Genomic DNA, 54218 nt, shown 5'->3' with positions numbered 1-54218 from the left:
GGGCGAGCGCTGCGGCAATGCCAGCCTGACCACGCTCATCCCGATCCTGCTGCTCAAGGAGCCCTATCGCAGCCTTTACACCACCGGCGTGAGCGCCGAGGGGCTGGGGCGGATGGTGCTGATTTCGCGCAAGCTCGATGACATCCTCAACCGCGTGCCGATGCGAGCCGCGCCCTTTGTCGGCGCCTCGGCCTTTGCCCACAAGGCGGGGCTGCATGCCTCCGCGATCCTGAAAAACCCGACGACCTACGAGCATATCGACCCGGCGCTGGTGGGCAACGAGCGCGTCATTCCGATGAGCAACCAGGCGGGCACCTCGAACCTGAAGCGGCGGCTGGGAGAGGCCGGGCTGGAAGCGGAGAAGGATCAGCTTGCGGCGATCCTCACCACCATCAAGGAGCGGGAATCGCAGGGCTTTTCCTACGACACAGCGCAGGCCAGCTTCGAGATTCTGGCCCGCCGCGAACTGGGACTGCTGCCCGATTACTTCGATGTCGAGCGCTACCGGGTGATCTCGGAGCGCCGCCGCAATGCCAAGGGGCAGATAGTGGTGGAAAGCGAGGCGGTGGTTGCGGTGAACCTGCCGGGCCACGGGCTGACGACCAACTACTTCAAGAACGAGCACCCCGAGGAGATGCAGGACGCGGGCCCCGTGCACGCGCTCTGGAACGCGCTGATCGCCGATCTGGGGCCCTATGCGGGGCGGCTGGAGGGGATGCGGCTGGTGGACTTCAAGGTGCGGATCACCAATGGCGGCACCGAGGCGGTGACGCGGGTGATCATCGACAGCGAAGACCGCGACGGGCGGCGCTGGAGCACGGTGGGGGTAAGCGCCAACATCGTTGATGCCAGTTTCGGCGCGCTGATCGACGCGGTGACGTGGAAATTGGTGCAGACCGGCGAGGTGCTGCGTAGAGTGGGTGAATGAGCGCGTTTCTGGAGCTGTTTTCATCGGTGCCACGGCAGGGTCCGGGGCTGGCAAAGGACGTGGCCTGGGCGGTGGCGCAGGCCGGGGCAGAGGTCGCGAGCCGGGTTTGCGATGCGGGCTGCGGCACGGGCAGCGACACCGAGGCGCTGCTGGCGGCAATGCCGGAGGCGCAGGTGATGGCCTGCGACAAGGACGCGACCTTTCTGGAAGCCGCGCAGACCCGGCTGAACGGGCCGCCACGGGTGCGCGTGGGGCCGGGCGACCTTGCCGCGCTCAACGATCTGCCCGAAGCGCCGTTTGATTTTATCTGGTGCGCAGGCGCGATCTATTTTTTGGGCACGGTCAAGGGCTTGCGCGACTTTCGCAAGGCATTGAAAGCGGGCGGAGCGGTGGCGTTTTCGGCGCCGGTCTACTTCAAGTCCGGGGCCTCGGCCGGGGCGCGGGCGTTCTGGATGGACGTGCCGGTGCCCACGCAGGGTGAGCTGCGCGCCGAGGTGGCAGAGGCCGGGTACGAGCTGATCGCGGATCGCCCGCTGAGCAATGCCGCATGGTCCGCGCTCTACACGCCGTTGAAGGCCGAGATCGCGCGGCGGCGGGGCGAAGGAGCCTCGGAAGAGATGGAGGGCGTGATGGCCGCGATGGAGCAGGAAATGGCACTGTGGAGCCGGGTGAAGCTGGAGACCGGCTATCAACTGGTCGTGGCGCGCGCGAAATGACCCTTCAGGCCTGTGCAGATCTGGTCGCCCGTGGCGGGCGTGAAGGCTTTGCCGCGATCATGGCCGCGCCGGTGGAGGCGCGGAGAATCCTCTTTCCCGTTCAGGCGTTTGCGCTGGAAGTGGCCCGTGCGCCATGGGCCAGCGAAGAGCCGATGATTGCGCAGATGCGGCTTCAGTTCTGGCGCGACGTGCTGGAGGAGGCCGAGGCCGGAAAGGCGCGGGCGCATGAGGTGGCCGCCCCGCTGGCCGAGGCGGTTGCGGAGGGCGTGCCCGTGGCGCCGCTGATGGCCTGCGTCGATGCGCGGGAGTGGGACGTGGGGCGGGAGCCTTTTGCCGACGAGCCGGCATTCTGGGACTACCTCGATGCGACCGGCGGCGGGCTTGTCTGGGCCTCTGCGGCCGCGCTCGGGGCCGGGGCGGAGGCCGAAGCGGGGTTGCGCGGCTGGGGCCGTGGTGCGGCCCTCGCGCGGTATTTTCAGGCGGTGCCAGAGCTGGAAGGCCGTGGCCGGATGCCGCTGGTGGACGGAAGGCCCGAGGCGGTGAAAAGGCTTGCAGATGAGGGGCTTGCGGCGATGACTTCAGGTTCCGTGTGCCGAGGAGAGCTCGGCACCGCGGCCTCTTCGCCGATGCTCCTGGGGGCGATGGCGCCGGTGCTGCTTCGGAAAGTGCAAAACGCCCCCGGCCGGGTGGCCGCGGGGGCGCTGGAGATGAGCGAGTTCCGCAAGCGGTTCCGGCTGATGCGGATGGCCGCGACACCGGCCTGGCGGATGTAGCTTTGCCGCGCAACCCGTTGGGGTTGCTGGAAAATCAGCCGTTTGCTTCGCGGATCTTGTTGGCAGCGTCCTTGTCGAAACCCACGCCGTTCTGCTCGAACAAGGTGTCGAGTTCGCCCGACAGGGTCATCTCGGTGATGATATCGCATCCGCCCACGAATTCACCCTTCACGTAGAGCTGCGGGATCGTCGGCCAGTCGGAGAAGTCCTTGATTCCCTGACGGATTTCATCGTTGGCGAGGACGTTCACGTCGGTGAAGTCGACCCCCATGAAGTTGAGGACGCCGGCTACTCGGGAGGAGAAGCCGCATTGGGGCATTTCCTTGGTGCCTTTCATGTAGAGCACCACATCATTTGCTTTGACGGTTTCGGCGATCTGGTCTTGGGCGGTCATGGGGTCTCCTTTGGCCACGGGGGCCGGTCGGGCGGTGTGTTTCGGGCTACAGATAGAGCGCTTGGCGGGGGATTTCCAGCCGGTTCAGTGATGATCCCAGGGGCGCAGGCGGCGGGCGCGTTCGGCCTTTGCGTCGGCTTCGGCCCGTTGGGTCACGCTGCGGCGATGGCGGGCCTGCTCGGCCTGGTGCTCGGTGACGGCCTCGCGGTGGCCGAGGGCGGGAACGGAACGGTCGTTGAGGGTGAGGCCCTGGGGCATGTCGCGGGCGTCGGGGCGGTGGCTGGAGAGGGCGCGGGAGCGGGGCTTGCGCGGGCCCTTGCGGAGGATCAGGGCCACGCCGATCACGCCGGCGAGGAGCAGGAGGCCCCATAAAACAAGGAGCCAGGTGCTCATTTGCGGGGCTGCAGGGCTTTGGCGTAGGCCTGCGGGTCGCGCGGCACGAGGGTCGGGCGATTGTAGCCGCCGCCGCCACCGCCGCCGCCGTGGCCTTCATGCAGGAGGGAGGCGCCCTGACCGGGCGCGACACCCCGGTTCTGGCGGGGCGCACGGCGCTGCCTGCGGGCCTGGACGACCATGGCGGCGAGGAGGGCGAGGCCGATGAGGCCGAGGAGGAGCCAGACGGCAGCGAGAACTGTCATGTGCCGGAAGCCCCCATTCTACTTCGCCTTGCCACGGGTCCGCGCCCGGGCCGCGCCATAGGAGGCGCGGCGCTTTTGTGGTGGCGCTTCGACGGCCTCGGGAGCCTCGGGCTCCGGGTCGGGATTGATGCGGTACTTCTTGCGGACACCGAAGGCGGCGCGCACCGCGAGGATGGCGACGAGGAACCCGAGGATGAGCAGGAGGCCCGGGTCCACGATCGGCCCCTAGGGCGCCCGTGTGGTGAGCGCCAGAGCGTGGAGCTCACCCGCGGGACCGTCCATCTTGCCCTTCAAGGCCGCATAGACAGCGCGTTGTTGTTGCACGCGATTTTTGCCGCGAAAGCTCTCGTCGACCACCTCGGCGGCGAAGTGCTGGCCATCGTCGCCCTGCACGCTGACCTGCGCGTCGGGGAAGGCCTCGCGGATGAGGTTTTCGATGTCGGTTGCGTCAATGGCCATGGGTCGCCTTCTGGTTCTGCACTTGAAATGTAGGGCCCGCGGGGCGGGGGAGCAAGGGGATCAGGCGAGGGTGCCTGCGGGGGTCAGCGTGGTCAGCCCGCCGGTGTAGGCGTGGAGCGCCTCGGGCAGGACAACGGAGCCGTCTTCCTGCTGGCCGTTCTCCAGAACGGCGATGAGCGCACGGCCGACGGCGAGGCCCGAGCCATTGAGGGTATGGAGAAATTCCGGCTTGCCGCCGGCCTCGGGGCGGAAGCGGGCGTTCATCCGGCGGGCCTGGAAGGCGCCGCAGTTGGAGACCGAGGAGATCTCGCGATAGGCGTTCTGGCCGGGCAGCCAGACCTCGATGTCATGGGTGCGGCGCGCGCCAAAGCCGGTGTCGCCGGTGCAGAGCACGACGGTTCTGTAAGGCAATTCAAGGGCTTCCAGCACGGCCTCGGCGCATTTGGTCATGCGCTCGTGCTCCTCGGCGGAGGCCTCGGGGTGGACGATGGAGACCATCTCGACTTTTTCGAACTGGTGCTGACGCAGCATCCCGGCGGTGTCGCGGCCCGCGCTGCCGGCCTCGGACCGGAAGCAGAGCGAATGGGCGGTGTAGCGGCGGGGCAGGTAATTTTCGTTGACGATACAGTCGTTTACGATGTTGGTCAGCGTCACTTCGGAGGTCGGGATGAGCCACCAGCCTTCGCGGGTCTGGTAGCTGTCTTCGCCGAACTTGGGCAGCTGGTTGGTGCCATACATCATCTCTTCGCGCACCAGCACCGGGCCGTTCACCTCGGTCAGACCGTGCTTGTTGATGTGCAAATCAATCATGAACTGGGCGAGCGCCCGGTGGATGCGGGCGATTCCGCCCGACATCAGCACGAAACGCGAGCCGGCGAGCTTGGCGGCGGTCTCGAAATCCATCGCCTCCCTGGCGCCGGGCAGCTCGTAATGCTCGAGCGGTTTGAAGGCGAAGTCGCGCGGGGTGCCCCAGCGGTGGATCTCGACGTTATCGGCCTCGTCGGCGCCATCGGGAATGTCGTCCTGCATGATGTTGGGCAGGCCCATCAGGAGGTCGCGCAGCTCGGTGTCCCTGGCCTTGGACTCCTCTTCGAGGCGGGCGATTTCGTCTTTCTTTTCAGCGACAAGGGCGCGCAGGCGCTCGAACTCGGCCTCATCCCCGGCGGCCTTTGCGGCGCCGACCTGCTTGGAGGCGGCGTTGCGCTCGGCCTGGGCGGCCTCGGCGGCGGTGATGGCGGCGCGGCGGGCCTCGTCGAGCGCGAGGATGGGGGCGGAGGCCGAAGAGATCCCGCGCCGCGCCATGGCGGCATCGAAGCCGGCGGGATTGTCGCGGATGGTGCGGATATCGTGCATCTCTTCTGGTCCTTGTCTGACGTGTGCGGGGCCTAGCAGACCCATCGTGCGGAGGGGTTAACAAGGCGGTGTTTGGTAGGGAAGCGTTAATTGTCACAAGTGGTACACAAGCTGTGCACAGGCTGTGCATACGCGGTTTTTGCACAGAAGTGGGGGGTTAACGGGGTGGGCTGTGCGGGGGGGGGGCGGTGGCGTTCATGTGGCATGGTGGAGGGACAGGGCCGGTGAAGGGGCGTGGATTGCCCGGTGCGCGCCGTAAGGCGCCGGGCAGCGCCGTCCCGCCCCACGGGGCGGCGCTTTGGTGAGGGTTGGGGCTTCGTTTTGGGGGAAGATGACTGCTGCGCCATAAAGTGGCACTTACAGGCGTTGTGGGCGCCACCCCACGGGACGGCGCTGCCCGGCTTGGGGTGGGGCGTGTCGTGATCCGCATCCGTACACTCCGGAACTACCCGCCTTTGGCCCATGTTTCCGCGACAGTTTCGCCTCCCCACTGGCGCTCGGATCAAATCGCCCTTATCTGCCACCCCACGCGCTTGCATCACCATGGCCCCGGTCATAGGGTGCGCGCCGAAACGTCCGCCCGCTGTGCGGCCCCACGAACAAGACCAAGAAGGAGCCTCCATGCAGGGCTTTCAATCCATCGTGCCGCTGATCCTGATCTTCGGGATCATGTACTTTCTTCTCATCCGTCCCCAGCAGAAGAAGCTGAAAGAACACCAGGCGATGGTGGGCGCGTTGCGCCGGGGCGACCAGATCATCACCCAGGGGGGCATCGTCGGCAAGGTGACGAAGGTGCGCGACGAGAACGAGGTCGAGGTCGAGATTGCCGAAGGCGTGAAGGTGCGCGTCGTCAAATCGACCGTGGCCCAGGTGCTCAGCAAGACCGAACCGGCAGCCGACGCCAAGGCGTAAGGCGGCTGCAAGCAACCCATCGGCGGGGGCGCAATGCTCAATATCTCCTTTTTCAACCGGCTGGTGATCTGGCTCGTGGTGGCCTTCGGGCTGCTGGTGGCGATGCCAAATGCCTTCTACTCCCGGGTCGAGACCCACAACGATGCCGTGGCGGCGATGGACACGGGCGGCGCGACCCCCGAGCTTGAGGCTGATGCGGCGATGTGGCCGGGCTACCTGCCCAGCAGCCTCGTGAACCTCGGCCTCGATCTTCGGGGCGGGGCGCATCTGCTGGGCCGGGTCCGGGTGGAAGAGGTCTATGCCGACCGGATGAAGGCGATGTGGCCGGAGGTGCGCGATGCGCTGCGCGATGCGCGCGGCACCATCGGCACGATCCGCCGGGTCGAGGGCCCCGAGGAGCAGCTGCGCATCCGCATCCAGAACCCCGACCAGATGGCCGCGGCGATGGAAGAGGTGCGGGGGCTGGCGCGGCAGGTGGTGTCGCTGTCCTACCCTGGGGCGACCGATATCGAGGTGAGCGCCGAGGGTGACGTGCTGGTGGTGCAGCTCAGCGAGGCGGAGCGCGAGCTGAGCGATCAGCGCACCGTGCAGCAGAGCCTCGAGATCATCCGCCGCCGGGTGGACGAGGTGGGCACGCGGGAGCCGACCATCCAGCGCCAGGGCAGCGACCGGATCATCATCCAGGTGCCGGGGATCGGCTCGGCGCAGGAACTTAAGGATCTGATCGGGACCACCGCCAAGCTGACCTTCAACCCGGTGGTGCAGCGGGTGTCTTCGCCTGATGCCGACGCCACCGGACGGACCGTGACCCTGCCCAGTGCCGACCCCTCCGAGGAGGGCGTGTTCTACGTGCTGGAGGAGACCCCGGTGGTGACCGGCGAGGAGCTGGTGGATGCGCAGCCCGACTTCGACCAGAACGGCCAGCCGGCGGTGAACTTCCGGTTCAATGCCAGCGGGGCGCGCAAGTTCGGGGATTACACGGCCGAGAACGTGGGCAGCCCCTTTGCCATCGTGCTCGATGGCGAGGTGATCAGCGCGCCGGTGATCCGGCAGCATATTCCGGGCGGCACGGGGATCATCTCGGGCAGCTTCACGGTGCAGGAGAGCAGCGACCTTGCGGTGCTGCTGCGCGCCGGTGCGCTGCCGGCGGGGATGGACTTCTTGCAGGAGCGCACGATCGGGCCCGAGCTGGGCGCCGACAGCATCCGGGCGGGGGCGATTGCCTGCATGGTGGCCTTTGCGGCGGTGCTGATCTTCATGGTGCTCAGCTACGGGCTGTTCGGCCTGTTTGCCAACATTGCGCTGCTCATCAACGTGGGGCTGATCTTTGGCCTGCTGAGCACGATCGGCGCCACGCTGACCCTGCCGGGCATTGCGGGCATCGTGCTGACCATCGGCATGGCGGTGGATGCCAACGTGCTGGTCTTCGAGCGGATCCGCGAGGAGCTGAAGACCTCGAAGGGGCCGAGCCGCGCGATTGCGCTAGGCTACGAAAAGGCGCTGAGCGCCATCATCGACGCCAACATCACCACCTTCATCACCGCGGCGATCCTCTTCGTGCTGGGCTCCGGGCCGGTGCGGGGCTTCTCGGTGACGCTGGCGCTGGGGATCATCACGTCGGTCTTCACCGCGATCTACGTCACCCGGCTGCTGATCGTGACATGGTTTGAACGGGCCCGGCCCAAGAAGATCGAGGTGTAAGCGATGCGTTTGCGACTGGTTCCCGAGACGACCAACATCAACTTCTTTGCCGCGCGCAAGGTCACCTTCGGCGCCTCGATGGTGCTGATGGTGCTTTCGGTGGTGGCCTGGGCGGTGATGGGGCTGAACTTCGGCATCGACTTCCGGGGCGGCACCACGATCCGGACCGAGAGCACGCAGGCGGTGGACGTGGCCCAGTACCGCGACGCGATTGCGCCGCTGGAGCTGGGCGATGTGGCGATCAGCGAGGTCTTCGATCCGACCTTCGACGCCGATCAGCACGTGGCGATGCTGCGCATCCAGGCCCAGGAGGGCGAGGAGAGCGCCGGCAACGAGATGGTGGCCAGCGTCGAGGCGGCGCTGAAGGGCGTGGACGAGAGCATTCGGTTCACCTCGGTCGAGAGCGTCGGCCCGAAGGTGTCGGGCGAGCTGGTGCAGAGCGCGGTGCTGGCGGTGCTGGCGGCCCTCGGGGCGATCATGGTCTATATCTGGCTGCGCTTCGAATGGCAGTTCTCGCTGGGCGCGGTGGTGGCGCTGTTCCACGACGTGCTGCTGACCATCGGCCTCTTTGCCCTGCTCCAGATCAAGTTCGACCTCGCCACGATTGCGGCGCTGCTGACCATCGTGGGCTACTCGATCAACGACACCGTGGTGATCTTCGACCGGGTTCGGGAGAACCTGATCAAGTACAAGAAGATGGGCCTGCAGGACGTGATGAACCTCTCGGTGAACGAGACCCTGAGCCGGACGGTCATGACCTCGGGCACCACGCTGATTGCGCTGATCGCACTCTTGGTGCTGGGCGGCGACGTGATCCGGGGCTTTGTCTTTGCCATCACCTGGGGCGTGATCGTGGGCACCTATTCGTCGGTCTACGTGGCCAAGAACATCGTGCTGATGCTGGGCACCAAGCGCGACTGGACCAAGCCGAGCGACGGGCCGGGCGGCACGCAGTTTTCGACCACGGATGCCTGAGCGGTGCGTGAGGCCTGACGGGGCAGATGCTGCCTGAAGGACTGGCCGCCGCGCTGGCGGTGCCCGGGATCGTCTGGGTGCTGTTGGCGGCCGGGGCGGCGGGGCTGGCCTATGGCTTTGCGGGCTTCGGCGCGGCGCTGATCTTCATGCCGGTGGCCTCGGCCCGCGTGGGGCCGGTGGAGGCGGTGACGCTGGAGGCCTGCATGGGGCTGGCGAGCGTGGTGACGGTGCTGCCGGGCGCACTCAGGCTCGCCGACAAGCGGGATACCGGATTTCTTCTCATCGCATCGCTCATCGGGCTGCCGGTGGGAGTCTGGCTGCTGAAGGTGGTGGAGCCGGAGGTGATGCGCTGGGGGATCTGCGCCGTGGCGGCGCTGACGCTGGCGCTGCTGGTGGCGGGCTGGCGGCGCAAGACGGCCGACAGCACCGGCGCATTGCTGGGCGTGGGCGCGGCCTCAGGCGCGCTGGGGGGCGCGACGGGGCTGACCGGGCCGGTGATGATCCTGTTCAAGCTCTCCGGGCAGGGCAGCGCGGCGGAGGTGCGGGCCTCGACGATCTCTTTCCTCACGCTGCTGTCGATGCTGCTGCTGCCGATGCTCTGGCTTCAGGGGCTGATCCGGGTGGAGGCGCTCTGGCTCGCGGTGCTGGTGCTGCCGGTCTACACGGTGGGGGCGCTCGGCGGGCAGGCGATGTTCCGGCCCGAGATGGAGCGGCTCTATCGGCGGGTGGCCTATGGGCTGATCGGGCTGGCGGTGGCGATGAGCCTGCCGCTGTGGTGAGGGCGGCGGCGCTGGTGGCTGGTGGGGCGTTGGGCCTTGGTGTGGTGGGGGTCACCCACCCGACGGCATGGGCGCGGGATGGCGGGACAAGTCCCGCCCTACGGAGGTGGCGATGATCGGGGCATTCGAGGCGGCGTGGGGGCTGGAGGGCTTTTGGTGGCTGGTGCTGATCATCGGGGTGGCCGGGCTGGTGCGCGGCTTTGCCGGGTTCGGGACCGGGATGGTGTTCATCCCGCTGGGCTCGATCTTTCTTGATCCGCTCTGGGTGCTGGCCGCCGTGATCGCGGTGGATGTGGCGGGCTCGGCCCCGGTGCTGCCGCGGGCGATCCGCGATGTGCGCGGGCGTGACCTGATGTTCATGCTCATGGGCTGCGTGGTGACGCTGCCGCTGGGCACCTATGCGCTGACCGCCTCGGACCCGGCGCTGTTTCGCTGGGGCGTGTCGGGGTTGTCGCTGGCGCTGGTGGCGCTGCTGATCTCGGGCTGGCGGCACCATGTGGAGATCGGCCCGAAGGGGCTGGTGGGGGTGGGCGCGGCCTCTGGCTTTCTGGGCGGTTTCGTGGGGATGCCGGGGCCGCCGGTGGTGCTGGCCTACCTTGGCGGGCAATACCGGCCCGAGCGGGTGCGCGCGACGACGCTGCTTTTCATGCTGATGTTCGTGGCGCTGCTGGGCGTGGTCCTTGCGCTGCGGGGCGTGCTGGAGGGCGGCGGGCTGGCGCTTGGCATCCTGCTGATCCCGGCCTATGTGGCAGGGAACCTTGCCGGGCAGGCGCTGTTCGACCCGGGCCGCGCGCGGCTCTATCGGGCGGTGGCCTACGGGGTGTTCATTGCCTCTGCCCTTGCGGGATTGCCGATCTTTGGCGGATAAGGGGCCTTATGCGGATCACGGAAGTTGAATTCAGGGGCGAGATGCCGGTGGAGGGCTACGGCCCCGGGTTCTGGCGGCTTGGCGGCGAGCTGTTTGAGGGCGCTGTATTGGTGGGGCCGGGGGGCGTGACGCCCTGGGCCGGGCTGGCCGATCCTGCGCCGCTGGTCGAGATGGCGGGCAAGGTGGATGTGCTGTTTCTGGGCATGGGGAGCGAGATTGCCCCGGTGCCGCGCGCGCTGCGCGAGGCGGTGGAGCTGACCGGGCTGGGGCTGGACGTGATGGCCTCGCCCTCGGCGGCGCGCAGCTACAACGTGCTGTTGAGCGAGGGCCGCCGGGTTGCGGCCGCGCTCCTTCCGGTGGGCGGCGTTTGAGCCTTTTGAGCGCAGAAGACCTCTGCGTGGCCCGGGGCGGGGTGCCGGTGCTGGAGGGGCTGACGTTTGACGTTGGGCCCGGCGAGGTGCTGGTGCTGCGCGGGCCGAACGGGGTGGGCAAGACCTCGCTCTTGCGGGTGCTTGCCGGGCTGGCGCCGCCGGTTGCGGGGCGGGTGGAGAGCGAGGGCGCGGGTTACGCGGCCCATGCCGACGGGCTGAAGGCGATGCTTTCGGTGCGCGAGAACCTTGAATTCTGGGCGGATCTGCATGGCGCGGGCATTGGCGATGCGCTGGAGCGGATGAACCTTGCGGCGCTGGCGGAGCGGGCGGCAGGGAGCCTCAGCGCGGGGCAGAAGCGGCGGCTCGGGCTGGCGCGGCTGCTGGTGACGGGGCGGGCGCTGTGGCTGCTCGACGAGCCGACGGTGTCGCTGGACGCGGCCTCGGTGCAGCTCTTCGCCGGCGTGGTGCGCGCGCATCTGGCGGGCGGGGGGGCGGCGGTGATTGCGACGCATGTTGCGCTCGGGCTGGAGGAGGCGCGGGTGTTGGAGCTGGAGGCCTATCGGGCGGTGGCACGGGCCGCGCCGGGCGGGTTTGACGAGGCGTTTCTGTGAGCGGCGGGGGCGTGGTGGGCCGTGCGTGCGCAGGCTGCTTGGGAGGTGTGTTCGAGCTGGCGTTTGTTGGTTTGGCTGGCGTTGCGGATGGATATTTTCAGCAAGAAAATGGAGCGGGGCGGTGAGAGCCTTGCTGGTCAGGGATCTGCGGCTGGCGGTGCGGGCCGGGGGGGGCTTTGGGCTGGCGTTGGCGTTCTTTCTGATCGTGGTGGTGCTGGTGCCCTTCGCGGTGGGGCCGCAGCCCGAGGTGCTGGGGGAGATTGCGGCGGGGGTGCTGTGGATCGGGGCGCTGCTGGCCTGCCTGCTGTCGCTTGACCGGATCTTTGCGCTGGATTTCGAGGATGGCTCGCTGGAGCTGCTGGCGAGTGCGCCGGTGCCGCTGGAGGGAGTGGCGGCGGTGAAGGCGCTGGCGCATTGGCTGGTGACCGGCCTGCCGCTGGTGTTGGCGGCGCCGGTGCTGGGGGTGTTGCTGCATCTGCCGGGGCCGGGATTTGTGTGGCTGACGGTGTCGCTGGCGGTGGGCACGCCGGCGCTTTCGGTGATCGGGTGCTTCGGGGCGGCGCTGACGGTGGGGCTGAAGCGGGGCGGGTTGCTCTTGAGCCTGATCGTGCTGCCGCTCTACGTGCCGGTGCTGATCTTCGGGGCCGAGGTGGCGCGGCGGGGCGCGGAGGGGCTGGCCGTGGGCACGCCGCTGGCGCTGCTTGGCGGGCTGGCGGCCGGGGCGGTGGCGCTGCTGCCCTTCGCGGCGGCTGCGGCAATACGTATCAACCTGCGCTGAGGGGCTCCGGGCGATGTGTATTGAGCCGAAGCGGGACGGGGCCTAGGGTGCGCTCCATGTCGTTGTGGGAATATGCAAATCCGGTGAAGTTCATGGCCACGAGTGGCCGGGTGCTGCCGTGGTTTGCGGTCGCTGCCGGGCTGCTGACGCTGGCCGGTGTGGCCTGGGGTTTCTTTGCGACGCCGGAGGACTACCGGCAGGGCGCGACGGTGAAGATCATCTTCATCCATGTGCCCGCCGCGATGATGGCGATCAATGCCTGGGCGATGATGCTGGTCTGCTCGCTCATCTGGGTGGTGCGGCGCCACCACGTGAGCGCGCTGGCGGCCCGCGCGGCCGCGCCGGTGGGCGTGGCGATGACGCTGATCGCGCTCTTCACCGGGGCGATCTGGGGCCAGCCGATGTGGGGCACATGGTGGGCCTGGGACCCGCGGCTGACCTCCTTCCTGATTCTGTTCCTCTTTTACCTCGGCTACATGGCGCTCTGGGCCGCGATCGAGGACCCCGACACCGCCGCCGACCTCACCAGCGTGCTCTGCCTCGTGGGCTCGGTCTTTGCGATCCTGAGCCGCTACGCGGTGAACTTCTGGACCCAGGGTCTGCATCAGGGCGCCTCGGTGCTGCGGGCGGGGGCCGTCACCGGGAGCGACACGGAGGAGAAGGTGAGCAATGTCTATGCGGTGCCGCTCTTCGTTTCGATGGCGGGATTCGTGCTGCTGTTCATCGCGCTGGTGCTGATGCGCACGCGCACCGAGATCCGGGTGCGGCGGATCAAGGCGCTGGAGGCGCGGGCGCGGATGGGCGATGCCTGAGCTGGGAAAATACGCAACCGAGGTGCTGGTGGCCTATGGCGGGTCGATCGCGATTCTGGCGGCGCTGCTCTGGGTGACGATCCGGCGCGGGGCGAAGGTGCGCGCGCAGCTGCGCCGGATGGAGCGGGAGGGCCGGAAATGAGGCCGCTGATGTTTGTGCCTTTCGCGGTGATCGCGCTCCTGCTCGGCGCGGTCTTTCTGCCCAAGCTGATGGCCAACAAGGCCGACCCGGATGCGGTGGAGGCGCTGCCCTCGACCTTCATCGGGCGCCCGGCCCCGGGGCTGGAGCTGGCGGCCCTCGGCGCGGAGCCGGAGCTGACGCGGGAGATGCTGGACGGTGAGGGGCTGAAGCTGGTGAACTTCTGGGCGAGCTGGTGCGCGCCCTGCCGGGTGGAACACCCCAACCTCGTGGCGCTGGCGCAGGCCGGGGTGCCGGTTTACGGGATCAACTACAAGGACGACCCGGAGAAGGCGGCGGATTTCCTTGCCGAGCTGGGCAACCCCTATGCGGCGATCGGGGCCGACACGCAGGGGCGCAACGGCTTTGGCTGGGGCGTCTACGGGGTGCCGGAAACCTACCTGATCGACGGCGAGGGCAAGATCCTTCTGCGGGTGGCGGGGCCGGTGACGGCGCGCAGCTTTGCCCGCGACCTCGGGCCCGCGCTGGAGGCGGCGGGGATCTCGGTGTCGCTCGGGGAGTAGCCGCGAGGCGGCGGGCCGGTCCCTGCGGTGGCCTGCGGGGATGGGTGTTTTCAGCAAGGAAATGGGATTGGGCGCGCTTTGGCGGCGGCGTTGGGCTGTGGTGGTCTCGCGGTGCCTGGGGGCTGTTGGCCTTTGGCGGAGGCGTGTGGGGGGGGCAGGATTGAGTATTTTCGGCAGGAAAATGGAGCTGGGGGGCGCTTTGGCGGTGGCCTTGGGGAGGGGATGTAGGCGGTGGGGCGTTCTGGGGGCTGTGGTCTTCGGTGGCTGCGGTTGGGGATGGGGGTGAGGTTCTTCGGACGAAACGTGGGGCCGGGGTGCCCTTGCGTTAATTGGGCGTGAATCTCAGGTGAAAGCGTCGGGCGGGGCGTGGTTTGGGGCGGGGGGATGGGGCAAGGATGTTGGTGCGGGCCGAGCGTGGTGCCGCGGATTTGAAAGTAAGCAAGGCTTTTTGACCGTCGATATATTTGATCGAGAAGATCCGGGCCGCCCCCCGTGCCCGGTCCCCGCGGGCCTCACTCGCCCGATACAAGAGAGAAGACCCTGGCATTCCTCCCCGTGGCCAGGGTCTTTTTTTGTTCGGGGGTCAGCTTTTGAAGAGGCGGACGGGGGATTTGGGGGCGCGGGCGATGGTGCCCTTGGCCTCGAGATCGAGTTGCACGCATTTGAGCCACCAGCCGGCGGTGTCGCCGCCCGGGAAGAGATCTTCGGGCAGGGCGGGGAGGAGGGCGGCCTTGGCTTCGGGCACCTTCATTCCCGGCGGTTCGGCGGGCAGGACGGCGAGCAGGGCCTTGCGCATGGCCTCATACTTGGCGCGGTTGACCCGGGTGGTCTTGCCCGGCGTGTTGACGTTTTCGACCTCGATCTTCTCGTCGCTCATGGCTGCTCCTCGCTGGTGTCGGGGCGATGATAGCAGCGCGGGGCCGGGAGGGGGAGGTTGGGCTGGTGGTGATGTGGAGACGGGCGGAGGCGCGCCGGGATGGGCCGCCGGGGCGGCGGGACAAGTCCCGCCCTACGCGGGTTTGACGGCGGGTGGCCTAGTTTGGGTTCAGGGAGAACCGCCGGGTCACGCCGGTGCGGAACACCTGCGAGTGGCAGTTCGGGCAGGTCTGGGAGGTGATCGCGGGCACGGGGCGGCCCGTGGTCGGGAAGAGGGCGCTTTTGCGCCGGCTGTCGAAGGCGGCCTCGAGCAGCCAGCCTGTCCAGCCGCAGCTCTTTTCGGCGCCGAGGCAGGTGGAAAGGGTCAGCTGGGCGGTGTCCGGCCCGGCCTTGGCCAGCGCGCTTTCGATCCGGTCGATCTCGGCGTCGAAGTCTGGGGTGCCGATCTTCATCCCATGCCCATCTCGGTGATGCTGCGGGAAAGAAAAACGCGGGCCCGGAGGGACCCGCGTTTTCTGGTTCTTGCAAAAAGTGACCGCGGTCAGGCGGCCTTGGCGAGGTTGCGCAGCACGTAGTGCAGCACGCCGCCGTTCTCGATGTAGTCGATCTCCACCGCGGTATCGATGCGGCACTTCAGGGTGATTTCCTTCACGCTGCCGTCGGCCATGGTGATCTCGGCGGGGACCTCCTGAAGCGGCTTGACGCCGACGAGGCCCTTGATCGAGACGGTTTCCTCGCCGGTGAGGCCCAGCGTCTTGCGGGTGTCGCCGCCGGTGAACTCGAAGGGGATGACGCCCATGCCGACGAGGTTGGAGCGGTGGATGCGCTCGAAGCTCTCGGCGATGACCGCCTTGACGCCCAGAAGCGCGGTGCCCTTGGCGGCCCAGTCCCGCGAGGAGCCGGCGCCGTACTGTTCGCCGCCGAAGATCACCAGCGGGGTGCCGGCCTCCTGGTAGGCCATGGCGGCATCGTAGATCGAGGTCTGCGCGCCATCGGGGCCGTTGGTGTAGCCGCCTTCGACGCCATCGAGCATTTCGTTCTTGATGCGGATGTTGGCGAAGGTGCCGCGCATCATGACCTCGTGGTTGCCGCGACGCGAGCCGTAGGAGTTGAACTCGCGCACCGGAACCTGACGCTCGATCAGGTATTTGCCGGCCGGGGTGGTGTCCTTGAAGGAGCCTGCGGGGGAGATGTGGTCGGTTGTGACCATGTCGCCGAGCAGGGCGAGGACGGAGGCGCCTTCGATGTCGGTGATGGCGTGGGTGTCCATGGTGATGCCCTGGAAGTAGGGCGGGTTCTGGACGTAGGTGGAGGTGGCGGGCCAGTCGTAGGTCTGGCTGTCGGTCACCTTCACGCCCTGCCATTTCTCGTCGCCCTTGAAGACGTCGGCGTACTTGGACTGGAAGGCCTCGCGGGTGACGGTGCTTTCGACCAGGTCGGCGATTTCCTTCTGGGTCGGCCAGATGTCCTTGAGGTAGACGTCGTTGCCGTCCTTGTCCTGGCCGAGGGGCTCGGAGGTGATGTCGATGTTCATGTCACCGACCAGCGCGTAGGCCACCACGAGGGGCGGGGAGGCGAGATAGTTGGCACGGACGTCGGGCGAGATGCGGCCCTCGAAGTTGCGGTTGCCGGAGAGCACCGAGGTGGCGACGAGGTCGTAGTCGTTGATCGCCTTGGAAATCGGCTCTTCGAGCGGGCCGGAGTTGCCGATGCAGGTGGTGCAGCCGTAGCCGACGAGGTTGAAGCCGATGGCGTCGAGATCCTCTTGCAGGTTTGCGGCTTCGAGATAGGCGGACACGACCTGCGAGCCGGGCGCGAGGGAGGTTTTGACCCAGGGCTTGCGGGTGAGGCCCTTTTCGCGTGCCTTCCGTGCCACCAGCCCTGCGCCGATCATCACGTAGGGGTTGGAGGTGTTGGTGCAGGACGTGATCGAGGCGATCACGATGGAGCCGTCATGGAGCTGGTGCGCGGCTTCCTCGGCCTTGTACCAGCCCTTGTTGTGATGGCCGGTGTCGCCGGGGATGTCGCGCGGCTCGGGGGCGCCGCCCTCGGCTTCCCAGCGGCCTTCGGCCTTGGGGCCGGCGTCCTTGTTGCCGCGCAGGCCCTCGATGAACTTGCCGAACTCGGTGCTGGCGCTGGTCAGGGCGATGTAGTCCTGCGGGCGCTTGGGGCCGGAGATGGCGGGCACGATGGTGCCCATGTCGAGGGTGAGGGTGTCGGTGTAGACGGGGGCGTAGTCGGCGCCGCGCCAGAAGCCGTTTTCCTTGGCGTAGGCTTCGACCAGCTGCACGCGCTCTTCGTCGCGGCCGGTGTTGCGCAGGTAGCGCAGGGTCTCGCCATCAATCGGGAAGAAGCCGCAGGTGGCGCCGTATTCGGGGGCCATGTTGGCGATGGTGGCGCGGTCGGCCAGCGGCAGGCTGTCGAGGCCGGAGCCGTAGAATTCGACGAACTTGGAGACCACGCCCTTTTCGCGCAGCATCTCGACCACTTTCAGCACGAGGTCGGTGCCGGTGGTGCCTTCCATCATCTTGCCGGTCAGCTCGAAGCCGACGACTTCGGGGATCAGCATGGAGATCGGCTGGCCGAGCATCGCGGCCTCGGCCTCGATGCCGCCCACGCCCCAGCCGAGCACGGCGGCGCCGTTGACCATGGTGGTGTGGCTGTCGGTGCCCACCAGCGTGTCGGGGTAGGCGACTTCGACGCCGTCCTGGTCCTTGTCGGTCCAGACGGTCTGGGCAAGGTACTCGAGGTTCACCTGGTGGCAGATGCCGGTGCCGGGCGGAACCACGCGGAAGTTGTTGAAGGCGTTCTGGCCCCACTTGAGGAAGACGTAGCGCTCCATGTTGCGCTCGTATTCACGGTCCACGTTCATCTGGAAGGCGCGGGGGTTGCCGAACTCGTCGATCATCACCGAGTGGTCGATCACGAGGTCGACGGGGTTGAGCGGGTTGATCTTTTCGGGGTCGCCGCCGAGGGCCACGATGCCGTCACGCATGGCGGCGAGGTCGACCACCGCCGGAACGCCGGTGAAATCCTGCATCAGCACGCGGGCGGGGCGGTAGGCGATTTCGCGGGGGTTCTTGCCGCCCTTGGTCGCCCATTCGGCGAAGGCCTTGATGTCGTCCACCGAGACGGTCTTACCGTCTTCAAAGCGGAGCATGTTCTCGAGCACCACCTTCAGCGCGGCGGGCAGCTTGGAGAAGTCACCCAGGCCCGCGGCTTCGGCGGCGGGGATCGAATAGTAGTCGATCGACTGGCTGCCGACGGTGAGGGTCTTGCGGGTTTTGGAAGTATCGTGGCCGACGGTGATTGGCATGGGGGGCTCCCTTGGCTTGGGTGGCTGCACTTGGCTTCCCATAGACCTATAGAGCGCGGGGGCGCAAGGAGGATTGGGTGGGCCGGGTTGGTTTTTGTATACCATTGCACACAATGCAGATGCAAGAGGCACAGGGGATTTGTCACATCTCTCGCGTTTCGTTGATTGGCATGTGCCTGCGGATGGGGCTAAACCGGATACAAGGGATGACATTGGCAGGTTAATATGGCCTTGAAATCAGGCATGAAAAAGCTCTTCGGGGCCATGGCGGTTTGCGCAGCGACGGTTGCCCCCGCGGCAGCGGAAGGCCCCGTGGTGGTGGAACTCTACACCAGCCAGGGCTGTTCGAGCTGCCCGCCCGCTGATGAAATTTTGGCCAAACTTGCAAAGAAACCGGGCGTGATCGCGCTGGCGCTGCATGTGGACTACTGGGACTACATCGGCTGGAAGGATGCCTTTGCCAAGCCCGAGCACACCAAGCGGCAGAAGGCCTATGCGCGCGAAGCCGGGGCCCGCACGATCTATACGCCGCAGATGGTGATTGGCGGGGTCGATCACGTGGTGGGGGCACGGCCGATGGACGTGCTGGACCTGCTGGGCACCCACAAGGCGCGGCCCGCGGTGATGACGCTCACCGCCCATCGCGACGGCTCCATGGTCGAGATCGAAGGCACCCCGCCGCAGCCCGCACAGGGCGCGTTGCTGGTGCAGCTGGTGCGCTATCTTCCCGAGGAGTCGGTGGCGATCAAGCGCGGCGAGAATGCCGGGCTGACGATGAGCTATGCCAATATCGTGCGCGACTGGCAGGTTCTGGCCGAATGGGATGGCAGCGCGGCGCTGGACATGCGGGTGGAAGCCCCCGGCGAGGCGCCGGCGGTGGTGATCGTGCAGAAGGCCGGGCCGGGCGCGATCGTGGCGGCGGCGCGGGTCGACTGAGAGCGGCGCGTGGGCGCGGTTTTGCAGGGCGGCATTTCGGGGCCGGAACGGCGTGACCGGGCCGTGCGGAAGGCCCGAACCTGAAGGCGGGCCGGGGCCTGAACCGGCGCAAACGGACTCATCTGAGCAGAAAACGTCCTGAGAGCTGTGCGGAAAACCGCACAGTCCCGTGGTGCATGTGTGTGGGAAAGGGGACGGGTCGGGGGGCGGCCATGCCTGCCGTGTGCAGGGAAATCGCCTGATATCAAGGGGTTGACCCCCGGCGGAGGGGCGCTTTGCCAATTCACTTGCAGCTTGCCGGGGCATAGGGTTCTGTCCGCTGAGGCGCTGGGAGGCGCCCTGCGAACCAACATGTCTGGGAGGACATCCACATGAAATTTGCGACCCTTTCCGCCACAGCCGTGGCGCTGGTCATGTCTGCCGGTGCCGGTTTTGCGGCCTGTGACGATGGCGAGATCGTCATCAAGTTCAGCCACGTGACCAACACCGACCGTCACCCCAAGGGCATTGCTGCCAGCCTGCTCATGGAGCGGGTGAACGAGGAAATGAACGGCAAGGCCTGCGTCGAGGTTTACCCGAATTCCACGCTCTACAACGACGACCAGGTTCTGGAAGCCATGCTGCAGGGCGACGTGCAGCTTGCCGCGCCCTCGCTCTCGAAGTTCGAGACCTTCACCAAGCAGTTCCGCATCTTCGACCTGCCGTTCATGTTCAAGAACATCGACGCGGTTGACGCCTTCCAAAGCTCCGAAACCGGCCAGGCGATGAAGGACTCGATGCAGCGTCGTGGCCTTCAGGGCCTCGAGTTCTGGCACAACGGCATGAAGCAGTTCTCGGCCAACAAGCCGCTGCTGAAGCCCGAGGATGCCGCCGGCCTCAAGTTCCGCGTGCAGCCCTCCGACGTGCTGGTTGCCCAGATGGAAGCGCTGAACGCCAGCCCGCAGCCGATGGCCTTCTCGGAAGTCTACGGTGCGCTGCAGCAGGGCGTTGTGGACGGGCAGGAGAACACCTGGTCGAACATCTATGGCCAGAAGTTCTTTGAGGTTCAGGACGGCACCACCGAAACCAACCACGGCGTGCTCGACTACCTCGTGGTGGCCTCGGTCGACTGGCTCGACAGCCTCGATGCCGACGTGCGCGACCAGCTTCTGACCATCATGGCCGAAGTGACCGCCGAGCGGAACGCCGCCGTGGGCGAGGTTGACCTTGAGGCCCGTCAGGCCGTGCTCGACGCCGGGGGCGAGATCCGCGAGCTGGACGCCGAGCAGCGTCAGGCCTGGGTCGATGCGATGAAGCCGGTGTGGGAGCAGTTTGAAGGCGACGTTGGCGCCGACAACATCGCTGCCGCGCAGGAGATCAACGCCTCCTTCTGAGGCGCGGGTTCAACCTGAAGATTTCGGCCTCGCGCTCTCTGCGCGGGGCCGTGCTGCAAGGGATTGCGGCGCTTGTTCTGGGGACATCGGGGGAGGCTGGGACATGTCATCCTATGCCGGAGAAGGCTCGAAGCTGGGCCGCATTATCAACTCATTCGAAGAAGGCTTCATCGCATTGCTGCTGGGGCTTATGACCCTGGTCACCTTTGCAAATGTGGTGCTGCGCTACGTGTTCAACTCCTCGCTCATCTGGGGCCAGGAGGTGGTGCTGATCCTGTTTGCGTGGCTGGTGCTCTTCGGGATCGCCTTTGCCTTCAAGATCACCGCCCATCTCGGGGTGGACGCGCTGACCAACATGCTCCCGCGGCGGGGCCAGCGGATCATGGCGCTGCTCTCGGCGGCGGCCTGCCTGATCTACGGGCTGCTGCTGATGAAGGGCGCGTGGGACTACTTTGCCCCCTTCGCCGGGCTGCCACCCACCGAGGGGCGGGTGCTGCCGACGGGCTTTGATACCGGGGCGCGCAACAACAGTTTCTACATGACCGACCAGGTGCCGATGCTCGAATGGCTGCGCTGGCTGGAGGCGATCACGCTGAACAAGGGCTTTCCGGAGGATCAGTGGGAGCATTGGGAGAAGCTGCCGCGCTTCATCCCCTATGCCATGCTGCCGGTGGCGGTGGCGATGATGCTCTACCGGATGGTGCAGGCGACGGTGCGGATCGTGCAGGGCAAGCAGGACAGCCTGATCGTGAGCCATGAGGCCGAAGAAGAGGTGGCCGCCGTGGCCGCCACCCATGGCGAGGAGCAGAAATAATGGACGTGGTCTTTCTCTTCGTCATGGTCATCGGGCTGCTGATGATCGGCGTGCCGATCGCGGTGTCGCTCGGCCTCAGCTCGATGGTCTTTCTGCTCATCCACTCCGACACCTCGCTGGCGAGCGTGGCCCAGAGCCTCTATCAGGCGATGGCGGGGCATTACACGCTGCTGGCGATCCCCTTCTTCATCCTTGCCTCCAGCTTCATGAGCACGGGCGGGGTGGCCAAGCGGATCATCCGGTTCTCGATTGCCTGCGTGGGCCATCTGCGGGGCGGGCTCGCCATCGCGGGGGTCTTTGCCTGCATGCTCTTTGCCGCCCTCTCGGGCTCGTCGCCCGCGACGGTTGTCGCCATCGGCACGATCGTGATCGCCGCGATGAAGCAGGCCGGCTACACCAAGGAATTCGCCGCCGGCGTTATCTGCAACGCCGGCACGCTGGGCATTCTGATCCCGCCGTCGATCGTGATGGTGGTCTATGCCTCCGCCACCGATGTGTCGGTCGGCCGGATGTTTCTGGCCGGGGTGATCCCGGGGCTGCTGGCGGGCACGATGCTGATGGTCACGATCTACATCATGGCCGTGCTGAAGGGGATGCCCGCCGGGCAGTGGCGGGGCTGGGGCGAGATTGCCCGCAGCTTCGGCGAGGCCTTCTGGGGCCTGATGCTGATCGTCATCATCATGGTCGGGATCTATGGCATTCCGGGCATCACCCCGGCGATCTTCACCCCGACGGAAGCGGCCGCCGTGGCCTCTGTCTATGCCTTCATCGTGGCGGTCTGGGTCTATCGCGACATGGGGCCGCTGGCGGAGCGCGAGGGGGTGGCCAAGTCGAGCCTGCTGAAGAAGCCCTGGGCGCTGGCGACGGCCTTCTGGCACCGCGACACCCGGGCAACGCTGTTCGACGCGGGCAAGCTGACGATCACGCTGATGTTCATCATCGCCAACGCGCTGATCCTGAAGCACGTGCTGACCGACGAGCAGATTCCGCAGCAGATTGCGGGGGCGATGCTGAGTGCGGGCTTCGGGCCGATCATGTTCCTCGTGATCGTGAACATCATCCTGCTGATCGGCGGGCAGTTCATGGAGCCCTCGGGCCTGATCGTGATCGTGGCGCCGCTGGTGTTTCCGATCGCGCTGGAGCTGGGGATCGACCCGATCCACCTTGGCATCATCATGGTGGTGAACATGGAAATCGGGATGATCACGCCGCCGGTGGGGCTGAACCTCTTCGTCACCTCGGGCGTGGCGGGGATGCCGATGATGCGGGTGGTGAAGGCGGCCGCGCCCTTCCTCGGCGTGCTCTTCATCTTCCTGATCATGGTGACCTACATCCCGGCGATCTCGACGGCGCTGCCCAACAGCTCGTCGCTCGGGCCGCAGATCAGATGTGACCCGATGCCCTCCGACAGCCTCGAGCGCGCCTATTGCGAAGCGCGCCAGTAGGGCCATCGAGACGAGAAATGAGGGGCTGCCCGCGCGGGTGGCCCCTTTTTCATTTGCGCCGGGCGGGGAACCAAGGGGCGCGGGGCGCGTCCTCCTAGAACAGGAGGACTTCCGGATGTCAGATTATGCCCCCGATTGGGTCGTGCCGGTGATGCGGGCGGGCTACCTGTCGCGCGCCGTCGTCTATGCCGTGGTCGGAGGGCTTGCGCTGGTCGCCGCCATCCGGGGCGGCGAGGCGGAGGGCACGACCGATGCCCTGGCCGAGCTTCAGGCCCATTGGTGGGGCACGCCGCTGCTCTGGCTGATCGCGGCGGGGCTGATCGCCTACCTCGTCTGGCGGTTGGTGGATGCGGCGCTGGACCTTGAGGCCTATGGCCACGGGGCCAAGGGCGTGGTCGCGCGTGCCGGGCTGGTGGTGACGGGCGTGATCCACGGCGCGATTGGCGTTGCGGTGGCCGGGGTTGCGCTGCGCGGGGCCGATGGGGGAAGCGGCGGCACCCAGACCATGACGGCGAAGCTGATGGCGATGCCCTTTGGCCCCTGGCTGGTGGGCCTTGTCGGGCTGGGGACGATCGGGGCCGGGATCTACTACGCTTACAAGGGGATTTCGGAGAAATACAAGGCGCACATCCGGGTCACCTCGACCACGCAGAGGCTCGACCCGGTGCTGAAGTTCGGCTGCATCGCGCAGGGCGTGGTGATTGGCGTGATCGGGGTTCTGATCTGCTATGCCGCCGTCACCGCCGATGCGCAGGCGGCGGGCGGCGTGGGCGAGGCGCTGGGGAAGATCCGCGCCGCGCCCTATGGCTGGATCCTGCTGGGGGTGACGGCGGTGGGGCTGATGGCCTTTGCGGTGGAGAACGCGGTGGAGGGGCTTTACCGGGTGATCCCGCGCTGTGATGGCCCCGATGTGATGACCCTTGCGCGGCGGGCCAAGCTGGCCGCACAGGGCGCGCTCTAGCCGCCGGGCAGGGGCGGCCTCAGGCGGCGGCGGGCTGCGGAGTGTCTTGCCGGTAGAGGCGGCGCGCGGCCAGCAGCGCGAGGGCGGCGGCGAGCATTGCCACGCCCCAGAGCGCGATAAGCGGCGCGGCGGCGCGGCCTGCCTCGAGCGCGGGCAGCAGGCCGGTGAGCGCCGCGATCCAGCCGAACAGCCCGGCGCCGGTGGCAAAGCCCATGGTCTGCACCGTGGGCATGAAGGAGGCGGTGCGCGGGCGCTCGGCCTCGGGGGCGGCCTCCATGATGAGCTGGTTTGCGGGCCCCCAGGACAGGCCGAAGGCGGCGCCCGAGAGCGACTGGCCGAGCAGCACCAGCGGAAGTGTGGCGCTGGCAAAACCCGTGCCGACGCAGGCCGCGCCCGCCACTTGCAGCGCCGGGGCAAAGCGCAGCGCGGCGCGGCGGCGGGTTTCGGGCAGGCGGCCTGCGACCATGGCCCAGAGGCTCCAGTTGAGCGCCATCGTCACCACCACCCAGCCGGTCAGGATGGGCGAGAGGCCGAAGATGGCCCGGGTGCAGAGCGCGGTGAAGATCGACGACACGCTCTGGGCCACCGGCATCAGGAAGATCAGCCATGTGCCCGCGCCCATCGGCGAGAGGGTGAAGGCCTGGGAGGGAAAGAACCTTGGCCCGGCGGCGCGGGCGCGGTCGACCCAGAGCGCGAGGGCGATGAGGGCGAGGCCCGCGGGCAGGCCGAGCACGGCGAGCGGCGTGCCGGGCAGGGCGGAGGGCAGGGCGAGCACCCCGGCCCCGGCGAGGCAGAGCATCACCGGGCGCAGCGGCGTGCGCCGCTTGATGACGAAGCTGTCGGCCCCGCGCGGCGGCAGGATGAGCGCGGCGGTGACGAGGAAGATCGCCGCCAGCGGCAGCCCGGTCAGCATGGCGAAGGGCCAGCCTGCATGTTCGGTGGCATAGCCCCCCGCGAGCGGGCCGAGCGCGGCGGCGATGGCCCAGACCGTGGCCTCCACCGCGAAGACCCGCGCCACGATGGTGGCGGCAAAGAGCTGGGGGATCAGCGCATAGCAGAGCGCGGCGATCACCCCGTCGGACAGGCCCTGAAGCGCCCGCCCGAGCGCGAAGGCCAGTCCGCTCTGGGCCGTGGCCGTCAGCAGCGTGCCGGTCAGAAAGCAGGTGGCCGCCCCGAGCGCCGTGGCCCGGGCCCCGAGGCGCGCGCGGATCTCGGCGGAGGTCACCCCGCCCGCCACCACGCCGATGAAGAAGAGCGCATAGACCAGCGGCAGCATCGGCAGGGCGCCGAAGGAGTCCATCGCCACCGGGATCGAGGCGGTGATGGCGAGATCGTTGAAGGCATGCATCCCGATGCCGGCCGAGATCGCCAGGACCGGGCCGCGGGTGCCGGGGGAGAGGAGGGTGGTTTGCTCTGTCATCCGGGCAAGCTGGGGCCTCAACCATGGTTGAGGTCAAGAGCGCGATTGCGTGCTTGGCGCAGGATGTTAGGCTGCGCCCGAAAGCGACCCCCATTGGAGAGGCAAGATGGCCGGACCACGCAAGACCACCGGAACGACGAAGCGCCCCGGCGCCCCCGCGAAACCGCGCGGCACCGGCGGCGGAGCGGGCAAGGCGGGCGGCGCGGCCAAGACCGCCGCCAAGGCCCCGCCCGTCAAGCTGGTGGAACCCGCGCCCGCGCCCGAGATCACCGTTGTCACCCCCGCCGAGCCGGTTATGACGGAGCGGATGGTGAAGAAGGTCGAGCTGATCGACCGGGTGATGACGGCCACCGGCATGAAGCGCAAGGACGTGAAGCCGATCGTCGAGGCGATGCTGGGCGAGATCGACAAGATCATCTCCGAGGGCGCGGACATGCAGTTTCCCGAACTGGGCAAGCTGATGATCCACAAGCGCAAGGAGATCTCCAACGGTGAGATGGTGATGCTGAAGCTGCGCCGAAAAACTGCGGTGAAGCCTCTTGCAGAGGACGACGACAACGGCTAAATCGCCCCCCACGGGTGATTAGCTCAGTGGTAGAGCGCTTCGTTCACATCGAAGATGTCAGGAGTTCAAATCTCTTATCACCCACCATTTTTCTTGCGATCAGGTCAGAGCTCTCCCCGTTTGACGGGTTGAGGGCCTGACCGACGCAGCCCGCTGGCGCGGGCCACTGGGTCAGGAGGCCAGATCTCTTGTCACCCACCACTTTTCCAGCGTCATGGTCAGAGCACGCCCCGTCTAGCGGGTTGAGGGCCTGACTGGTGCGGGAGATGCACATTCCGCCACCACTCGGATGACGCGGCTGCCGTGGGCCGGAAAACAGAGGCCCCGCGCGGGATGCGTCGGGGCCTTACTCGTTACGAACTTCGGTCTACCCCGCGCAGTTGCCCTCGAAACCCGTCACCCGGCCGGGGAGTGACAGGAAGGTTTGGGGGCCGTGGAGCTGGAAGGTGCGGCGGGTGTTGAGGGTGTTCCACTGGGCGGTGGTGGCGGGGAGGGTGAAGGTGGTGAGGGCGCCGCCCTTTGCGTAGAGGGTCAGCAGCATTGGGTCCTTGTAGGCCGTTACGCCGCCGAGGGTGCCGGCGACGGATTTGGTGTCGAAGCTGATGTAATCGACGAAGTGGGGTGTGCGGGTGACGTGGATGGCGCGCAGGGTGCCGTGGGCCTCGGTGCCGTCGGGCGCGGTGACGGTGAGGGTGCCGGTGGCCGGGTAGGAGACGGTTTCGGCGCCCATAGGTGTGCCTTCGCCGGGGGTGTAGCTGAGGGTGCCGGTGAGGGGCGTGTCGGGCGGCAGGGTGCCGTGGGGCGCGCCGGTGCGGACGGTGAAGCTGGCGGTACAGGGGGCGGCGGCGGCGGGGGTGGCTGCGGCGAGCAGGGCGAGGAGGAGGGGGAGGGGGAGGGCAGGGCGGAGGCGCATGGGGCTAGTCCTGAAGCAGGAAGGTGAAATCGGAGGGCGCTCCGGCGCGGGTGGTGGCCGCGGCGTGGCAGGAGAGGCAGGAGCCGTTCGGGGCGGTCTGGACGTAGGTTTCAAGCGTGAGGTTGGAGAGGTAGCGGGGCAGTTCGCCCTCGGGGAAGATCGGGTCGGGGTTGGCGCCGCGCCATTGGGTGGAGATCAGCTGGTAGCGGGCCAGCGGCGTGCCGGCGTGGCGGGCCTGCCAGCGGGCGTTGGTGGCGCGGGTGGGGCCGAAGATGGCCCAGCAGCGCAGCACCTGCGTGGGCGGCAGGGCCGAGCCGGAGGCGCTGCGGGCCATGGGCGCCACATCGTGCCAGAGCGCGGAGGCGGGCGGGGCATTGGCGGGCGCATGCGGCGTGGCGGGGTTGTAGAGCAGCCAGTCGCCGGGGGCCTCGGCCGGCCCCCGGCAGCCCTCGGGGAACAGCGGGTTGGCGTAGAGCGAATTGATTTCGCGCGCATTTTCGGCCTCGGGCGCGAGGGCGACATGCTCGAAGGTGGACCAGAGCCAGTGGTCGCCATGGCCGGAGGCGACCTTGGTGACGATGTGCATGCCGACAAGGCCGAGACGGGCCTCGGCGCAGGCGGGCACGCCATCGGGGCGCATGTGGGCCGGGATCTCGATGGCGCCGGGGGCGGTAATATAGGCCGGGTCGGGGGCGGGCAGGATGCGCCAGGCGGTCTTGAGCAGGACGGAGGCGGGGCGGGCGGTGCTTTCGCCGCGGGGGAAGTTCACCTCGGTCTCCGTCTCCGGCGGGAGCGTGGCGAGATAGGCGGCGGCCACCGGGTTGAGGCGGGTTTCATAGGTGATGAAGCGGGCGTGGCGGTCGATCAGGGCGTTGCCGTCCGATTGCAGCGGGGTTGCCAGCACGGTGCCGGGGGGGCGGGGGCCGCAGGGGCCGGGTGCCTGCGGTTTGCGGGCAAAGCCGCGCCAGGAGGCGGGGGCGGCGCCGGGGCGGGTGGTGTCGGGCCAATTCAGGGCGGTGAAGGCCTGCCATGAGAAGGTATCGAACGGGTCCTGCGCGGCCCCGGCGATGACGCGGTATTCGAAGAGGGCGGAAAAGTCGCGCTGGTCTTCCGGGTAGGTGGCGCAGAGCCGGTCGTGGGGCGGGGTGAAGCAGAGCTCTTCGGCCCGGGCCGGGAGGGCGAGGAGGAGGAAGACGAGCAGGGGGATCGCGCGTAATGTCGCCATGCTTCTGATTTTGGATACAGTTTTGATGTTCTGTCAACGAAGCTGCGTGATAGAAGGAGGTCATGAGCCCGCCAGCCCGCCCCGCAGAGGCCTTTGCGCCCGTGACCCACGCCTCCGCCGCCGTGGCCGGGGTGGTGAGCACCCTGCGCGACGAGATCGTGCGCGGGCAGATCGCGCCGGGCGCGGCGCTGGGACAGGAGGCGCTGGCGGCGCGCTTCGGGATCAGCCGGATGCCGGTGCGCGAGGCGATCCGTGCGCTGGAGGCGATGGGGTTCGTGACCATCGAGGCCAACAAGCGCGCCCGCGTGGCGGGAATCAGCCTTGCCGACCTGACCGACATCTACGAGATGCGGGTGGCGCTGGAGGGCGTGGCGATCAGGGCGGCGATTCCGCATCTGACCGAGGCGATGATAGATGCGGCGGAGGCGATTCAGGACCGGATCGAAGGGGTGGACGCGGTGAACTTCGGCCAGCTCAACCAGGCGTTTCACATGGGGCTCTACCGCGCCTCGGGCCGCGAGCGGCTGCTGGCGCAGGTGGACCTGCTGTTCAACGCGGCCGATCGCTACCTCTGCATGGTGACGGCGCCCGAGGGGCTGCGGGAGCGCTCGGACCGCGAGCACCGGGCGCTGCTGGCGGCCTGCCGCGCGCGGGATGCTGGGGCGGCGGAGGCGGTTCTGTCGGGGCACATCGCGCACGGGCTGGAGGTGTTCCGCGCGGCCTTCCCGGAGCTGTAGAACAGGGCCTTGCATTTGCAGGGGCAGCCGGGGTAAATCCCGCCGGACGGGTCGTTAGCTCAGTTGGTAGAGCGCTTCGTTTACACCGAAGATGTCGGGAGTTCGAGCCTCTCACGACCCACCATTCTGCATTGTTGTGCTGTGCCGCGCGGTCCTACCATGCTGAGTGCCCGACCTACGCACACCGCTTTCGCGGTGCACTTGGACGGCGGTTCGAGCCCGTCACGACCCACCATTCTGCATCGTTGTACTGTGCCGCATGGCTAATTTCATGCTGATGGGCCGACCTACGCACACCGCTTGCGCGGTGCACTTGGACGGGAGTTCGAGCCTCTCACGACCCAACATCCCTTACCGTTGAGACGAGCAGCACGGCAGGTGTCGTGCTGATGGGCCGACCGGTGCACAACGCGCATTGCCTCGGCCATCGGGGCGGGGGGGTGTTGCGGACGCGCGGTGAGCCGCTGGACAGCTTGCCCCTGCGTCGCTTAGCCTCTGGCCGACAGATTAAGGATTTTTCGAGAGGGCTGAGGATGTTGCGTGGGATGGGTGCGGCCTGTGGGTTGGTTTTGTGGGCCGGGGCCGGGCTGGCGCAGGAGAGCCCGCCCTGCGATGCACCGAAGTTCCTCGACGATCTGCCGGAGGGCACCGCGGCGGAACGGGTGCACCGGATCGAGGCCTGGCCCGGGGCCTTTGGCGGCCGGGTGGAATGCCTGCGCAGCCTGGCCGAGGGGCGGGTGGAGCAATATTGGGCGGAGTTTTTGCCCGGCGGTGGCGAGACCGAGGAGCATGTGACCTATACCGAGGGGCGCATCACCTATTTTCTGAAGTTCAGCGGCGATGAGGGCGCAGCCCGTCCGGTGGCCGATTGCGCGCGCCGCGATGGCGGGGGATTCGTCTGCCGGGTCGACATGGCGGCGGGCAAGGGCTTGTTTCTGGTGCGGTTTTTTGACGAGGCGTTGCAGTTCACCGGCATCCGGGTGATGGCCTTTCCGGCCTCCGGCGTGGTGAATGCCGCGCTCTGGGACATGGTGGGCGACGATGTGGAGGCCGGGCGGATGCGCATGGCGATGGACCTGAAGCTGCCCGAGGCCGGGGGCAGCTGGCCGCTCCAGCGCGAGGCGGAATCGGTGCCCGGCAATCCGATCTGGGGGTTTTCGGGCGATCCGGCATGGGAGGTGATGCAGGCGATCTACACCCGCCGGCAGCCGGTGGTGCTGGAGACCCGGGTGACCAACCGGGTGAACGGGCAGGAGGTGACGACCACCGCGACGCAGGACATTTCGGACGGAAACCTGACCTACCTCATCGACAAGCTCGCGAAGGTGGAGGAACTGATGGTTTCCGACCTCGAAAAGACCAAGTCGATCAAATACTGAAAGCTGTCGATTGGCCGCTTGACGAGACTTTCTCGCCCGCATAGAAGGCCCCCTACAGCGCTGCGCGGTTGTAGCTCAGTTGGTTAGAGTGCCGGCCTGTCACGCCGGAGGTCGCGGGTTCGAGCCCCGTCAACCGCGCCACGCTGTATCTGCCGATCAGGCCAAATGCGCGGTTGTAGCTCAGCTGGTTAGAGTGCCGGCCTGTCACGCCGGAGGTCGCGGGTTCGAGCCCCGTCAACCGCGCCACCTTTTTTCATCTCAAATGCTGGTCTGGTCTCGCTGCGGCGGGGCCTTGCGTTTGTATCGGGCTGTCGGAGTGGGGGCGCTGCCCCCACACCCCCGGAGATATTTGCAGCAAGAAAATGAGCAGGGTCGGGGCTTTGCGGGCGCGTTAAACTTAACCGGGGTTAGGGTTAATGGCGGGTGGCGGGGGCTCAGAGGGTTGCGAGGAAGGTTTTGACGGCTTCGGTGGTTTCGGCCGGGGCGGTGTCGGGGAAGAAGTGGCCGCCGGGGAGGGCGGCGTGGGTTTGCTGCGTGGTTTTGGGGGCCCAGGTCGCGGGGACGTCGTAGAGCTGGGCCATGGCACCTGAAGCGCCGTAGAGGATTTGTGCCGGGCATTGGATCTTTGCGCCGAGGTCTGCGGTGTCGTCTGCGAGGTCGAGGGTGAGGGCGGTGCGGTAGTCGTTGCACATGGCGCGGCGGGTGTCGGGGTTGGCCCAGGCTTTGCGGTAGGCGGCGAGTTGGGCTTCGTGGAAGTCGGTGATTTTGGCGCTGCCCCAGCCGAGGAGGCAGGATTCGTAAAAGGCGTTCGGGTCGGGCGCGATGAGGGATTCGGGGAAGGGGGCGGGTTGGGCGAGGAAGAACCAGTGGTAGTAGCTCTTGGCGACCGGGAGTTGCAGCTCGGTGAGCAGGGTGTGGGTGGGGATGATGTCCATCAGGGTGACGGCGGCGAGGCGCTCGGGGTGGTCGAGCGCCATGCGGTGGGCCACGCGGGCGCCTCGATCATGCGAGATCACGGCGAAGGTTTCGTGGCCGAGGTCGGACATCAGGGCGGCGAGGCGGCGGGCCATTTCGCGGAAGGCGTAGGGTTTGAGGCTTTCCGGTTTGTCGGAGTCGCCGTAGCCGGGGAGGTCTGCGAGCACGATCGGGTGGGAGGCGGCGAAGGCCGGGGCGATCGGGTGCCACATGGCGCGGGTTTGCGGGAAGCCGTGGAGGAAGAGGAGCGGCAGGCCGGTGGGGGCGCCGCCGACCTCGTAGGCGATGGTGAGGCCGTCGATATGGGCTGAATGGGCGGTCAGGGTCATGATGCTGGCATCCTCTGGCTTGACCCGATGATCTCGCCGGTTGGAGGTCCTCGGGTCAAGCCCGAGGATGACGGTGGGGCTGGTGGAGGGCGGTCCTCGGGGCGAGTCCGAGGATGACGGTGGTGCTGGTGGAGGGAGGTCCTCGGGGCGAGTCTGAGGATGGCGGTGGGGCTGGTGGAGGGCGGTCCTCGGGGCGAGTCCGAGGATGACGGTGGGGCTGGTGGATGGAAGTCCTCGGGGCGAGCTCGCGGATGACGGTGGGTGGGATCAGTCGTTGGTGAGCGCCGCCAGGATGCGGGCCCGCGGCCGGGTGGCTTTGTGGAATGAGGGCCGGCTCGGAAAGGCTCCGGGGGAGCCTTTCAGGCCCGAACGGGCGGAGCCGTGATGAGAGTTTCCACCTTCGGGGGGCATCAGTTTGTCTTCGTCAGGGCTGCAAGGATTCGGGCCCAGCTTCTGGTGCCTTTGTGGAAACTCTCCACGTCGTATTTCTCGTTGGGGCTGTGGATGGCGTCGTCGTCCTTGCCGAAGCCGATGAGCATGGCGTCCATGTCGAGGATGCTCTTGAAGTAGCCCGCGATGGGGATCGAGCCGCCGCAGCCGACATAGGCGGCTTCGCGGCCGTATTCTTCGGAGAGGGCGAGGCGGGCGGTTTCGAAGGCGGGGTGGCTGGTGTTCATGTGGCCTGCGGGGCCGGCGCCATGGGGGTGGAACTCGACCTCGCAATCGGGCGGCAGCATGGAGCGGACGAGGGCGCGGAAGTTCTCGCGGATGGCCAGTGGATCTTGGTCTCCGACGAGGCGGAAGGAGACCTTGGCGGAGGCCTTGGAGGGGAGCACGGTCTTGAAGCCGTCCCCTGTATAACCGCCCTTGATGCCGTTGATCTCGCAGGTCGGGCGGGACCAGAGTTGTTCGAGCGCCATGCGGCCCTTTTCGCCGGCAAGCTCGGAGAGGCCGACGTCTCCTAAGAAGGTTTTTTCATCGAAGCCAAGGGCTTCCCAGCTTTTCTTCAGGTTGTCGCCGATCTCGGGGACGCCATCGTAGAAGCCGGGCACGGTGATGCGGCCCTCGTCGTCGTGGAGCGAGGCGAGGATGCGGGTGAGTACGCGGATCGGGTTCATCGCGGCGCCGCCATACATGCCGGAGTGCAGATCCTTGCTGGCCGCCGTGATCGTCAGCTCCTCGCCCAGAAGGCCGCGTAGCTGGGTGATGATGGCGGGGACGGTATCGGCGAAGAGGCCGGTGTCGCAGATCAGGGCGATGTCGGCTTTCAGCTCTTCGGCGTTTTCCTTCATGAAGGGGATGAGGGAGGGAGAGCCGCTTTCTTCCTCGCCCTCGAAGAAGATCGTGAGCTTGCAGGGCAGGCTCCCGTGCTCGGCGACCCAGGCGCGCAGGGCCTCCACGAAGGTCATCAACTGGCCCTTGTCGTCGGAGCTGCCGCGGGCGCGGATGACGCGGCCCTTGGGGGTGTCCTGTATCTCGGGATCGAAGGGGTCACGGTCCCACAGCTCGAGCGGATCGACCGGCTGCACGTCGTAGTGGCCGTAGAAGAGGACGTGGGGGCCGCCTTCCGGGCCGCCGTGGGCGACGACCATGGGATGGCCGGGGGTTTCGCGGGCGGAGGCCTCGAAACCGAGGGATTTCAGGTCTTCCACCAGCCAGTCGGCGGCGCGGGCACAGTCGGGCTTGAAGGCGGGATCGGTGGAGATGGAGGGGATGCGGAGCAGGTCCATCAGGCGCTCGAGCGCCTCGGGCAATTGAGAATCGATGCGGTCGAGCACGGGGGTGACAGACATGGGGCCTCCTTTGTTGGCGCGGAGGGTAGCACCGGGAATTGGGGTGTCCAGCGGCGGAAATTCACGGTTTGGCGTGCACGGGCCGTGAAATTGACGTGATCTGGATCAAAGTGCCAAAATACCGCAGGAGGTATGTGTTCACGTAGTGAGATGGCTCTGTTAAGAACTCCGGACACGCAGAGCGGACAAGAAGAGGACGCGCCCCGTGACATGCCCTATGAGCTCCAAGGCGGACAGCCTGAGAAGCATTGATACCGCGCTGGAAAAGCTGCACGAGGAAGGCCGTTACCGGACTTTCATCGATATCGAGCGCCGCAAGGGTCACTTTCCGCATGCGGTCTGGATGAAGCCCGATGGCTCCGAGCAGGAGATCACGGTGTGGTGCGGCAACGACTACCTGGGCATGGGGCAGCATCCGGTGGTGCTTGAGGCGATGCACGAGGCGCTGGAGGCCACGGGTGCGGGCTCGGGCGGGACGCGCAATATTTCCGGCACCACGGTTTATCACAAGCGGCTTGAGGCGGAGCTGGCGGACCTGCATGGCAAGGAGGCGGCGCTGCTGTTCACCTCGGCCTATATCGCCAATGATGCCACGCTCTCGACGCTGCCCAAGCTGCTGCCCGGCCTGATCATCTATTCCGACGAGCTGAACCACGCCAGCATGATCGAGGGCATTCGCCGCAACGGCGGCGACAAGCGGATCTTCCGGCACAATGATGTCAACCACTTGCGCGAGCTTCTTGAAGCGGATGACCCGGCGGCGCCGAAGCTGATCGCCTTCGAGTCGATCTATTCGATGGATGGCGACTTCGGCCCGATCCGCGAGTTCTGCGACCTGGCCGACGAGTTCGGCGCGCTGACCTACCTCGACGAGGTGCACGCGGTGGGCATGTATGGCCCGCGCGGCGGCGGGGTGGCGGAGCGCGACGGGCTGATGGGCCGGATCGACATGATCAACGGCACCCTCGGCAAGGCCTATGGCGTGCATGGCGGCTATATCGCGGCCAGCGCGAAGATCTGCGATGCGGTGCGCTCCTACGCGCCGGGCTTCATCTTCACCACCAGCCTGCCGCCGGTGGTTGCGGCGGGTGCGGCCGCCAGCGTGGCGCACCTCAAGACCGACCAGGCGCTGCGCGACCAGCACCAGACCAATGCCCGCATCCTCAAGACCCGCCTCAAGGCGCTCGGCCTGCCGATCATCGACCACGGCAGCCATATCGTGCCGGTGATCGTGGGCGATCCGAAGCACACCAAGATGATCTCGGACATGCTTCTGGAGGACTACGGGGTCTACGTGCAGCCGATCAACTATCCGACGGTTCCGCGCGGCACCGAGCGGCTGCGGTTCACGCCCTCGCCGGTGCATGGGCCGCGGATGATCGACGGCTTGGTTAAGGCGATGGACGGGCTGTGGAACCACTGCGAGCTCAACCGGCAGGAGCTCAGCGCCTGAGCGCCGGGAGTTTTCTTGCTTTTTGAAGGTCTTGCCCCAGGGGCCTCCGGGCGCGGTCGGCAAGATCATTCCGGTTAACGCTTCTGCAAGTGCATCGTGGTTATCATCATGGTAATCTACACGTGATCTTGGCGTGTAGCGCACGAATCGCCATAGGTCTTGGGGATAAACTGTAAATGCGCACGGGGCGGGCAGATGATTAGGCGCAGGACGCCAAAGCCGAAGGCGGAGGAGGAACCTCCCAAGGGCTTCGATGATTTCGATCTTCGGCTCGGCGATATCATGCGCGGTGAACGTGCGACCATGGGCAAGAGCCTGCTCGACGTTCAGCGCGAGCTGAAGATCAAGGCCACCTATATCGCTGCCATCGAGAACTCCGATCCGAGTGCTTTCGAGACCCCCGGTTTCATTGCCGGCTACGTGCGTTCCTACGCCCGCTACCTCGCGCTCGACCCGGAATGGGCCTTCGAGACCTTCTGCCGCGAAGCCGATTTTGCCACCCTCTCGGGGCTGGAGCAGAACGGGCGCAAGGGCGAGGCCTCCAAGAGCTCGAAAGAGGCCGTGGCCGCCGCCGACGGCGCGCTTGGGGGGATGCTGACGCGGCTGAAGGGCGGCAAGCCGGGCGCGAAGCAGAAGGGCGGGCCCAAGGCACGCCCGCTGACCCGCGTGGCCGGGGCGCGCGACCCCTTTGCCGAACCCAACGTGTCCTTCACCCCGCGGGGCGAGGGGATGCTGTCGAAGATCGAGCCCGGCGCTGTCGGCTCCTCGCTGGTGCTGCTGGCGCTGATCGGCGCGGTGGGCTACGGCGGCTGGGCCGTGCTGCAACAGGTGCAGCGCGTGTCGGTCGCCCCGGTGGACGAGGCCCCCGGCGTGGTGGCCGACCTCGACCCGCTGGCGCCGCCCTCGGCGCCCACGGTGGATTATGCCGGCGTGGATGCCGCGACCCCCGATGCGCTTGACCGGCTCTATCGCCCGCAAGCGCTCGATACCCCGGTGATGACCCCGCGTGACGGCCCGATTGCCGCGCTCGATCCGCTCGCACAGGGCGCTCTCGCGCCCGGCGCCGGGGCCGGAAGCGGCGGGCGGCTGGTGGCCGAGACCGGCGAAGTGACCCGCGACGACGGCACCGAGGTGGCCAGTGCCGATGTGCTCGAACTGGTGGCAACCGCCCCGGCCTGGGTGCGGGTGCAGGACGCCGAAGGCAACATCCTGTTCGAGAAGACGCTGAACGCCGGTGAACGCTGGATCGTGCCGGAAGGCGACGACCCGAGCCAGAGTGCGGCCGTGCTGCGCACCGGCGCGGCGGGTGCTGTCTACTTTGCGATGGACGGCAAGACCTATGGCCCGGCGGGCCCGAGCGGCAATGTGGTGGCCGGGCTGACCCTGAGCCGCGACAGCCTGCGCGATGCCTTCACCACCGCCGATGGCGGGGGCGACGGGGCCCTGGCGCGGGTGCTGGCAGAAGCGCCGCAAAAGCCGCTGAACGCGCCCGAAAACTACGAAGAGCTGCGCCGCGCCGCCGAGGCGATCGTGGCCGGTGCGCCCAAGGTCACGGCCGATGGCCAGCCGCTGGTGGAACTTGTCGCCGTGCGCCCGAGCTGGGTGCGGGTGCGGGCCGCCGATGGCTCGACGATTTACGAGCGCACCATGCAGCCCGGAGACCGCTACAGCCTGCCTCAGGCCGAGGTGGCGGCAACGCTGCGCACCGGCGATGCCGGCTCGATCTACGTTGTGGCCGGCGGCCAGGCCTATGGGCCGATCGGCAACCGGGGCGAGGTGGTTTCGAACTTTGCACTGAGTGCCGAGGGCGCGACCGAGAGCCTTGCCGTGGCCGACCTGAGCCGCGACCCGGCGTTGCAGAACGTCATGGTTGCCGAGAACGGGCCGCTGGTTTCCGAATGATCTGACGGTGGGTGCGCGGTGACGCGCCCCAACCGCTCACGGCCTGCTAACGGCCCGCGCGGAAATCGCGCATTGCCGCTGGCTGGCCTGCGTCCTATGTCTGGGCCTGACGCGTGAACCTCCGGAGGCCCCATGTCGATCAACGCAATCCGCCCGTGGAAGAACATCTACCGCCGCGAGAGCCGTCAGGTGATGGTGGGCAATGTGCCGGTGGGCGGCGGGGCGCCGATTTCGGTGCAGACCATGACCAACACCGCGACGACGGACGCCAAGGCGACCATCGAGCAGGTGCTGCGCTGCGCCGAGGCGGGGGCGGATATTGTGCGGGTTTCGGTGCCCGACGAGGCCTCGAGCAAGGCGCTGAAGGAGATCGTGCGCGAAAGCCCGGTGCCGATCGTGGCGGACATCCACTTTCACTACAAACGCGCGCTGGAAAGCGCCGAGGCGGGCGCGGCCTGCCTGCGGATCAACCCCGGCAACATCGGGGATGCGAAGCGGGTGCAGGAGGTTGTGCGCGCGGCGAAGGACCACGGCTGCTCGATCCGCATCGGGGTGAATGCCGGGTCGCTGGAAAAGCACCTGCTGGAAAAATACGGCGAGCCCTGCCCGGAGGCGATGGTGGAGAGCGGCCTCGACCATATCAAGCTGTTGCAGGACAACGATTTTCACGAGTTCAAGATAAGCTGCAAGGCGAGCGATGTGTTCCTCAGCGCGGCGGCCTACCAGCAGCTTGCCGACGCGACCGATGCGCCGATTCACCTTGGCATCACCGAGGCGGGCGGGCTGACCAGCGGCACGATCAAGAGCGCCATTGGCCTCGGAAACCTGCTGTGGATGGGGATTGGCGACACGATCCGCGTGAGCCTCTCTGCCGATCCGGTGGAAGAGGTGAAGGTGGGCTACGAGATATTGAAATCGCTGGGCCTGCGGCACCGGGGCGTCAATATCATCAGCTGCCCGAGCTGCGCGCGGCAGGGGTTTGACGTGATCAAGACGGTGGAGGCGCTGGAGAAGCGGCTGGAGCACATCAAGACGCCGATGAGCCTCTCGATCATCGGCTGCGTGGTGAATGGCCCCGGCGAGGCGCTGATGACCGATGTGGGCTTTACCGGCGGCGGCGCGGGCCACGGGATGGTTTACCTGGCGGGCAAGCAGGACCACAAGATCAGCAACGACCAGATGGTCGACAAGATCGTCGAGGAAGTGGAGAAGAAGGCAGCCGAAATCGAGACTGGGAAGGCGGCGGCGGAGTAGGGTTAACGAAAGACGCCGCTACGAAGTTTTCTTGTAATTTTCTTCTTAGTGCCTTGAGTGCCAACGTCGTTCGTGGCTGCCTTTGGTGCGCTCTTGGACGCTTTACTTTGCACACTTCCTATACGCTTGGTGGATTGGGGTCTCTTTAGATTGGGTAAAGAGCTATTCGAACGACTTTGCTGTGACGGAGGCGAGCCCGAAGCCTTTGGTGCGGAACTATCCTCTAGTGGAACATAGCTACTGGAATATCCCAGCGGTTCGTCCATCCCGGATAGAAAAGTGACTTGGTTGACATACTTTGGCTTCCGTTGCTCTGATGCTGGGAGTGCTGTGGTTGGATCTAAAGTCGCCAGATTCAGTTCGATAGATATCCGAAAAAGCATCAGGTCCCGACCAATCAAGCTCGGTTTGCAGCACCACTCAACGTTTAAAGCACGCGATCCACCTAAGTCGAGCCCTCCCCCTGGCATGATAACCCGGCTCGTGTTTGCCCACTCGCCAAAAGCTTCTTCGAACGACCATTCCGCCAATGTTATCCACTCTTCGGAATCCTCTTCGTTCCTAACTTGATACCCCTCCAACAGAACCCGGCCTTCGCTGAAGCTCATGGGAAAATCACTGTTATTCAGAAAGCTGAAATAATAGTTAAAAAGCGTTAGGATAGAAGCCGTGAAGGTCGGCATGTTCCTGACACGAGCACTTGGCTTGTCATAAATCGAGAATGATTCAAAAAAACTATCGGTGACAGTTATGTCTGGTGACAATGACGCCGCCCTGAGCAGTCTTTCATGGTCCTCTTTTGGAAAAATGGACTTGTCCCACTGGTACAATGTCCAGATAGCAGCTGCCGCTAGAGCGACTATCTTTGCAACCGATAACAAGGCGTCGGAGTGGTTCTTAAATTCCTCTGAATTTCTCGGAAGTATGCGCATCTGGATACCCCGTGTAGGCATCCCCATATTAATGACGAAGAAATCTATTCGTCTAGGCGCACTAGTGGAGCAATCGCAGCTGTCCGCGTGAATAATTCGTTGAATGGGCCATCTAACGCGCCTCGCGGACCTCGGCGACGATGCCCATCATCGCCTGAAGCGGGACGTAGCCGCGCAGCATCTGGTCTTCCAGCACGAAGGTGGGGGTGCCCGAGATCTGCATGGCCTGCGCGAGGGCGTGGTTTTCGGCGATCACGGCGCTGACCTCATCGCTGCCCATGGCGGCGAGGATCGGGGCCGGGTCTGCGCCGGCCTGCTCGGCGAGGGCGGTCAGGGCGGCCTCGGTGAACTCGCCGCGCTGGCCCATCATCGCATCATGGACCTTCTTGTAGGCCTCGGGGCCGGCCACCTGAAGCGTGGCGATGGCGAAGCGGGAGGCGACGACGGACTGCTCGCCGAGGATCGGGAATTCCTTGACGATGAAGCGGATGTTGCCATCGGCCTTGATCAGGTTCTCGACCTCGGGGAAGGCCTTTTTGCAGTAGCCGCAGCGGTAATCCATGAACTCGACGATGGTGATGTCGCCCTCGGGATTGCCGCCGACCCAGGAGTTGGCATCGTTGAAGAGCGCATCGGCGTTGGAGGCCACGAGGGCCACGTCGCCCTGGGCCTGGTCGGCGGCCTGACGCTCTTCGAGCACGCCGATGGCCTCCATCAGCACCTCGGGGTTGTCGAGCAGGTAGGCGCGGATCTCGGCGCGGAAGGCCTCGCGCTCGCCATCGCTCATCGCGGCCACGTCGAAGGCGGCGGCGGGCAGGGCGGTGAGGGCGAGGGTGGCGGCGAGAAGGGGGGCGCGGAGCATGGGCGTCGTCCTTTGGCTGGCGTCGTGCGCAGGGTGTCGCACGGTTGGGGCTGTGCCGCAAGCGCAGGCGGCATTGACGGCAGGGCGCCGCTTGATAGGGGTAGCGGCAGGTTAAGGAGAGGCGCATGCGGGTTTCAAGACGAAGCGAGGTTGATCCCTTTATCGTGATGGACGTGATGGAGGCGGCGCGGGCGGCGGAAGCCGCGGGGCGCTCGGTGATCCATATGGAGGTGGGCCAGCCGGGCACGCCTGCGCCGGCGGGGGCGCGGGCGGCGGTGGCCGCCGCGCTGGAGGCCGGGCCGATGGGCTACACGGTGGCGCTGGGGCTGCCGGAGCTGCGGGCCGGGATCGCCCGGCTTTATGCGCGCTGGTATGGGGTGGAGCTGAACCCGGAGCGGGTGATCGTGACCACCGGCTCCTCGGGGGCGTTCTTGCTGGCGTTTTCGGCGCTGTTCGATGCGGGCGAGAAGGTGGGGCTGGGGGCGCCGGGGTATCCGAGCTATCGGCAGATTTTGCGGGCGTTGAGTTTGCAACCGGTGGAGATCGAGGCGCGGCTGGCGACGCGGATGCAGCCTGCGCCGGAGGATGTGCCGGAGGGGCTTGCGGGGTTGATCCTTGCCTCGCCGGGGAACCCGACCGGGACGATTCTGGACCGGGCGGCGCTTGGGGCGCTCTTGGAGCGGGCCGGAGCGGTTGGGGCCTCGGTGGTGAGCGACGAGATCTATCACGGGCTGCATTATGGTGATCGGGCGGTGAGCGCGTTGGAGCTGACGGATGACGTGGTGGTGATCAATTCCTTCTCGAAATACTTCTCCATGACCGGCTGGCGCGTGGGCTGGATGGTGGTGCCGGAGGCGGACATTCGCACCTATGAGCGGCTGGCGCAGAACATGTTCATCTGCCCGCCCCATGTGGCGCAGGTGGCGGCGCTGGCGGCGCTGGATTGCGAGGAGGAGCTTGAGGGGAACCGGGCGGTTTATGCCCGCAACCGGGCGGCGATGCTGGAGGGGTTGCCGAAGGCCGGGTTTACCCGCTTTGCGCCGCCGGACGGGGCGTTTTACGTTTATGCGGATGTGTCGGAGATGACTGACGACAGCTTGAAGTTCTCGCAGCAAATCCTTGAAAAGACGGGCGTTGCCGTGACGCCGGGGCTGGATTTCGACTCCGCGCGCGGGGCGAAATGGTTGCGGTTTTCCTATGCGCGGGGCGAGGCGGATATTGCCGAGGGGCTGCGGCGGCTGATCGAGGCGGTGCCTCAGATGTAATCGCGCAGGGTCGCCAGGAAGGCGGGCACGCGCTTGAGCGGGGCGGCGGTGGCGGCGAGGGTTTCGGGGGTGAAGCCCTCTTCGGGGGTGAGGGCGGTGAGCAGCGCCTCGCGGACCTCTTCGTCGTAATCCTCCAGCCCGAGGTTTTCGGCCATGGCGAGGAGTTCGAGCGCCTCGTGCACGGCCTTCATCTGGCGCAGGGCCTCGGACATGGGGGCGGCCAGCTCGGGCTCGTCCTGCCAGCTCTTGCCGGCGAAGACCTCTTGCGTCACGCGCTGGCCCGCGCCGGTGCAGCTGTAGCGGGCGCAGCCGGAAAAGCCCTCTTCTTCAAGGTCTTCGTAGATGGAGCAAAGGTGCCGCTCGAGCTTGGGGCAGGGCAGGCCGGCGGGCTTGTCGATGGCGAAGTCCTCGCCCGCGTCGAAGGCCAGCGCCATGCAGCAGAGCGCAGCGCAGCGGGAGCAATCGGGGGTGAGGTCGGGGATCTGGCTCATGCGACGGAGGGGCGCTGCCCCCGCACCCCCGGGAATATTTGCAGCAAGAAAATGGGGCCGGTCACGCGAAACTTGCAGCGAAGGTGCTGCGGTAGGTTTCGGAGAGCTCGGAAAGCGGGGCGGTGCTGCCGCCGAGGCTTACCGTGTCGCCGCCGAACTTGCCGACGGTGGTGAGCGGCACGCTGGCCTGGCCTGCGGCAACCATCAGGGCCTCGGCCTTGTCGAAAGAGCAGGCGATGAGGTAGCGGGCCTGATCCTCGCCGAAGAGCGGGCCGTTGCCGGTGGCGTCGACCTGCACGCCGACGCCCGCGGCTTCGGCCATTTCGAAGGCGGCCAGCGCGAGGCCGCCATCGGACAGGTCGGTGCAGGCGTCGATATGGGCGGCGTTGGCGCGGATGAAGTCGCCATGGGCCTTTTCGGCGGCGAGATCGACATGGGGCGCGTCGCCTTCTTCGCGGGAGAAGGCCTCTGCCAGCAGGGCGGATTGGCCGAGGTGGCTGCCCTCGCTGCCGAGCATCAGCAGGACGTGGCCCGCGCGGGGTGCCCCGTTGATCAGCGCATCGAGGGTGTCGAGCAGGCCGACGGCGCCGATGGTGGGGGTGGGCAGGATGCCTTGCCCGTCGGTCTCGTTGTAGAGCGAGACGTTGCCGGAGACGATGGGCATGTCGAGCGCCTCGCAGGCCTCGCCGATGCCGCGCAGGGCGCCGACGAACTGCCCCATGATTTCGGGCTTCTCGGGGTTGCCGAAATTGAGGTTGTCGGTGGTGGCCAGCGGCAGGGCGCCCTTGGCGGAGAGATTGCGCCAGGCTTCGGCCACCGCCTGCTTGCCGCCCTCGTAGGGGTTGGCCTTCACGTAGCGCGGGGTCACGTCGGAGGTGAAGGCGAGGGCCTTGCCGGTGCCGTGCACGCGCACCACGCCGGAGCCTGCGCCGGGGGTGACGACCGTATCGGCCATGACCATGGTGTCATATTGCTCCCAGACCCAGGCCTTGTGGGCGTAGTTGGGCGAGGAGATGAGGGCCTTCAGCCCATCGATGGCGTCGATCTCGGGCACCGGGGCGAGGGCCTCGGCGGGCGGTGTTTCGACCCAGGGGCGGTCATATTCGGGGGCGGAGCCGGAGAGGGTGGCGAGCGGAAGGTCGGCCTTGGTCTCGCCGTTGTGGATGACGAGGAAGCGGTCTTCGGCGATGGTTTCGCCGACGATGGCAAAGTCGAGATCCCATTTCTCGAAGACCGCGCGGGCCTCGGCCTCCTTGGCGGGGTCGAGCACCATGAGCATGCGTTCCTGGCTTTCCGACAGCATCATCTCATAGGCGGTCATGTCGGGTTCGCGCTGGGGGACGGCATTGAGGTCGAGCTTGATGCCGAGGCCGCCCTTGTCGCCCATCTCGACGGCGGAGCAGGTGAGGCCGGCGGCGCCCATGTCCTGAATGGAGATCACGGCGCCGGTCTGCATCAGCTCCAGCGTGGCTTCCATCAGGCGCTTTTCGGTGAAGGGGTCGCCGACCTGAACGGTGGGGCGCTTCTCTTCGATGGTGTCGTCGAACTCGGCGGAGGCCATGGTGGCGCCGCCGACGCCGTCGCGCCCGGTTTTCGCGCCGAGGTAGACCACGGGGCGGCCGATGCCGGAGGCGGCGGAGTAGAAGATCTTGTCGGCATCCGCGAGACCGGCGGCGAAGGCGTTGACGAGGCAGTTGCCGTTGTAGGCGGAGTGGAAGCGGACCTCGCCGCCCACGGTGGGCACGCCGAAGCAGTTGCCGTAGCCGCCCACGCCCTCGACCACGCCGTTGACGAGCTGGCGGGTCTTGTGGTGGCCCGGCTCGCCGAAGGAGAGCGCGTTCATCGCCGCGATGGGCCGGGCGCCCATGGTGAAGACGTCGCGCAGGATGCCGCCCACGCCGGTGGCCGCGCCCTGGTAGGGCTCGATATAGGAGGGGTGATTGTGGCTCTCCATCTTGAAGACCACCGCCTGGCCATCGCCGATATCGACGACGCCGGCATTTTCGCCCGGGCCGCAGATGACCTGCGGGCCCTTGGTGGGCAGCTTGCGCAGGTGCAGCTTGGAGGACTTGTAGGAGCAGTGCTCGTTCCACATGGCCGAGAAGATGCCCAGCTCGGTGAAGCTCGGCTCGCGGCCGATGATCCCGAGGATGCGCTCGTATTCATCCGGTTTCAGCCCGTGGGCTTCGATCAGCTCTGGCGTGATGGCGGGTTCGGTCATGGAGGCTCCCCTGCTGCTCACCGGCCTTTTAGGAAAAGGGCCGGGCAAGGGAAAGACGCAAAGCGACTCGGGGCGGGCGGTCGATTGACGAGATTGGGGCACTCGGCACGGATCCGACATATTCTGCCGTCATTGTCGGCGGTTCGTGAACAGTGGGGGCAGGGCGCGCGCAGTGTTTCGGAAATATGCTTAACGGTGACGCATCCCCGACAAATTGTAGGGTCAGGGTTGAGTTGGAGGGGGCCAGCCTGACGAAAGGTAGAACAATGGATTATGCACGAAATAATAGACTCAAGGCCGCAACGGCGATGGTCGCCGCTGCTCTCTGCCTCGTAACACCCAGCGCGGTCTCGGCGCTCGGCCTCGGAAAGTCCCACGGTGGTGGCGGCGGCGGGGGCGGCATCAGCGCGGGCGTATCTGTCGGGGTTGGCGGTATTGGCGCCGATGTCGGCGTAAGTATTGGCGGAGGCGGCTCGGGTTCGGGCTCGGGCTCCGGTTCGGGCGGCATTGATGCCGATGTGGATGTGTCGCTGGGCGGTGGCTCGGGGTCGGGCTCTGGCTCGGGGTCCGGCTCGGGCGGTGGCGCCGGTGTTGACGTGGACATCGCCATTGGCGGTGGCGGCGGCTCCGGTGGTGGCTCCGGCACGCCCACAGATACCCCCGATGGCGTGAGCGTCAGCACCAAGACGCAGACCGCGCCGCAGGATACGGCCGAGCGCAAGCGGCTGCTGCTGGCGCAGAAGCTGGCCTCCTACGAGGGCACGGCGCTGATTTCGTCCGATGGGACGGTGCTGGGCCGGGTGCTTTCGGTGGCCTACTCCGGCGATGGGGTCGAGGTGATTGTCCGGCTTTCGGCGGCGCTCGGCGAGCATGAGGGCCGCACCCTCAAGCTGACGACCGACCCGCGCGCGCTGGATGATCGCCGGGTGCTGCTGCGCCAGACCGAGCGCCGCTTTGTCCGCTCGCTGCGCCATCTCTGAGCATTGACGTCAGGCGGCCCGAGGGCTGCACAGGAAAGGGCCCCGAGGCAGGTTTGCTTCGGGACCCTTGGTTTTTGTTGGCGCGGGGTGTCAGCGGCCGCCGAGCATCTGGCTCAGTTTGGCATGCACCACGCCGAGGCGGATGACGCCCTGGCGCAGGTCGCGGTGGCGCACCGAGATCTCGATGGTGCGGACGCCGAGGCGGGCGCTTTCGACCAGCGGCACCTTGATGCGGATGTCGGAGCGCGCGCCGCCGACCCATTGGACCTGCCCGAGATAGACACCATCGCGGCTGAACACGGGCATGCCCACGGCGGTGCGGAACTTCTTGGGCAGCTTGCCGAGGCGCTCGGCCTCGGCGGGGGAGAGGCTGCGGGCCTTGGCGCGGGTGGTCTGCACGATGACATCGGGCTGTGCGCCGGGATGGCCGGAGCCGAGGTTGATGTCGACATCGGCGAGGGTGCCGCCGGAGCCGGAGGAACTGCCCGAGCTGCCGATATTGACGTCGACATCGGCAAGGGCGCCGCCAGAGCTGCCGGAACCGCCGGAGCCGGAGCCGCCGAGGTTGACATCGACGTCCGCGAGGGCGCCGCCGCCCTGGCCCGAACTCGAGCCCGAGCTTGAACCGGAGCCGGACCCGGAGCCGCCCACCGAGACATCTGCCGAGATGCCCCCACCGCCGACGGAGACGCTGGCGGAGATGCCGCCGGTCCCGAGGCCGTGCGCGGTGTGGGCCGCGAAGATTGCGAAGGATGCAGCCAGAAGTGCTTGACCGCGGCGGATGTTGGTCTGCCTGCGAGTGTTCATTCTACTTCTCCTCATGCGCGACATGCGCCACTCAACCAGAGCGCTAGAGTGTGGTAAAATTTGGCACGAATTGTATCCATTCCGTGGACGGTCGGGCGTTGAGGGCCGGAGGAAATGGGCGCAAAGCACGGGTTTGACGGCGGCGCGGTGGGTGATTTGCAACCCCGGATTGAGCGCTGCCGCAGGGGAAATCTTCCGCAGGCTGAAGGCGCGCCCGGACTGCTCTGCAAGGGCTTGAACCGGTTTGGAAATCGGTGCAGGCTCCGCGGAATTCGGCCCGCCCGGGCCCCCGACATCGCTGGATGATCGCCAGACCGTTGGACAAAAAAAGAGGCCGAGACAAGCTCGGCCTAAGTCCAACAGGGAGGTAAAAGACGCGCTGGCCGAAGCCGGTGCGCCTGATAACTTTTCATATGGGCAGCGGGCGCGTTCATTCAAGCTTTAAAATGACAGTTTAGTGAATGGCAGCTATGACTGTGGCGCATGGCACACAGGGCAAAGCTATTCGGCCGCGGCCTCCCGAACGGCCTTGCGCTGCGCCTGGATCTCGCCCGTCACGAAGTCTCTGAAGGCGGCTATCCTCTTGGATTGGCGCAGTTCTTCGGGGTAGGCGAGGAACACCGGAACCTCGGAGCTTTCCTCTTCGGGAAGCACCCGAACCAGCCCCGGCGTGTCGAGCGCCACGTAGTCGGGGAGCACCCCGATGCCGAGGTCGTTAATCACCGCTTGCAAGACGCCGAAATAGTTGTTGACGGTGAGTCGCTTGGTGATGTCGTGGGTGAGCAGCGACTGGATCATCTCGGCCCCGGCCCGCACCTGGGTGGAGTGGGAGGCCTGGCTGATGAGGCGATGCTCGGAAAGCTGATCGAGGTCGTCGGGGGCGCCGTAGCGATCGACGTAGCGTTGGGAGGCGTAGAGGCGCATCCGCACGCCCATCAGGCGGCGGCGGATCAGGTCGGCCTGCGACGGCTCCTTCATGCGGATTGCGACATCGGCCTCGCGCATCGGCAGGTCGAGCACCCGCTCCTCGAGGTTGAGGTCGATCGTGAGATCGGGGTAGCGCTCGTAGAGCGCGGGCAGGCGCGGGGTGAGCCAGAGCGAGCCGAAGCCGGTGGTGGCGGTGACGCGCAGCTCGCCAAACACCTCTTCTTCGCTGTCGCGAATGCGGGCGGCGGCGGTATCGAGGCGGCGGTTCATCACCTGGGTGGCGTCGAACAGCAGCTCGCCCTGCTCGGTGAGAATCAGTCCGCGGGCGTGACGGTGGAACAGGGTGGTGTTCAGGCTCTCTTCCAGCGCCCGGATCTGCCGGGACACGGCAGATTGCGACAGCCCGAGCGTCTCACCCGCATGGGTGAGGGAGCCGGCATCGGCCACGGCGTGAAATATTCTGAGCTTGTCCCAATCCATGGATAACGGTTCACGACTTTCAAAGCGGTTGCAGCGCAGCATCCTTATGCACGTCATCAGCTTACGCGCAAATGATTAACTCCCACAGAATTGTGTTTGTAGGTCATAGATTATGACCTAATATCACATTATGCCCGCTACTGGGAGGAAGCGCGTAATGACTAGGCAAGATGTAAGTCTCACCGACCGTTTCGATCTGGAAAAATCACCGGTTCTGCTGAACGGCACACAGGCGCTGGTGCGGCTGATGCTGATGCAGAAGGCGCGTGACAGGGCCGCCGGGCTGAACACGGCGGGCTATTGCACCGGATACCGCGGCTCGCCCCTGGGCGGTGTCGACCAATGGATGACCCGCGCGGCCAAGGTGCTGGCAGCGAGCGATGTGCGCTTCGAGCCGGGGCTGAACGAAGACCTCGCGGCCACCGCGCTCTGGGGGTCGCAAAACGCGGAGCTGCGCGGGGAGGGGCGCTATGACGGCGTTTACGGCCTCTGGTACGGCAAGGGGCCGGGGGTGGACCGCTCGGGCGACGTGATGCGCCATGCCAACATGGCGGGCACCTCGCCCCATGGCGGCGTGCTGATGGCCATGGGCGACGATCACACCGGTGAAAGTTCGACCGTCTGCCACCAGTCCGACTGGGCGCTGGTGGATGTGCATATGCCGGTGCTGAGCCCTGCGGGGGTGCAGGAAATACTCGATTACGGGCTCTACGGCTGGGCGCTGTCGCGCTATGCGGGCGTTTGGGTGGGCCTGAAGGTGATGAAGGACACCGTGGAGGCGACGAGCGTGGTCGATGGCCGGGCGGACCGGCTGAACTTTGTCACCCCGGACTTCAAGCTGCCCGAGGGGGGGCTGAACATTCGGCTCGGCGACCATTGGATCGCCCAGGAAGAGCGGCTGCTCGCGCACAAGAGGTTCGCCGCGGAAGCCTTTGCGAACGCAAACAAAATCGACCACCGGATGCATGGCAAGCCGGGCGCGAAGATTGGCTTTGTCGCCGCCGGGAAGAACTGGCTCGACCTCTGCCATGCGCTGGAGCTGCTGGGCATCGACGGCGAGGAGGCCGAGCGCCTTGGCGTGACCACCTACAAGGTCGGGCAGGTCTGGCCGCTGGATATGAAGGGCTTCCACGACTGGGCCGAGGGGCTCGATGTGATCGTGGTGGTGGAAGAGAAGCGCAAGCTGATCGAGGTGCAGGTCAAGGAGGCGATCTTTGACGATCGCCGGGGCCGTCGGGTCTATGGCGGCATGAAGAATGGCGAGGTGCTTTTCCCGACCCATTTTGCGCTTGATCCCAATGACATAGCGCTCGAACTTGGCAAGATCCTGATCGAGGAAGATTGCGGCACTGACCGGATCAAGGCCGGGATGGCGCGGATCGAAAGCGCGCGGCTGGCCGACAATGCCCCCGATATCGCGGCCCGGCTGCCCTATTTCTGCGCCGGATGCCCGCACAACTCCTCGACCAAGCTGCCCGAAGGCTCCGAGGCGGGCGCGGGCATTGGCTGCCACTTCATGGCCCGCTGGATGGACCGCTCGACCGATCGCTTCACCCATATGGGCGCCGAAGGGGCGAACTGGATGGGCGAGGCGCCGTTTTCCAAGCGCGAGCACCTGTTTCAGAACCTCGGCGACGGCACCTACAACCATTCCGGCACGCTGGCGATCCGGGCCGCGCTGGCGGCGGGCACCAACATCACCTTCAAGATCCTGTTCAACGATGCGGTCGCCATGACCGGCGGACAGCCCAATGAAGGCAGCCTGACACCCCAGCAGATCGCCCGCGAGGTGCGGGCCATGGGGGTGCAGGAGGTGGCGCTGGTCTTCGACGAGAAGGAAGAGGTGGCGCTGAACGAATTTCCGGCCGAGGTCAGCAAGCACCCGCGCGAGGAGCTGGAGCAGGTTCAGGAGAAATTCAGCAAGATCAAGGGCGTGTCGGCCATAATTTATGTGCAGACCTGTGCCGCCGAAAAGCGGCGCAGGCGCAAGCGCGGCACCTTCCCCGACATCGACAAGCGGGTGTTCATCAACAGCGATGTCTGCGAGGGCTGCGGCGATTGCGGGGTGCAGAGCAACTGCGTGGCGATCCTGCCGAAAGAGACCGAGCTGGGCCGCAAGCGCGAGATCGACCAGAGCGCCTGCAACAAGGATTTCTCCTGCCTCAACGGGTTTTGCCCCAGTTTCGTGACGATTGAAGGCGCCAAGGTGAAGAAGGCGCCCGAAAAGGCGGTGGATCTGCCCGACCTGCCCGCGCCGGAACTGCCCGCGATCGAGGGCACCCATAACATCGTGATCACGGGCGTCGGCGGCACCGGCGTTGTCACCGTGGGTGCGGTGCTCGCCCAGGCCGCGCATATCGACGGCAAGGGCGTGGGCATGATCGAGATGGCCGGGCTGGCGCAGAAGGGCGGCGCGGTGCACATCCATATGCGGATTGCCGAAAAGCCCCAGCTTATCAACGCGATCCGGGTGGGCACCGGCGAGGCCAACGCGGTCATCGGCGGCGATCTTGTCACCACGGCAGGCTCCAAGACGCTGGGGCTGATGCGCGAGGGGCAGACCGGGGCGGTGGTGAACGGGGCCGATATCATCACCGGCCATTTCACCCGCGACATCAACTTCAAGCTGCCCCATGACCGGATGGTCCTGGCGCTTCAGGCCCGCCTGAAGGACGGCTTGCAAGTGTTTGATGCGCAGGCGCTTTCCCGCATCCTACTGGGTGACAGCATCTATTCCAACATGATGATCCTCGGCGCCGCTTGGCAGGCCGGGCTGGTGCCGGTGAGCTATGAGGCGCTGATGCGCGCCATCGAGCTGAACGGGCAGGCTGTGGCGGGCAACACCCGGGCCTTCGAGATCGGCCGATGGGCCGTGGTCGAGCCGGAAGGTGCCGCCGCGCTGCTCACCCCCGAAACGCCGAATGAGAAGACCCTCGCCGAGCGGATCGAGTATCGCGCCGCCCACCTCGAAGCCTGGGGCAATGCCGAAACCGCCCGCCGCTACCGCGCGCTGGTGGCGCGCGCGCCCGATGACGAGATGAAGCTGGCCATCGCGCAGGGCTACCACAAGCTGATGGCCTACAAGGACGAATACGAAACCGCCCGCCTGCTGCTGGACACCGAGGCCAAGGCGGCCGAGGTCTTCGAGGGCGAGATGCGCTTCAACTACCACCTCGCCCCGCCGATCTTCGGCACCAAGGGCCCCGGTGGCCGCCCGAAAAAGCGCGCCTTCGGCCCGTGGATGCGGCAGGGCTTCAAGCTGCTCGCGGCGATGAAGCCCCTGCGCGGCACGCTCTTCGACCCCTTCCGCTTCGCCCATGAACGCAAGCTCGAACGCGCCCTGATCGCGCAATACGAGTCCGACATGGCCGATATCCTCGCCGGCCTGAACGACCACAACCGCGCCCCGGCGCTGGCGCTGGCCGAACTCCCGCTCACCATTCGCGGATTCGGCCCGGTAAAGCTCGCCAACGCCGAAAAGGCGGCCAAACGGCGTGAGGAACTCCTGCAAGTCTTCCGCAACCCCGAAGCGCCTATGCGCCAGGCTGCGGAATAACCTGTTCATTTTCTTGCTGAAAATATCTCCGGGGGGTGCGGGGGGCTGGCCCCCCGCTGCGCAACCTCTCCAACAGGGTGTCACACAGGCTTTACGCACCCGTCATAAAGCCTTCCCAGATCGGCCCCCGCGCCCTATTTGAGCGCCATGAAGAAGAGGACGCGCCCCATGGACCAGCGCCACCAGGTCGCCCGTGACATCACCTATGCCAACTCGGTGCGCTCCAAGCCGGGCCGTGCCTTCGTGAAGCTGCTGGAAAACGCCACCGGGCGGATCGGCCTGATCAAGCGGGCCGATGGCTACGAGAGCGACGTGGCGCAGGGCGAGGACTTCTGGGATGTGATCCGCCGCCGCTATGGCCTGAGCCTGCGCATCACGCGGGGTAGCCTCGGCAACATCCCAACCACCGGGCCGCTGGTGCTGGTGGCCAACCATCCCTACGGCATCCTCGACGGGCTGATGATGGGCCATATCCTCAGCCAGACCCGAGGCGATTTCCGCATTCTGGCGCATCAGGTCTTCAAGCGCTCCGAAGAGCTGAACCGGATCATCCTGCCGATCGACTTTGATGGCAGCCGCGAGGCCCAGGCCACCAACCTCGCCACCCGCAAGGAGTCGCTGGCCTATCTGGGGCAGGGCGGGGCGATCGGGGTGTTTCCGGGCGGCACGGTGAGCACCTCGGCGCGCCTGCTCTCGCGCCCGCTCGATCCGGGCTGGCGGCGCTTTACCGCCAAGATGATCGCCAAGTCGAATGCAACCGTGGTGCCGGTGTTCTTCGAGGGGGCCAACAGCCGGTTGTTCCAGATGGCCAGCCATATCCATTCGACCCTCCGGATCGCCCTGCTGATCAAGGAGTTCCGCGCCCGCATCGACGAGCCGGTGGATGTGGCCATTGGCCAGCCGATCCCGCGGCATGAAATCGACAGTCGCGCGGGCGATCCCAAAGCTCTGATGGATTTCCTGCGCGAGGCAACGTATAGCCTGTCGAACACGCCGGTTCGTGCACGCGAATACGGCAAGGAATTCGAGGATTTTCACAAGGCGTAAGCTGCCATGGCGGTTGGCATTTTCGACTCAGGGATCGGCGGGCTCACCGTGCTGGACGCGGTGCAGAAACGGCTGCCCGATCAGGCGTTTGTCTATTATGGCGACCATGCCCACAGCCCCTATGGCGTGCGTACCGCCGACAACATCCATGACCTGACCCGGGCCGCCGTGGAGCGGCTGTGGAACGAGGGCTGCGATCTGGTCGTGCTGGCCTGCAACACGGCGAGCGCCGCGGCGTTGCGGCGGATGCAGGAGGCCGGGGTGCCCGAGGGCAAACGGGTGCTTGGCGTCTTCGTGCCGCTGATCGAGGCGCTGACCGAGCGGCAGTGGGGCGATAACTCGCCCCCTCGCGAGGTTGCGGTGAAGCATGTGGCGCTGTTTGCCACGCCTGCCACGGTTGCCAGCCGCGCCTTTCAGCGCGAGCTGGCGTTTCGGGCGATTGGCGTTGATGTCGAGGCGCAGGCCTGCGGCGGGGTGGTGGATGCCATCGAGGATGGCGACATGATCCTGGCCGAGGCGCTGGTGCACAGCCATGTCGATGCGCTCAAGCGCAAGATGCCCACCCCCGAGGCCGCCATTCTGGGCTGCACGCATTACCCCATCATGGAAGAGGCCTTTCAGGAGGCGCTCGGCCCGGAGGTGAGCGTGTACAGCCAGGCCAGCATCGTGGCCGACAGCCTTGCCGATTATCTCACCCGCCACCCCGACAAGCTGGGCGCCGGCGAGGAGACGAAATATCTCACCACCGGCGATCCGCGCAAGGTGACGGATCAGGCCACGCGTTTCTTGCGACGAAGGGTCGAGTTTGTCTCGGCCTGAACAAGAGTTGAATTTCAGTCTGTCTGACTTCAGCTTAAACATCGCACGACCAAGGAAAGACCCATGACCGCAAAGATCGCCATTCTCGGCGCGTCCGGCTACACCGGCGCCGAACTCGTCAGGATCATCGCCTCGCACCCCGGGATGGAGGTGGCCGCGCTGGCTGCCGACCGCAAGGCCGGGATGGAGATGCGCGATGTCTTCCCGCATCTGGCCCATCTCGACCTGCCCAAGCTGGTGACGATCGACGAGATCGACTTTGGCCAGATCGACCTTTGTTTTGCCGCGCTGCCGCATGTGACCAGCCAGCAGGTGATCCCCGGTCTGCCCGAGGGGTTGAAAGTGGTGGATCTTTCGGCCGACTTCCGGCTGCGCGATCCGGCGGAATACGAAAAGTGGTACGGCCAGCCGCATCAGGCGGTGGAGCTTCAGAAAGAGGCGGTCTATGGCCTCACCGAGTTTTACCGCGACGAGATCCGGGGCGCGCGTTTCGTGGCCGGGACGGGCTGTAATGCGGCGACCGGTATGTTTTCGCTCCTGCCGCTGTTCAGGGCCGGGATGATCGATCCGGACTCGGTGATCCTCGACATGAAGGTTGGGGTTTCGGGCGCCGGGCGGAGCCTGAAGGAGAACCTGCTGCATGCCGAGCTCTCCGAGGGCTGGATGCCCTATGCGGCGGGCGGCAAGCATCGGCACTTGGGCGAGTTCGACCAGGAGTTTTCAAGGGCGGCGGGGCGCGAGGTGCGGGTGCAGTTCACCCCCACGCTGATCCCGGCAAACCGGGGCATCCTTTCGGCGGCCTATGTGCAGGGCGAGGCTGCGGCGCTTCATGCGGCGCTGGTCGCGGCCTATGAGGGCGAACCTTTCGTGCATGTGCTGCCGATGGGGCAGGTGCCCTCGACCCGCTCGATCCGGGGCAGCAACATGGTGCATCTGGGCGTGGCGCAGGAGCGGGCCCGGGGCCGGGCGACGGTGTTTGCCGCCCTCGATAACCTGACCAAGGGCTCCAGCGGGCAGGCGGTGCAGAACGCCAACCTGATGCTGGGGTTGCCGGAAACCGAGGGGCTGATGATGGCCCCGTTGTTCCCGTAAGGAGGGCGCATGGCCGGGCTCAAGGGGCTTAAGAAGCGGCGCAGGGTGCAGGTGCTGGCGGTGGCCGCCGTGGCGCTGGCGCTCTCGGGCGGGCTTATCGGCTATGGCTTCAAGGATGGTATCAACTTCTTCCGCTCGCCCAGCCAGGTGATGGAGAGCCCGCCCAGCCCGAATGAGGTGTTCCGCATCGGCGGGCTGGTGGAAGAGGGCTCGATCGTGCGCGGCGAGGGGGAGACGGTGCGCTTTTCAGTCACCGATGGCGGCGCGGTGGTGCCGGTGGAGTTCACCGGCATCCTGCCCGACCTCTTTGGCGAGGGGCAGGGCATGGTGGGCACCGGCAGCTATGACGGTCGGGTGTTCAGGGCCACGGAGATTTTGGCCAAGCATGACGAGACCTACATGCCCAAAGAGGTTGTGGACGCGCTGAAGGAGCAGGGCGTTTACGTGGAGCCTGAGAGCTGAGGCCGGGGCGGGACAAGTCCCGCTCTACGGTATGTTGCGGGGGGTTGGGTTGCCTGGGGCGTGAGTTCTCTGGGTGACGTCGTGCGGCGGGGGGCCAGCCCCCCGCACCCCCCGGAGATATTTTCAGCAAGAAAATGAGCAGGGGTGCGGTTTTCCCGGGGCGTGGCGTGCGGTGACATGGGCTCTTTGAGGCTTATCAAGGAGCCTTTGCCGCGGGCGTCGCGGAGCGATCCCGGGGTGTGAAATCGGAGACGGGATTTGGGCAGTTTGGGGTGGGATCCAGGTGGCCTACAGGCGGCCTGTAGGGATGGTGGACCCCACCACTTATCCGATTAGCCGAAGACGCGGGTGAAGATCGTGTCGACGTGTTTGGTGTGGTAGCCCATGTCGAACTTCTCGTTGATGGCCTCTTCTCCGAGAGCGGCGACCACATCGGCGTCGGCCAGCAGCTGTTCGCGGAAATCGACGCGGTCTTCCCAGACCTTCAGGGCGTTGCGCTGGACCATGGCGTAGGCGTCTTCGCGGCTCACGCCGGCCTGGGTTAGGGCGAGGAGGACGCGTTGACTCATCACGAGGCCGGGGAACTTGTTCATGTTGTCGAGCATGTTCTCGGGGAAGATCAGCATCTTGTCGATGACGCCGGTGAGGCGTTTCAGGGCGAAGTCCAGCGTGATGGTGGCGTCGGGGCCGATGGCGCGCTCGACGGAGGAGTGGGAGATGTCGCGCTCGTGCCAGAGGGCCACGTTTTCCATTGCCGGGATCACGGCCATGCGGACGAGCCGGGCGAGGCCGGTGAGGTTTTCGGTCAGCACCGGGTTCTTCTTGTGGGGCATGGCGGAGC

Annotated in this window: 53 protein-coding genes and 4 tRNA genes (2 of these 57 running past the window's edge); 36 read left to right on the top strand and 21 right to left on the bottom strand. The window is 66.6% G+C overall.

Annotation, left to right across the window (positions count from 1 at the left end; all coding sequences use genetic code 11):
- The 3 genes in view from cimA to GTH22_RS06150 are tightly spaced (each overlapping or abutting the next) and all read left to right on the top strand, a layout consistent with a single transcriptional unit that may run on beyond the window.
- Positions 1–928 carry the 3' portion of a citramalate synthase gene (cimA, locus tag GTH22_RS06160; RefSeq protein ID WP_252943948.1) on the top strand. Its footprint begins 704 nt before the window's first position, so 928 of the gene's 1632 nt are visible here — the last part of the coding sequence; its start codon lies beyond the left edge, outside the window; its stop codon occupies positions 926–928.
- Positions 925–1644 (top strand): trans-aconitate 2-methyltransferase, encoded by a 720-nt coding sequence (locus GTH22_RS06155; protein WP_252943946.1) that lies wholly within the window; start codon positions 925–927, stop codon positions 1642–1644. Before cimA ends, GTH22_RS06155 begins: the two co-directional genes overlap by 4 nt.
- Entirely contained in the window at positions 1641–2417 is a 777-nt protein-coding gene (locus tag GTH22_RS06150; RefSeq protein ID WP_252943944.1) for a squalene/phytoene synthase family protein, read from the top strand. The genes GTH22_RS06155 and GTH22_RS06150 overlap by 4 nt, the downstream gene beginning before the upstream one ends.
- A 34-nt stretch (positions 2418–2451) precedes the next feature.
- Here GTH22_RS06150 and grxD read toward each other — a convergent pair whose 3' ends face one another.
- The 6 genes from grxD to serS all read right to left on the bottom strand — a co-directional run bounded on the left by grxD (position 2452) and on the right by serS (position 5261).
- Positions 2452–2811 carry a Grx4 family monothiol glutaredoxin gene (grxD, locus tag GTH22_RS06145; protein WP_252943942.1) on the bottom strand — a complete coding sequence of 120 codons (360 nt, stop codon included), beginning with the start codon at positions 2809–2811 and terminating at the stop codon, positions 2452–2454.
- Positions 2812–2895: 84 nt separating this feature from the next.
- Positions 2896–3204: a hypothetical protein gene (locus tag GTH22_RS06140; protein ID WP_252943940.1), complete on the bottom strand. Its 309-nt coding sequence runs from the start codon at positions 3202–3204 to the stop codon at positions 2896–2898.
- Positions 3201–3449 (bottom strand): hypothetical protein, encoded by a 249-nt coding sequence (locus tag GTH22_RS06135; protein WP_252943938.1) that lies wholly within the window; start codon positions 3447–3449, stop codon positions 3201–3203. Before GTH22_RS06135 ends, GTH22_RS06140 begins: the two co-directional genes overlap by 4 nt.
- A gap of 18 nt (positions 3450–3467) precedes the next feature.
- On the bottom strand, positions 3468–3665 hold the full coding sequence (locus tag GTH22_RS06130; protein WP_252943936.1) for a hypothetical protein: 198 nt from the start codon (positions 3663–3665) through the stop codon (positions 3468–3470).
- 9 nt (positions 3666–3674) lie between these two features.
- Entirely contained in the window at positions 3675–3908 is a 234-nt protein-coding gene (locus GTH22_RS06125; protein ID WP_252943935.1) for a BolA family protein, read from the bottom strand.
- 60 nt (positions 3909–3968) lie between these two features.
- Entirely contained in the window at positions 3969–5261 is a 1293-nt protein-coding gene (serS, locus tag GTH22_RS06120) for a serine--tRNA ligase (protein WP_252943933.1), read from the bottom strand.
- 621 nt (positions 5262–5882) lie between these two features.
- Between serS and yajC the strand changes: the two genes are divergently transcribed.
- The 11 genes from yajC to GTH22_RS06065 all read left to right on the top strand — a co-directional run bounded on the left by yajC (position 5883) and on the right by GTH22_RS06065 (position 13770).
- Positions 5883–6173 (top strand): preprotein translocase subunit YajC, encoded by a 291-nt coding sequence (yajC, locus tag GTH22_RS06115; RefSeq protein WP_252943931.1) that lies wholly within the window; start codon positions 5883–5885, stop codon positions 6171–6173.
- A 33-nt stretch (positions 6174–6206) separates the two neighbouring features.
- Positions 6207–7874 (top strand): protein translocase subunit SecD, encoded by a 1668-nt coding sequence (secD, locus tag GTH22_RS06110; protein WP_252943930.1) that lies wholly within the window; start codon positions 6207–6209, stop codon positions 7872–7874.
- 3 nt (positions 7875–7877) lie between these two features.
- Positions 7878–8849 carry a protein translocase subunit SecF gene (gene secF, locus GTH22_RS06105; protein WP_252943928.1) on the top strand — a complete coding sequence of 324 codons (972 nt, stop codon included), beginning with the start codon at positions 7878–7880 and terminating at the stop codon, positions 8847–8849.
- 26 nt (positions 8850–8875) lie between these two features.
- Positions 8876–9628 (top strand): TSUP family transporter, encoded by a 753-nt coding sequence (locus tag GTH22_RS06100; RefSeq protein ID WP_252943927.1) that lies wholly within the window; start codon positions 8876–8878, stop codon positions 9626–9628.
- 112 nt (positions 9629–9740) lie between these two features.
- A complete protein-coding gene (locus GTH22_RS06095) occupies positions 9741–10496 on the top strand; it encodes a sulfite exporter TauE/SafE family protein (protein WP_252943926.1) in 756 nt (251 codons plus the stop codon).
- An 8-nt stretch (positions 10497–10504) separates the two neighbouring features.
- Positions 10505–10867 carry an Mth938-like domain-containing protein gene (locus GTH22_RS06090; protein ID WP_252943925.1) on the top strand — a complete coding sequence of 121 codons (363 nt, stop codon included), beginning with the start codon at positions 10505–10507 and terminating at the stop codon, positions 10865–10867.
- Entirely contained in the window at positions 10864–11478 is a 615-nt protein-coding gene (gene ccmA, locus GTH22_RS06085; RefSeq protein ID WP_252943924.1) for a heme ABC exporter ATP-binding protein CcmA, read from the top strand. The genes GTH22_RS06090 and ccmA overlap by 4 nt, the downstream gene beginning before the upstream one ends.
- A gap of 121 nt (positions 11479–11599) precedes the next feature.
- Positions 11600–12256 (top strand): heme exporter protein CcmB, encoded by a 657-nt coding sequence (ccmB, locus tag GTH22_RS06080; protein ID WP_252943922.1) that lies wholly within the window; start codon positions 11600–11602, stop codon positions 12254–12256.
- A gap of 56 nt (positions 12257–12312) precedes the next feature.
- Entirely contained in the window at positions 12313–13068 is a 756-nt protein-coding gene (locus tag GTH22_RS06075; RefSeq protein WP_252943920.1) for a heme ABC transporter permease, read from the top strand.
- The gene (gene ccmD, locus GTH22_RS06070; RefSeq protein WP_252943917.1) at positions 13061–13210 is read left to right on the top strand and encodes a heme exporter protein CcmD; all 150 of its coding nucleotides are present in this window, start codon (positions 13061–13063) and stop codon (positions 13208–13210) included. Before GTH22_RS06075 ends, ccmD begins: the two co-directional genes overlap by 8 nt.
- 8 nt (positions 13211–13218) lie before the next feature.
- A complete protein-coding gene (locus tag GTH22_RS06065) occupies positions 13219–13770 on the top strand; it encodes a DsbE family thiol:disulfide interchange protein (RefSeq protein WP_252943916.1) in 552 nt (183 codons plus the stop codon).
- A gap of 583 nt (positions 13771–14353) precedes the next feature.
- On the opposite strand, the gene GTH22_RS06060 is transcribed toward GTH22_RS06065, so the two are convergent.
- The 3 genes from GTH22_RS06060 to acnA all read right to left on the bottom strand — a co-directional run bounded on the left by GTH22_RS06060 (position 14354) and on the right by acnA (position 17962).
- Positions 14354–14647: a hypothetical protein gene (locus GTH22_RS06060; RefSeq protein ID WP_252943913.1), complete on the bottom strand. Its 294-nt coding sequence runs from the start codon at positions 14645–14647 to the stop codon at positions 14354–14356.
- Positions 14648–14804: 157 nt separating this feature from the next.
- Positions 14805–15098, bottom strand: coding sequence for a hypothetical protein (locus GTH22_RS06055; protein ID WP_252943911.1), 294 nt, complete (start codon positions 15096–15098; stop codon positions 14805–14807).
- Between the two features lie 89 nt (positions 15099–15187).
- Positions 15188–17962, bottom strand: a complete 2775-nt coding sequence (acnA, locus tag GTH22_RS06050) for an aconitate hydratase AcnA (RefSeq protein ID WP_252943909.1) — start codon at positions 17960–17962, stop codon at positions 15188–15190.
- A 243-nt stretch (positions 17963–18205) separates the two neighbouring features.
- Here acnA and GTH22_RS06045 point away from each other — a divergent pair, with 243 nt between their 5' ends.
- The 5 genes from GTH22_RS06045 to GTH22_RS06025 all read left to right on the top strand — a co-directional run bounded on the left by GTH22_RS06045 (position 18206) and on the right by GTH22_RS06025 (position 23491).
- Positions 18206–18898 carry a thioredoxin family protein gene (locus GTH22_RS06045; RefSeq protein WP_252943907.1) on the top strand — a complete coding sequence of 231 codons (693 nt, stop codon included), beginning with the start codon at positions 18206–18208 and terminating at the stop codon, positions 18896–18898.
- 371 nt (positions 18899–19269) lie between these two features.
- Positions 19270–20271 (top strand): DctP family TRAP transporter solute-binding subunit, encoded by a 1002-nt coding sequence (locus GTH22_RS06040; protein WP_305884657.1) that lies wholly within the window; start codon positions 19270–19272, stop codon positions 20269–20271.
- A gap of 103 nt (positions 20272–20374) precedes the next feature.
- Positions 20375–21085 (top strand): TRAP transporter small permease, encoded by a 711-nt coding sequence (locus GTH22_RS06035; protein WP_252943905.1) that lies wholly within the window; start codon positions 20375–20377, stop codon positions 21083–21085.
- Positions 21085–22530: a TRAP transporter large permease gene (locus tag GTH22_RS06030; protein ID WP_252943904.1), complete on the top strand. Its 1446-nt coding sequence runs from the start codon at positions 21085–21087 to the stop codon at positions 22528–22530. Before GTH22_RS06035 ends, GTH22_RS06030 begins: the two co-directional genes overlap by 1 nt.
- A 115-nt stretch (positions 22531–22645) precedes the next feature.
- Positions 22646–23491 (top strand): DUF1206 domain-containing protein, encoded by an 846-nt coding sequence (locus GTH22_RS06025; protein WP_252943903.1) that lies wholly within the window; start codon positions 22646–22648, stop codon positions 23489–23491.
- A 19-nt stretch (positions 23492–23510) separates the two neighbouring features.
- Here GTH22_RS06025 and GTH22_RS06020 read toward each other — a convergent pair whose 3' ends face one another.
- Positions 23511–24911: an MFS transporter gene (locus tag GTH22_RS06020; protein ID WP_252943902.1), complete on the bottom strand. Its 1401-nt coding sequence runs from the start codon at positions 24909–24911 to the stop codon at positions 23511–23513.
- Positions 24912–25017: 106 nt separating this feature from the next.
- Between GTH22_RS06020 and GTH22_RS06015 the strand changes: the two genes are divergently transcribed.
- Positions 25018–25476 (top strand): HU family DNA-binding protein, encoded by a 459-nt coding sequence (locus GTH22_RS06015; protein ID WP_252943901.1) that lies wholly within the window; start codon positions 25018–25020, stop codon positions 25474–25476.
- Between the two features lie 12 nt (positions 25477–25488).
- Positions 25489–25563 (top strand) — tRNA-Val (locus GTH22_RS06010).
- A 280-nt stretch (positions 25564–25843) separates the two neighbouring features.
- On the opposite strand, the gene GTH22_RS06005 is transcribed toward GTH22_RS06010, so the two are convergent.
- Together GTH22_RS06005 and GTH22_RS06000 are read right to left on the bottom strand one after the other, a co-directional pair.
- Positions 25844–26389, bottom strand: coding sequence for a hypothetical protein (locus GTH22_RS06005; protein ID WP_252943900.1), 546 nt, complete (start codon positions 26387–26389; stop codon positions 25844–25846).
- Between the two features lie 4 nt (positions 26390–26393).
- A complete protein-coding gene (locus GTH22_RS06000; RefSeq protein WP_252943899.1) occupies positions 26394–27614 on the bottom strand; it encodes a hypothetical protein in 1221 nt (406 codons plus the stop codon).
- Between the two features lie 62 nt (positions 27615–27676).
- On the opposite strand from GTH22_RS06000, the gene GTH22_RS05995 reads away from it, so the two are divergent.
- From GTH22_RS05995 to GTH22_RS05975, 5 genes are all read left to right on the top strand, one after another.
- Positions 27677–28351, top strand: coding sequence for a GntR family transcriptional regulator (locus GTH22_RS05995; protein WP_252943898.1), 675 nt, complete (start codon positions 27677–27679; stop codon positions 28349–28351).
- A gap of 48 nt (positions 28352–28399) precedes the next feature.
- Positions 28400–28475 (top strand) — tRNA-Val (locus tag GTH22_RS05990).
- 409 nt (positions 28476–28884) lie between these two features.
- Complete coding sequence (locus GTH22_RS05985) at positions 28885–29730, top strand: hypothetical protein (protein WP_252943896.1); 846 nt, start codon at positions 28885–28887, stop codon at positions 29728–29730.
- 64 nt (positions 29731–29794) lie between these two features.
- Positions 29795–29871: transfer RNA gene (locus GTH22_RS05980), tRNA-Asp, on the top strand.
- A gap of 28 nt (positions 29872–29899) precedes the next feature.
- Positions 29900–29976 (top strand) — tRNA-Asp (locus tag GTH22_RS05975).
- A gap of 188 nt (positions 29977–30164) precedes the next feature.
- On the opposite strand, the gene GTH22_RS05970 is transcribed toward GTH22_RS05975, so the two are convergent.
- Both GTH22_RS05970 and GTH22_RS05965 read right to left on the bottom strand, forming a co-directional pair.
- Positions 30165–31034: an alpha/beta fold hydrolase gene (locus GTH22_RS05970; protein WP_252943894.1), complete on the bottom strand. Its 870-nt coding sequence runs from the start codon at positions 31032–31034 to the stop codon at positions 30165–30167.
- Positions 31035–31444: 410 nt separating this feature from the next.
- A complete protein-coding gene (locus GTH22_RS05965) occupies positions 31445–32827 on the bottom strand; it encodes a dipeptidase (protein WP_252943892.1) in 1383 nt (460 codons plus the stop codon).
- Between the two features lie 217 nt (positions 32828–33044).
- Here GTH22_RS05965 and hemA point away from each other — a divergent pair, with 217 nt between their 5' ends.
- The 3 genes from hemA to ispG all read left to right on the top strand — a co-directional run bounded on the left by hemA (position 33045) and on the right by ispG (position 37436).
- Positions 33045–34280: a 5-aminolevulinate synthase gene (gene hemA / locus GTH22_RS05960; protein ID WP_252943890.1), complete on the top strand. Its 1236-nt coding sequence runs from the start codon at positions 33045–33047 to the stop codon at positions 34278–34280.
- Between the two features lie 195 nt (positions 34281–34475).
- Positions 34476–36182, top strand: a complete 1707-nt coding sequence (locus tag GTH22_RS05955) for a helix-turn-helix domain-containing protein (protein WP_252943888.1) — start codon at positions 34476–34478, stop codon at positions 36180–36182.
- A gap of 132 nt (positions 36183–36314) precedes the next feature.
- Positions 36315–37436 (top strand): flavodoxin-dependent (E)-4-hydroxy-3-methylbut-2-enyl-diphosphate synthase, encoded by a 1122-nt coding sequence (gene ispG, locus GTH22_RS05950; RefSeq protein ID WP_252943886.1) that lies wholly within the window; start codon positions 36315–36317, stop codon positions 37434–37436.
- Between the two features lie 2 nt (positions 37437–37438).
- Here the strand turns inward: ispG and GTH22_RS05945 are convergent, their stop codons facing one another.
- Together GTH22_RS05945 and GTH22_RS05940 are read right to left on the bottom strand one after the other, a co-directional pair.
- Positions 37439–38368 (bottom strand): hypothetical protein, encoded by a 930-nt coding sequence (locus tag GTH22_RS05945; protein ID WP_252943885.1) that lies wholly within the window; start codon positions 38366–38368, stop codon positions 37439–37441.
- A 112-nt stretch (positions 38369–38480) separates the two neighbouring features.
- Positions 38481–39230: a DsbA family protein gene (locus GTH22_RS05940; RefSeq protein WP_252943883.1), complete on the bottom strand. Its 750-nt coding sequence runs from the start codon at positions 39228–39230 to the stop codon at positions 38481–38483.
- A gap of 125 nt (positions 39231–39355) precedes the next feature.
- Here GTH22_RS05940 and GTH22_RS05935 point away from each other — a divergent pair, with 125 nt between their 5' ends.
- A complete protein-coding gene (locus GTH22_RS05935) occupies positions 39356–40495 on the top strand; it encodes a pyridoxal phosphate-dependent aminotransferase (RefSeq protein ID WP_252943882.1) in 1140 nt (379 codons plus the stop codon).
- Here GTH22_RS05935 and GTH22_RS05930 read toward each other — a convergent pair.
- Together GTH22_RS05930 and purL are read right to left on the bottom strand one after the other, a co-directional pair.
- Positions 40486–40986 carry a hypothetical protein gene (locus GTH22_RS05930; protein WP_252943880.1) on the bottom strand — a complete coding sequence of 167 codons (501 nt, stop codon included), beginning with the start codon at positions 40984–40986 and terminating at the stop codon, positions 40486–40488. The two genes, GTH22_RS05935 and GTH22_RS05930, sit on opposite strands and share 10 nt — an antisense overlap.
- A gap of 61 nt (positions 40987–41047) precedes the next feature.
- On the bottom strand, positions 41048–43207 hold the full coding sequence (purL, locus tag GTH22_RS05925) for a phosphoribosylformylglycinamidine synthase subunit PurL (RefSeq protein WP_252943878.1): 2160 nt from the start codon (positions 43205–43207) through the stop codon (positions 41048–41050).
- A gap of 308 nt (positions 43208–43515) precedes the next feature.
- Between purL and GTH22_RS05920 the strand changes: the two genes are divergently transcribed.
- Positions 43516–44187 (top strand): hypothetical protein, encoded by a 672-nt coding sequence (locus GTH22_RS05920; protein ID WP_252943877.1) that lies wholly within the window; start codon positions 43516–43518, stop codon positions 44185–44187.
- 90 nt (positions 44188–44277) lie between these two features.
- On the opposite strand, the gene GTH22_RS05915 is transcribed toward GTH22_RS05920, so the two are convergent.
- Together GTH22_RS05915 and GTH22_RS05910 are read right to left on the bottom strand one after the other, a co-directional pair.
- The gene (locus GTH22_RS05915; protein WP_252943875.1) at positions 44278–44994 is read right to left on the bottom strand and encodes a hypothetical protein; all 717 of its coding nucleotides are present in this window, start codon (positions 44992–44994) and stop codon (positions 44278–44280) included.
- A 501-nt stretch (positions 44995–45495) separates the two neighbouring features.
- Positions 45496–46401, bottom strand: coding sequence for a LysR family transcriptional regulator (locus GTH22_RS05910; RefSeq protein WP_252943873.1), 906 nt, complete (start codon positions 46399–46401; stop codon positions 45496–45498).
- A 157-nt stretch (positions 46402–46558) separates the two neighbouring features.
- Between GTH22_RS05910 and GTH22_RS05905 the strand changes: the two genes are divergently transcribed.
- The 5 genes from GTH22_RS05905 to ccmE all read left to right on the top strand — a co-directional run bounded on the left by GTH22_RS05905 (position 46559) and on the right by ccmE (position 53377).
- A complete protein-coding gene (locus tag GTH22_RS05905; RefSeq protein ID WP_252943871.1) occupies positions 46559–49957 on the top strand; it encodes an indolepyruvate ferredoxin oxidoreductase family protein in 3399 nt (1132 codons plus the stop codon).
- Positions 49958–50125: 168 nt separating this feature from the next.
- Positions 50126–51004, top strand: a complete 879-nt coding sequence (locus tag GTH22_RS05900; protein WP_252947586.1) for a lysophospholipid acyltransferase family protein — start codon at positions 50126–50128, stop codon at positions 51002–51004.
- 6 nt (positions 51005–51010) lie between these two features.
- A complete protein-coding gene (gene murI / locus GTH22_RS05895; protein WP_252943870.1) occupies positions 51011–51823 on the top strand; it encodes a glutamate racemase in 813 nt (270 codons plus the stop codon).
- A gap of 63 nt (positions 51824–51886) precedes the next feature.
- Complete coding sequence (gene argC / locus GTH22_RS05890; RefSeq protein ID WP_252943868.1) at positions 51887–52915, top strand: N-acetyl-gamma-glutamyl-phosphate reductase; 1029 nt, start codon at positions 51887–51889, stop codon at positions 52913–52915.
- 9 nt (positions 52916–52924) lie between these two features.
- Positions 52925–53377, top strand: a complete 453-nt coding sequence (ccmE, locus tag GTH22_RS05885; protein WP_252943866.1) for a cytochrome c maturation protein CcmE — start codon at positions 52925–52927, stop codon at positions 53375–53377.
- A 332-nt stretch (positions 53378–53709) separates the two neighbouring features.
- On the opposite strand, the gene purB is transcribed toward ccmE, so the two are convergent.
- Positions 53710–54218, bottom strand: partial view of an adenylosuccinate lyase gene (gene purB / locus GTH22_RS05880; protein WP_252943864.1) — the 3' portion only. Its footprint extends 793 nt past the window's final position; 509 of the gene's 1302 nt are visible here — the last part of the coding sequence; its start codon lies off the right edge, out of view; it ends in the stop codon at positions 53710–53712.

Source organism: Oceanicola sp. 502str15 (assembly GCF_024105635.1).
GTDB lineage: Bacteria > Pseudomonadota > Alphaproteobacteria > Rhodobacterales > Rhodobacteraceae > Vannielia.
The sequence above is the reverse complement of the archived record's forward strand: the minus strand, read 5'-3'. Positions and strand labels throughout refer to the sequence as shown.

Bases quoted from the DNA above. Each gene is read 5' to 3' on its own strand.
- GTH22_RS06150 (WP_252943944.1), top strand. From the start codon at position 1,641: ATGACCCTTCAGGCCTGTGCAGATCTGGTCGCCCGTGGCGGGCGTGAA.
- GTH22_RS06040 (WP_305884657.1), top strand. From the start codon at position 19,270: ATGAAATTTGCGACCCTTTCCGCCACAGCCGTGGCGCTGGTCATGTCT.
- GTH22_RS05945 (WP_252943885.1), bottom strand. From the start codon at position 38,368: ATGCGCATACTTCCGAGAAATTCAGAGGAATTTAAGAACCACTCCGAC.
- ispG (WP_252943886.1), top strand. From the start codon at position 36,315: ATGTCGATCAACGCAATCCGCCCGTGGAAGAACATCTACCGCCGCGAG.
- GTH22_RS06125 (WP_252943935.1), bottom strand. From the start codon at position 3,908: ATGGCCATTGACGCAACCGACATCGAAAACCTCATCCGCGAGGCCTTC.
- GTH22_RS05955 (WP_252943888.1), top strand. From the start codon at position 34,476: ATGATTAGGCGCAGGACGCCAAAGCCGAAGGCGGAGGAGGAACCTCCC.
- secF (WP_252943928.1), top strand. From the start codon at position 7,878: ATGCGTTTGCGACTGGTTCCCGAGACGACCAACATCAACTTCTTTGCC.
- GTH22_RS06060 (WP_252943913.1), bottom strand. From the start codon at position 14,647: ATGAGCGACGAGAAGATCGAGGTCGAAAACGTCAACACGCCGGGCAAG.
- GTH22_RS06100 (WP_252943927.1), top strand. From the start codon at position 8,876: ATGCTGCCTGAAGGACTGGCCGCCGCGCTGGCGGTGCCCGGGATCGTC.
- GTH22_RS05905 (WP_252943871.1), top strand. From the start codon at position 46,559: ATGACTAGGCAAGATGTAAGTCTCACCGACCGTTTCGATCTGGAAAAA.
- GTH22_RS06015 (WP_252943901.1), top strand. From the start codon at position 25,018: ATGGCCGGACCACGCAAGACCACCGGAACGACGAAGCGCCCCGGCGCC.
- GTH22_RS06025 (WP_252943903.1), top strand. From the start codon at position 22,646: ATGTCAGATTATGCCCCCGATTGGGTCGTGCCGGTGATGCGGGCGGGC.
- GTH22_RS06155 (WP_252943946.1), top strand. From the start codon at position 925: ATGAGCGCGTTTCTGGAGCTGTTTTCATCGGTGCCACGGCAGGGTCCG.
- GTH22_RS05965 (WP_252943892.1), bottom strand. From the start codon at position 32,827: ATGTCTGTCACCCCCGTGCTCGACCGCATCGATTCTCAATTGCCCGAG.
- GTH22_RS06045 (WP_252943907.1), top strand. From the start codon at position 18,206: ATGAAAAAGCTCTTCGGGGCCATGGCGGTTTGCGCAGCGACGGTTGCC.
- GTH22_RS06065 (WP_252943916.1), top strand. From the start codon at position 13,219: ATGTTTGTGCCTTTCGCGGTGATCGCGCTCCTGCTCGGCGCGGTCTTT.
- GTH22_RS05910 (WP_252943873.1), bottom strand. From the start codon at position 46,401: ATGGATTGGGACAAGCTCAGAATATTTCACGCCGTGGCCGATGCCGGC.
- GTH22_RS06135 (WP_252943938.1), bottom strand. From the start codon at position 3,449: ATGACAGTTCTCGCTGCCGTCTGGCTCCTCCTCGGCCTCATCGGCCTC.
- GTH22_RS05985 (WP_252943896.1), top strand. From the start codon at position 28,885: ATGTTGCGTGGGATGGGTGCGGCCTGTGGGTTGGTTTTGTGGGCCGGG.
- GTH22_RS06035 (WP_252943905.1), top strand. From the start codon at position 20,375: ATGTCATCCTATGCCGGAGAAGGCTCGAAGCTGGGCCGCATTATCAAC.
- GTH22_RS06005 (WP_252943900.1), bottom strand. From the start codon at position 26,389: ATGCGCCTCCGCCCTGCCCTCCCCCTCCCCCTCCTCCTCGCCCTGCTC.
- ccmD (WP_252943917.1), top strand. From the start codon at position 13,061: ATGCCTGAGCTGGGAAAATACGCAACCGAGGTGCTGGTGGCCTATGGC.
- yajC (WP_252943931.1), top strand. From the start codon at position 5,883: ATGCAGGGCTTTCAATCCATCGTGCCGCTGATCCTGATCTTCGGGATC.
- GTH22_RS05935 (WP_252943882.1), top strand. From the start codon at position 39,356: ATGCGGGTTTCAAGACGAAGCGAGGTTGATCCCTTTATCGTGATGGAC.
- GTH22_RS06000 (WP_252943899.1), bottom strand. From the start codon at position 27,614: ATGGCGACATTACGCGCGATCCCCCTGCTCGTCTTCCTCCTCCTCGCC.
- GTH22_RS05995 (WP_252943898.1), top strand. From the start codon at position 27,677: ATGAGCCCGCCAGCCCGCCCCGCAGAGGCCTTTGCGCCCGTGACCCAC.
- GTH22_RS06140 (WP_252943940.1), bottom strand. From the start codon at position 3,204: ATGAGCACCTGGCTCCTTGTTTTATGGGGCCTCCTGCTCCTCGCCGGC.
- acnA (WP_252943909.1), bottom strand. From the start codon at position 17,962: ATGCCAATCACCGTCGGCCACGATACTTCCAAAACCCGCAAGACCCTC.
- hemA (WP_252943890.1), top strand. From the start codon at position 33,045: ATGAGCTCCAAGGCGGACAGCCTGAGAAGCATTGATACCGCGCTGGAA.
- argC (WP_252943868.1), top strand. From the start codon at position 51,887: ATGACCGCAAAGATCGCCATTCTCGGCGCGTCCGGCTACACCGGCGCC.
- GTH22_RS06075 (WP_252943920.1), top strand. From the start codon at position 12,313: ATGTCGTTGTGGGAATATGCAAATCCGGTGAAGTTCATGGCCACGAGT.
- GTH22_RS05900 (WP_252947586.1), top strand. From the start codon at position 50,126: ATGGACCAGCGCCACCAGGTCGCCCGTGACATCACCTATGCCAACTCG.
- serS (WP_252943933.1), bottom strand. From the start codon at position 5,261: ATGCACGATATCCGCACCATCCGCGACAATCCCGCCGGCTTCGATGCC.
- GTH22_RS05930 (WP_252943880.1), bottom strand. From the start codon at position 40,986: ATGAGCCAGATCCCCGACCTCACCCCCGATTGCTCCCGCTGCGCTGCG.
- purL (WP_252943878.1), bottom strand. From the start codon at position 43,207: ATGACCGAACCCGCCATCACGCCAGAGCTGATCGAAGCCCACGGGCTG.
- GTH22_RS06095 (WP_252943926.1), top strand. From the start codon at position 9,741: ATGATCGGGGCATTCGAGGCGGCGTGGGGGCTGGAGGGCTTTTGGTGG.
- ccmE (WP_252943866.1), top strand. From the start codon at position 52,925: ATGGCCGGGCTCAAGGGGCTTAAGAAGCGGCGCAGGGTGCAGGTGCTG.
- murI (WP_252943870.1), top strand. From the start codon at position 51,011: ATGGCGGTTGGCATTTTCGACTCAGGGATCGGCGGGCTCACCGTGCTG.
- GTH22_RS05920 (WP_252943877.1), top strand. From the start codon at position 43,516: ATGGTCGCCGCTGCTCTCTGCCTCGTAACACCCAGCGCGGTCTCGGCG.
- GTH22_RS05940 (WP_252943883.1), bottom strand. From the start codon at position 39,230: ATGCTCCGCGCCCCCCTTCTCGCCGCCACCCTCGCCCTCACCGCCCTG.
- GTH22_RS05970 (WP_252943894.1), bottom strand. From the start codon at position 31,034: ATGACCCTGACCGCCCATTCAGCCCATATCGACGGCCTCACCATCGCC.
- GTH22_RS06090 (WP_252943925.1), top strand. From the start codon at position 10,505: ATGCGGATCACGGAAGTTGAATTCAGGGGCGAGATGCCGGTGGAGGGC.
- GTH22_RS06055 (WP_252943911.1), bottom strand. From the start codon at position 15,098: ATGAAGATCGGCACCCCAGACTTCGACGCCGAGATCGACCGGATCGAA.
- grxD (WP_252943942.1), bottom strand. From the start codon at position 2,811: ATGACCGCCCAAGACCAGATCGCCGAAACCGTCAAAGCAAATGATGTG.
- secD (WP_252943930.1), top strand. From the start codon at position 6,207: ATGCTCAATATCTCCTTTTTCAACCGGCTGGTGATCTGGCTCGTGGTG.
- GTH22_RS06020 (WP_252943902.1), bottom strand. From the start codon at position 24,911: ATGACAGAGCAAACCACCCTCCTCTCCCCCGGCACCCGCGGCCCGGTC.
- GTH22_RS06030 (WP_252943904.1), top strand. From the start codon at position 21,085: ATGGACGTGGTCTTTCTCTTCGTCATGGTCATCGGGCTGCTGATGATC.
- GTH22_RS05915 (WP_252943875.1), bottom strand. From the start codon at position 44,994: ATGAACACTCGCAGGCAGACCAACATCCGCCGCGGTCAAGCACTTCTG.